The organism is Neorhizobium sp. BETTINA12A, from assembly GCF_023006485.1.
Taxonomy (GTDB): domain Bacteria; phylum Pseudomonadota; class Alphaproteobacteria; order Rhizobiales; family Rhizobiaceae; genus Neorhizobium.
In genome coordinates, this window is the sequence record NZ_JALBGW010000031.1 from 1 (window position 1) to 47,550 (window position 47,550).

Below are 47,550 nucleotides of genomic sequence, written 5' to 3' on the forward strand. Positions count from 1 at the left end.
AGGGAAGCGCGCGGACCAGCGCACGAACCGATTGGCGGCTCTGGTCCATCTGGCGGCTGGCAGCGCCCCGCAAGCGGGCAGTTAGATTGGCGGCCTGCGCTTCCAGATCCGCCTTGACCGGCACCGCCATTTCAGCGGCCCCTGTCGGCGTCGGCGCACGGATGTCGGCGGCGTGGTCGATCAGCGTCCAGTCAGTTTCGTGGCCGACGGCCGAGATCAACGGGATCTCGCTCTCCGCCGCGGCACGCACCACTGCCTCGTCGTTGAAACTCCAGAGATCTTCGAGACTGCCGCCGCCGCGCGCGACGATCAGCACGTCCGGCCGCTTGATCGGCCCGCCGGGCGCCATCGCATTGAAGCCACGGATTGCGGCCGCCACCTCGTCGCCCGATCCTTCGCCTTGCACCTTGACCGGCCAGACGATGACATGCACCGGAAAACGGTCGGCGATGCGATGCAGGATATCGCGGATGACGGCGCCAGTCGGTGAGGTCACGACACCGATCACCTGCGGCAGGAAGGGAAGAAGCCGCTTCCGGCTCTGGTCGAACAGACCCTCGGCCCCTAGCCTGCGTCGCCGCTCCTCGAGCAGCGCCATCAGCGCGCCAGCGCCTGCCGGTTCCAGGTTCTCGATGACGATCTGATATTTCGAGGATCCCGGGAAGGTGGTGATCTTGCCCGTGGCGATCACTTCCATGCCCTCTTCCGGGCGGAATTTGATACGGGGGAAAGTGCCCTTCCAGATCACGGCATCGATCCGGGCGCGATCATCCTTCAGCGAGAAATAGGCATGGCCTGAGGAATGTTGGCCGCGATAGCCGGAAATCTCGCCACGTACCCGCACGTGGTCGAACGCATTTTCCACCGTGCGCTTGATCGAGCCGGACAGTTCCGACACCGAAAATTCGGTGAGGTTCGTGGGCGAATCGTTGTCGAGCAAACTGGTCATCCTTCCCTTCTAAAGGAAGAGCGCGGCGATTTCACCAGTTCCAGGCGGCGGAAACGGGGATGATGTGCCCTCAAAAAGAACGTTTCGAATGGCTCTTTCAATGATGCAACAAGGGCCGGCCCCGCGGACGGTTCGTGCCCAAGTATTTGGCGTTGCATCTTTTCTTCTGCCGAAGAAACCACATTTTCTTCTGCGGAAGGGCCGGAAGCCTGCGGTACAGCGCTTTTTTAAGCCTCGCATTTTCCCCGCCAGAAAGAGGAGAGCGACAATGACGGACAGCGATATTCAAGGAGATTTCGTCCATGCCCGACCGTTTCGCCAATACCCAAGCCTCGCTTTCCGGCCCCGCGTCCTCCGGCTTTGCGATCACGCCCAGCGACAGTGCAGATCTGCCGGAGGCGACGCGCGCTCTTTATGTGGGAACCGGCGGCCAGTTGTCCGTGCGGATGCTTTCGGGCGAGACGCTGACGCTTTCAAACGTACCAACCGGGGGCTTGCTTCCGTTGCGGGTGACCCGCGTATTTGCCACCGGCACGACGGCGGTGGCAATCGCCGGCCTCGTCTGAGGGAAATGGCGGGTGGCGATGCAGCCTAAACCCTTGCTGCTCCGCTTCGAGGACAGGCGGCAGGCAATGTCCGTGCTCGGTGAGATCGGCGTGGCGTTCGATGCCGTCTCGGGTGACGGCATCATCCGTAAGCCGACCGGGGAGACGGCCGAATTCGAGGGCGAGGTCGTCGCCCTCACCTGCCCGGTCTCCGGTTATCATGTCCGACTTGTCTGGAAGGGAGAGCTGCCGCGCGCGCTGGCACCATATCTTGTGAATCGCGGCGCTTCAGGCAAAGACCAGACCCATTGAGCATGGCTTAGCCGCACCGAATCAGATCGTATCGAAATCGTCGTGGGGTGCATTGACGCCCGCCACGCATAGGAACGAAAGCATTTGTTAGCACGTTGCTAATACGCTCGTCCCCTTGAGGCAGATGAGGAGATATCCGCGTGCTTTTCCTGACCGCTGCGTCGATAGGCATCTGCGTCGGCATGATGCGGTCCGCGTTCTCGATCGCTTTCATCGCAGTCATGATCACCGCGACATTTGCGCTTGCGACCGCCGTGTCGCCCGGCCCGGCGTCCTATTTCAATCTGCTGATTGCGATCCTCGGCTACAATGCCGGATTGATTGCGTTCCTCACCGGCCTTTTCGCCCTGCAGACCCGCCGCGCGGCTTAAGGGCGTTTTATCCCGTTATCAATTCCCGTCCGGCAGCACCCTATAGAGGCGGAAACCGCTTTTGCTCGGTTGTCCGAACGGCTGCAGATAATCAGGCACCTGGCCGCGGACGAGGCCGGCATAGAGCCCGTCCGGCTTGCGCCTGATCAAGGCGTCGGTCTGCGGATCTGTCTTGCAGAAAGCGAGCGCCGTCACGCCGGCACCTCTCAGAAAGGCCTTTGCTTCGCCTGGCTGGGCGAGACCTATGTAGAGTTCGGTCAGCATGCCTTTCTGGTTACGATGATAAGGTGCCGACAGGGCCCTGTGAGGGGTCCAGCGCAGGATATCCGCCCCGCTGTTGGAGGGCGCGACTATGACGCCCGTGGGCAAGGTGTTCAATGCGGCCATGTCCGCCGGATCACCGCACTCGCCGACTTCGCCGCCGAAAATGCCGGCGCCGGAGAGCGCCCGCATGTCGGCCGCTTGCTTCCAGCCATTGACCGCAAGGACGCCGCCCAAGGCCCAGACGACAGGCACGGACATCAGCACGGCACTGATATAGGCAAAGGCCGTATTGGGGTTCTCGGGATCGGCCGCGGAGGCGCGCCGCAGATCGGTGATCAGCAGCGACAACGGCAGGATGGCCAGCATATTGGAAAAGAAAGCGCCCCGCACCTGCAGCAGCGCGATTCCCCATGATGCCCCGATCAGCGCCAGCAGCACGAGATGGAGTTCCGTCTCCTCGCGTTTCAGGCTGCGGACAAGGCAGACGACAATCGCAAAGAGCCCGACGGCGTAGAACCCACCGACCATTTCCGGCTCTGCCTGGGCTTCGGCGAAGACCGAGCGTGCTTCCGTGACGCCGTTCAGCCATAGCTCGACCAATAGCGGATCGAGCGTGCCGAGCGGATCGCCGAGGCATTGCGGCGCGATGACGCGGGCCGTCAGCAGCAGCACCCCGCCGGTGACACCCGCCAGGGCGACACGGAAAGGGCGACTGCGCTGTTTCGGCAGGCTTGCGAGGAGAAAGAGCGCAGCTCCTCCCAGTGCGGAAAGCGCATAAAAGCCGAGTGAAAAGTTATCGCAGGTGACGACCGCATAGGCGCGCGGCGGGATCGTCAGGAAGAAAGCCGCCGAGACGGACAACGCCAGCGACAGGCCGAAGAAACGGGCCGGCCGGGAAAATGCCTGGCCATGCCAAACCCACTGAAGCGCGACGCAGACGCAAACGACGGCAACAAAAGGTGTCGTTTCGACCCCGATTGCCAATGCCAGCGCGCAGGCGATGGCCGCGACGATATAGCTCGACGCCCGCTTCTGCGGATCGACCAGCATGGCGGCGATCCACATGACGAGCGTGAGCTGGACGTTATGATGGTCGATGGAACCGGGCTTGAAGCGGACGCAGCCGAGGACGAACAGTGCCCCAAGGCCGAGCGCGATGTGCATGGTCGCAACGCCTGCCAGTCTGCGGACAGCCAGGCCGAGCGGCAGGAGCAGAAGCGGCGCCAGAAGCAGAGGCCAGATCGTGACGACGACGGCTTCGGCCTTGCCCGGGGATAGGAAGAGCGAAAACAGCCGGATCAGCAGCGCGATCGGCAGATCGATCAACCGCGACCAATGCATCAACGTGCCGCCCTCGAGACCGAGCCGGTACTGGGTCAGGTCGAACCAGTTCTGGCCGCCGAGAAAATCCCTGATCTCGACGAGCCGCATGACGTCGTCATTGTCGGCTCCGACGTAATCCTTGGCATCCGAGAGAAAAAACGCGAGAGCTATGACGGCGGCGATGGCCGCATAAAGAACCACCGCCGGCAGAAGCCGCGACAGTAGCGGCACGGCGGGCCGGCCGGCCGCCCTCGATAGGGATCTGTCTGCCATGTTTTCCGTCATCGTGGTGCGGACTTTTCGCCTGTTCGAGGGTTGAGGAAACCTAGCCTTAACCTTCCCAAGAAATAGTAAAGCCTGCGGCACGGGAAATTCCCGCGTTCGGTTTTCCGTGTATCGAGTGAAAAACATGAGCGACGCCCTGACCGGCCATTTCGACATCGCGATCCTGCTGCCCTGCTATAACGAGGCGATGACCATCGCCGGCGTGGTGCGCGGTTTCCGCGAGGCACTTCCCGGTGCCCGGATCTATGTCTACGACAACAATTCCACGGATGGCACCGCACTCCAGGCGATGCTCACGGGCGCCCTCGTCATGCGCGAGCGTCGGCAGGGCAAGGGCCATGTGGTGCGCCGCATGTTCGCCGACATCGAGGCGGATATCTACATCATGGCCGACGGGGACGGCACCTATACGCCGCAGGATGCGGAGGAACTGGTCCGCACGCTCTTGACCGAGCGCGCCGACATGGTGGTCGGCACCAGGCGCGGCGTGCATGCGGATGCCGGGCGGCAGGGCCATGCGGCCGGCAACCGGCTGTTCAATTTCCTCTACCGGACGATGTTCGCGCCCGACTTCACCGACATCTTCTCCGGTTACCGGGCCTTCTCGCGCCGGTTCGTGAAGAGCTTCCCGGCTGTCTCCGGCGGATTCGAGATCGAGACCGAAATGTCGGTGCATGCCTCGCTGCTGAAGCTGCCGGTCTGCGAGATCGAGCTCGATTACGGAAGGCGGCCCGAAGGCTCGCATTCCAAGCTCTCGACCTTCAAGGACGGCGCCAGGATCCTCTGGATGTTCGCGATGCTGATGAAGGAAACGCGGCCGTTCGCCTTTTTCGGCCTGATCAGCGGCGCCTTCATGGCGGCGAGCCTGATCTTCATGGCGCCGGTCCTGGTTGCCTATTTCCAGACCGGCCTCGTGGAGCGCATGCCCACCTGGGTGTTCTCGCTGGTGCTGATGCTGGTTTCCTTGCTGATCTTCACCGCCGGCCTGATACTCGATTCCGTGTCGCGCGCCCGCGCCGAACAGCTTCGTATCCACTACATGAGCCTGCCGGCCAGCGTGCACGTCGCCGATCCGGCACAGATCGCGGTCCGGGGGCCCAAGCCGGAACGGCGCAGGACCAAAGCGGCATGAACCGGGAAACCACCAACCGCATCCGCTTCGTCATCGAAGACCTGCTGCCGCCGATCCTCAGGGATTCGCCGCTTTTCCTCTGGCTCGCCAAGCGCGTCTGGGGCGACCATATCAGCCATCTCGCCAGCTTTCGGGAGCGGGCGCCGTTCCTGACGGAGGAGGAATACGCGGACCTCTACCGCAACCATCCGCGTGTCCATGAGGGCACGGACAATTCGGCGGCCTGCATCCGGCGGATCAATTCGATGATTACCGGCACAAGCGTCTGCGACGTCGGATGTGGCACCGGTGCGCTGCTCACCCATATCCGCGCCGCCCATCCCGAACTCACGCGTCTCGTCGGCGTCGATTTCGTCGTCGAGGATGCGGCCGCCATCGAAGGTGTTGAATACGTCGCCGCCAAGATCGAGGACCTGCCGTTTGCCGACGGCGAGTTCGATACCGTAGTCTGCACCCATGTGATCGAGCATGTGCTGGAATACAGGGAGGCGATTGCGGAACTCAGGCGGATCGCCAGAAAGCGGCTGATCATCGTCGTGCCCCGCGAACGGGAATCCCGCTACACGTTCAACCCGCATTTCAACTTCTTCGCCTACACCCATTCTTTCCTGCGCGCCGCCCATCCGGTACCGGAGGTCTATGTCTGCGAGGATATCGGCCGCGACATCTTCTACAGCGAAGACCGGCCGGGCTGAGGATATTCGATGTTCGCCTCGCTTTCCCCCATCACCTGGCTCGGGCTTCTCGGAACGCCGCTGCTGATCGCCATGGGGCAGGTCCTGTTCAAGATGACCAGTTCCACCGCCGGCGAATTTTCGGTCCGCGGGCTCCTCGCGCTCGCCGCCAATCCGGTGCTGCTCGCCGCACTGGCGCTTTACGGTTTCGGCACGGTCGTCTGGATCTATGTGCTGAAATCCGTGCCGCTGACGCTCGCCTATTCCTTCATGGGGCTGACATTCTGTTTCGTGCCGCTGCTGGCGCAGCTTTTCTTCGGCGAACCGCTAACGTTCCGATATGCACTTGGGACCGTGCTGATCTTCGCCGGTCTGCTGGCCATCAACGGCTGACCGCACGATGACCAGCCGCGCCCGGTTTGCCATTCTCCTCGCGCTGCTGATCATTATCGATGCACTGCTACTGCAGGTCCTGGCCACAGAGACCGAGGCCGGCACGCTTATAGACCGCCTGCTGTCTATAAGCGGCGGCCTGGTTGCTGCGCTGGCCCTGCACAGAATATTGCCCGCGGCTTCGGATCACGTGCGCCAGCCAGGTTTCTGGCCGCTCGTCACGATCGGCCTTGTGCTGAACTACGGAATTTTCGCAGCGCTGGCGTCACGCGCGCCGCAGGTGCAGCCGCTCGTGCATTTCGGCTTCGCCTGGGCCTGCGCGCTCGTCTTCGGCGGTTTCGGGCTCTACCGCATCCGTCGCTGGCGGGACTAGACCGCTTCCCACCCGTCGTGGCCGCCAGCACGGTAGATGGCGTCGATGAACCTCTGGTTCTTCAGCGAATTCTCGAGCGTCACGACTTCGACCGCCTCACCCCTGACCGCCTTGGCGAAGGCTTCCGCCTGGCGCTTGTATTGGCGGCTGTCCGGAAAACGGAATATCTGCGACACCGCGTGGTTCTGATTGGTGAGCTCGATTTCTTCGGCGCCCCAGCGGCCGGCATTGAACGGCGACTTGACCTCGATGTAGCCCTCGGTGCCGTGGAAGACCATCAGCTGGCGGGCGGCCATCTGGGTCGCGATATAGAACGTCATTTCGAACGAACCGAAATCTGCCTTGACGCTGGAATAGATATCCGTGCCGAAACCGGGATCGCGTTCCACCCGCGCCTGTATTCTTTGCGGTTCCTGGCCGGTCACGAAACGTGTGGTGATCGTCGGGTAGACGCCGATATCCGGCAGGGCGCCACCGCCGAGTTCCGGGATATTGCGCATGTTGGACGGGTCGCGGTTGAAATAGCTGAACGAGCCCTGCACGTGCTTCAACTCGCCGATCGCCTTTTGGCTCAGCAGTTCGCGCACCTTCAGCCAGACCGGTGCGTAAGTGACCATGAACGCTTCACAGATCAGCTTGCCGGTGCGGTCGCGCACCTTGATCAGGTCCTCGATCTCGCTCGCCTTGATCGCGATCGGCTTTTCGGACAGCACGTGCTTGCCGGCTTCAGCGGCCTTGATCGACCATTCGACATGCTGGCTGGAAGGCAGCGGAATATAGACGGCGTCGATGACGTCGGAGGCCAGCATCTCTTCGTAGGAACCGAAGGCATGCGGGGCACCGAAACGGTCGGCAAGTGCCCGCGCCTTGGCGAGATCACGGCTGGCAAAGGCGGTGACGACGCAGTTCTCCGCGTCCTGGATCGCCGGCACCACCTGTTCATGGCCGATCCTGGCAGTCGACAGGATTCCGAAACGCAGCATGTGAACCTCCCTTTGGCATTGCTGCCGCACCTTATTGGCCTGCCGGCACCCACGCAACGGCAGGCCGAATGCGACGCTTGAAAAAGTGATCGTCCGCCCAAAATAGAGACTGGTCGGCGGCGGAACATCGGCTAATCTCAGGCTCCTTTCCCAAGCTCATCCCACTCACTTAAAAATTTTGGAGGAATATCATGGAGCTGCGCGCACTCGGCCGGACCGGCCTTTCCATTTCCCCCGTCGTTCTCGGCGGCAACGTGTTCAGCTGGACCGCCGACGAAAGGACGTCGTTCGACATCCTCGACCGGTTCTTCGATGCCGGCTTCACCACGATCGATACGGCAGACAGCTACAATCGCTGGGTGCCCGGCCATGTCGGTGGCGAGTCCGAAGCGATCATCGGCAAATGGCTGAAGAGCGGCGGCACCTCCCGCGACAAGGCAATCATCGTCACCAAGGTCGGATCCGACATGGGCCAGGGCAAGAAGGACCTGTCGGCCAAGTGGATCCTCGAAGAGGTAGAAAATTCCCTGCGTCGCCTGCAGACCGACCATATCGACCTCTATCTCGCCCACTGGCCGGACGAGGCCGTGCCTTACGAGGAAACGCTCGGCGCCTTCGCCAAGCTGAAGGAACAGGGCAAGATCCGGGCGATCGGCTGCTCCAACCTCGACGCGAAAATGCTGCAGGATAGCTTCGACGCTGCCAAGCAAGCCGGCCTGCCGCGCTACGACGTGCTGCAGCCGCAATACAATCTCTATGACCGCGACACGTTCGAGGGTCCGCTTGCCGATCTTTGCGTCAAGGAAGAAATCGGCGTCATCAACTATTACGGCCTCGCTTCCGGCTTCCTCACCGGCAAATACCGCGATAAGGCCGACACCGAAGGCAAGGCGCGCGGCGGCAAAGCGCTCGGTTATCTCAACGACAAGGGCCTGCGCATCCTCGCAGCCCTCGACGAGGTCTCGGTCGAAACCAATGCCGAGGTCGCCTCGATCGCGCTCGCGTGGCTGATCCAGACCCGCGGCGTCACCGCGCCGATCGCCAGCGCCACCAGCGTCGGTCAGCTCGACGCGATCATCGCCGCGGGCAACCTGACGCTTTCGGCCGACCAGATGAAGCTGCTCAACGAGGCCGGTGCCTGATCAATCCACCGGGCGCCACGAGACGCCCGTCAGTTTCTACGATTAAAGAAGGAGGCTCTCATGAAAATGAGGAAGCTTGGAAAAGAACTGACTGTTTCCGCCGTCGGCCTAGGCTGCATGGGCATGAGCCATGGTTACGGCGGCCAGGACGAACAGGAAGCGATCAAGACCCTGCACCGCGCCGTCGATCTCGGCGTCAATTTCTTCGATACGGCAGAAGTCTACGGTCCTTTCAAGAACGAGGAACTGCTCGGCAAGGGCCTGAAACCCTTCCGCGACAAGGTCGTCATCGCCACCAAATTCGGCTTCAGGATCGACCCGAATGCCTCCGACGCCCGGGCCATGTCCGGTCTCGACAGCCGGCCGGAACACGTGCGCGAAGTGGCGGAAGCCTCGCTGAAACGCCTCGGCGTCGAGGTGATCGACCTTTTCTACCAGCATCGTGTCGATCCGAACGTGCCGATCGAGGATACGGTGGGCGCGATGGCCGAACTGGTGAAGGAAGGCAAGGTGCGTGCGCTCGGCCTTTCCGAAGCGGGTGCCGCCGCCATCCGCCGCGCCCATGCGGTCCATCCAATCACGGCGCTGCAGAGCGAATATTCGCTCTGGACCCGCGAGCCGGAAGGCGAGATCCTCGACACCTGCCGCGAACTCAATATCGGTTTCGTGCCGTTCAGCCCGCTCGGGCGAGGTTTCCTCACCGGCAAGATCCAGAAGCCGGAGGATTTCGGTCCGGACGACTTCCGCAACACGCTGCCGCGCTTCAGCGCCGAGAACATGGCCGCCAACGCCGCTCTGGTGAAGATGCTGGAGGACATGGCAGTCCAGAAGGGCGTCACAGCCGCGCAGCTGGCGCTGGCCTGGGTCCTCGCGCAGGGCGATTTCATCGTGCCCATCCCGGGCGCCAGAAAAATCCCGCATCTGGAACAGAACGTCGCGGCGACGGAAATTTCGCTCTCGGCGGACGAGTTGAAGACGCTTGGCGACCTGCTTGCTCCTGAGAAATTTTCCGGGACCCGCTATGCGGCGCAGGCGATGGCGTGGACCAACCGCTAAATTTGCCCTTGCTAACGCAAACTCGGGCTTCCATCTTTTCGTGTTAGTATGCAGGCGCTAACGATGGGAGAAGATCGATGTCCGAGGAGCGGGCCGTTCAGGCGGTGATCCATCTCTATGTGGACGGAATGACGTTTGCGCATGAGGCGGCGCTTCGAAAGGCGTTCCACCCCAAAGCATGTATCATCGGCAATTACGACGGCGCGGTCGAATGGCTGTCGCTCGACGATTTCGTCGGGGCGGTGACCTCGGAAGGCCCCGCCCCCGCCGGCACCCAGCCGCTGATCCAGATCGAGGCGCTCGACGTCACCGGCGATGCCGCGACGGTGAAGGTGGTCGATCAGTTCGCCGGCATGCGGTTCTCGGATTATCTCTCGCTTCTGAAGATCGACGGCCGCTGGATGATCGTCAACAAGCTCTATCACCTGCATTCGTGAACGGTGCGCCGTCGCTTACCGTTTAAGCGCCGGAAAGCCGACGTAGTGCTCGGAATGATCGCCTTCGTTGTTGGGCATTCCGATCTTCGTAAGTACGCCCCGCGGTTCGGCGAAGCTGCGGATGCGACGGGCGGGCTTTTCGTGCCACTGGATGTTCATCGCCCAGAGTTTCGGAAAGACCATGATCGACGCGTAAGGCAGGTGGTCGTGGATCCACCAAGCCATCTTCTGCCAGTCGCCGTCGTCGTGATAGTTGTCGACCAGCCAGGGGAAAACGACGCAGGCGGTGGCGCCCATGAAGCCCTGGGCATCGCGCCGATCCCAGATATGGTCGGCGGCGGTATTGGCGTTCGACGAGCAGTTGAGGTTGTTCCGGTTGCCGAATTCGTTGACCTTAGCGCAGCGATAACCGGAGCGCAGGTGCAGCCGCCCGAACGTTGCCTGCAGCGGCTCCAACAGTTCCTCGCAAAGATGCCGGCCAGCCTCGATCGCCAGGTCCGGATCTTCCGGGATGTTTGGGATCGTGTAGAAATTGGCGATCTCCGAAAACAGGAAATCGCGGAAGAAGAAGTTCTTGGACAGCCTCACCCGGCCGAGTTCCTCCAGCCCTTTCATCGATCCCGGTGTGCGCATCGTTCCTCCAACAAAAAAGCCTGCCCCACGTCATCCGTGAGGCAGGCTATCTGTGAGAGGTGATTCAGGCCACCCGTTTCAGGCGCGCAAGGTACCGCCGGTGGTCTTTTCGACATTGGCGACGATCTTGGCCGTCAGCGCGTCGAAATCCTCGTCGGTCAGCGTGCGCTCGACCGGCTGGATCAGCACTTCGACCGCAATCGACTTCCGGCCCTCGCCAAGCGACGCTCCTTCGAACACGTCGAAGACGTTGACGCCGGTGATCAGCTTGCGGTCGGCGGTCGACGCCGCCTTGACGATCGCGCCAGCCTCGACATCGCTCGAAACCACGAACGCAAAGTCGCGCTTGACCACCTGGAAGGGCGAAAGCTCGAGCGGCGGCTTGGTGCGCGTCGCCTTCTTCTTCGGCTCCGGCATGGCGTCAAGGAAAACCTCGAAGCCGCAGAGTGCGCCGGAGACGTCAAGAGCGCCGAGCGTCTTCGGGTGGAATTCGCCGAAATAACCGAGCACGACCTTGAGACCCATCTTGATGGTGCCGGAGCGGCCCGGGTGATACCATTCCGGCGCGCCCTTCTCGATCTGGACGTTGCCCATCGGCAGGCCGCAGGCTTCGAGCACCGCCAGCGCATCGGCCTTGGCGTCGAAGACGTCGACCGGCTTGCCGCCGCCCTTGGCAGTGTTCGACCAGAGGCGACCGGTGCCGTTGATCGTAGCCGTGCCGCGACGAATGCCGCCGGCAACGCGGCGCTGGCCTTCCGGCCTGTCGCTTTCGTAAGTGCCGGACACTTCGAAGATCGCCACGTCACCAAAGCCCTTGTCGGCATTACGCTGCGCCGCAGACAGCAGGCCCGGCAGCAGCGACGGCCGCATGTCGGACATGTCGGCTGCAATGGGGTTGGCGAGCTTCAGCGCCCGGGCGCCGCCGCCGAAGAGCCTTGCCTGATCTTCCGGAATGAAGGACCAGGTGACGGCTTCCAGCATGCCGCGCGCGGCAAGCGCCCGCTTGGCGGTGCGGGTGCGAATCTGCAGCACCGTCAGGATTTTGGCATTGACGCTCGAGAGTTTTTCGATCGGCTCGGGCTTGATCTGGTCGACGCCATGGATGCGCATGACCTCTTCGACGAGGTCCGCCTTGCCGTCGACGTCAGGACGCCAGGAAGGTACGGTGACGGAAACGCGTTCGCCGGAGCCTTCGACTGCAAAACCGAGGCGCGTCAGGATATGACGGCTTTCCTCGGTCGAAACTTCGAGGCCGGTCAGACGTTTCACTTCCGCATAAGGGAAATCGACGATCTTCGGCTGATATCCCTTGTAACCGACGAGTTTCGCTTCCGCGGCGACGCCGCCGCAGAGTTCCAGCACCAACCGGGTGGTGCGGTCGAGGCCGGGGACCATGTATTCCGGATCGACGCCGCGCTCGAACCGGTAGCGGGCATCGGTGATGATGCCGAGCGAACGGCCGGACTTGGCGATGTTGATCGGGTCCCAGAGCGCGGATTCGATCAGCACGTCGACGGTGTTTTCGTCGCAGCCGGAATGTTCGCCGCCCATGATGCCGCCGATCGACTCCACGCCGTTGTCATCGGCGATGACGACGTTGCTGGGGTTGAGCTTGTATTCGCGCGTATCGAGCGCCAGCACCGTCTCGCCTTCCAACGCGCGCCGAACGGTCAGGTCGCCCTTCACCTTGGCGGCATCGAAGACGTGCATCGGCCGGCCGTGGTCGAAGGTCATGAAGTTTGTGATATCGACCAGCGCATTGATAGGGCGAAGGCCGATCGCCTTCAGCCGCTGCTGCATCCAGAGCGGGCTCGGGCCGTTCTTGACGCCGCGCACGAGGCGAAGGCCGAAACCGGGGCAGAGCCGCTCGTCGTCGAGAATGATCTTGAGGCCGACGGATGTCTGGCCTTCTGTCTTGAAATCCGGCTTCGCATGAGGTTTCAGCGTGCCGAGGCCGGCGGCGGCCAGATCGCGGGCGATCCCGTGGATCGACGTGCAATCCGGACGGTTCGGCGTCAGGTTGATCTCGATGACCGGGTCGTCGAGGCCGGCATAAGAAGCGAACGGCGTACCGACCGGCGCGTCCAGCGGCAGATCAATGATGCCGTCGTGATTGTCCGACATGTCGAGCTCTTTTTCCGAGCACATCATGCCGTGGCTTTCGACGCCGCGGATATTGCCGACTGCCAGCGTCACATCAATCCCCGGAACGTAAGTTCCAGGTTTCGCGAATGCGCCGATCAAGCCGGCGCGTGCGTTGGGGGCGCCGCAGACGACCTGCATCGGCTTGCCGTCGCCGGCATCCACCATCAGCACCTTGAGGCGGTCGGCGGACGGATGTTTTTCGGCCGAGAGAACCTTGGCGATGACGAACGGCTTGTAAGCCGCCTTGTCGTCGACATCCTCGACCTCGAGCCCGATCGCCGTCAGGCGCTCGCAGATTTCATTGAGGGCCGCATCCGTTTCCAGATGATCTTTCAGCCAGGAGAGTGTGAATTTCATCGTCGTTTCTCCCTTACGCGCTCAGGCCGCCGAACAGCGTCGGCATGTCGAGCGGGCGGAAACCGTAGTGGTTCATCCAGCGGACGTCGGCGTTGAAGAAGTCGCGCAGGTCCGGCATGCCGTATTTCAGCATGGCAATACGGTCGAGGCCCATGCCCCAGGCAAACCCCTGGAATTCGTCCGGGTCGAGCCCGCCGGCCCGCAGCACGTTCGGGTGCACCATGCCGCAGCCGAGGATTTCCATCCAGTCGGTGCCTTCGCCGAACTTGACGATCGGGCCGGAGCGGTCGCACTGGATGTCCACTTCGAAGCTCGGCTCGGTGAACGGGAAGAAGGACGGGCGGAAGCGCATGGTGACGCTGTCGACTTCGAAGAAGGCCTTGCAGAATTCTTCGAGGATCCAGCGCATGTTGCCGACATGCGACTTGCGGTCGACCACCAGTCCTTCGACCTGATGGAACATCGGCGAATGGGTGGCGTCGCTGTCCTGACGGTAGGTCTTGCCGGGGATGATGATGCGGATTGGCGGCTTCTGCGATTCCATGGTGCGGATCTGCACCGGTGAAGTATGGGTGCGCAGGACCTTGCGCTCGCCGTTCTCGTCGGGCTGGAAGAAGAATGTGTCATGCATCTCGCGGGCCGGATGGCCTTCCGGGAAATTCAGCGCCGTGAAGTTGTAGTAGTCGGTCTCGACATCCGGGCCCTCGGCGATCGAGAAACCCATGTCGCCGAAGATGGCGGTGATTTCGTCGACGATCTGGCTGATCGGATGAATGCGGCCGCGCTCGGCTGGAGAAGAGCGCACCGGCAGCGAGATGTCGACCGTCTCGGCCTTGAGACGCGCCTCGATCGCCGCGTCCCTCAGCACCGTCTTGCGCTCGGTAATGGCGTCGGTGATCTCGTTCTTCAGCGCGTTGATCGCCGCACCGCGGGTCTGGCGCTCTTCCGCCGACATCGAGCCCAGCGTCTTCAGGAGCTCGGAGACCGAGCCCTTCTTGCCGAGAGCGCCGACGCGCACGGCCTCGATCGCCGCCTCGTCACTGGTGCCGGCGATTTCCGCCAGAAGCGAAGTTTTCAGGTTTTCCAGATCGGACATGGTTTCTTCCGTTTGATGCTCGGCGAGATCTATTGCGAGGTCGTGACGGCTGTTTGGGGATGACGTGCGGACAGCAAAAGAAAAACCCGCGCCAGCCGTAACCAGCGCGGGTTTCCCAAAATCAGTAAAGCTAATTAGCTTGGGAAGCGCTGGTTAACGAACCGCGCTTTCAAACTCGTTGGTGGTGCCGGCTTCCTTGAGGTAATCAAGTGCCTTCTTGGCAGCAGCAACCAGAGCGCCGAATGCTTCCGGCTCGTGGATTGCCATGTCGGAGAGGACCTTGCGGTCGACTTCGATGCCAGCCTTGTTGAGGCCGTCGATGAAGCGGCCGTAAGTCAGGCCGGATTCGCGGACGGCAGCATTGATACGCTGAATCCACAGAGCGCGGAAATTGCGCTTCTTGACGCGACGGTCGCGCGTGGCGAACTGACGCGAACGATCGACGGCAGCCTTGGCGGCCCGGATCGTATTCTTGCGGCGGCCGTAGAAGCCCTTGGCTGCCTTCAAAGTCTTGGTGTGCTTGGCGCGGGAAGTGACGCCCCGTTTTACGCGTGCCATGTCATGATCTCCTTAACTGATCCAAAAGTGACGAGGGTCTCAGAGACCGTTCGGCAGGTAGTTCTTGATAACCTTCTTGCCATCGGGTTCGGCAAGGATCATCGTTCCGCGTGCATCGCGGATGAACTTGTTGGACCGCTTGATCATGCCGTGGCGCTTGCCAGCGGCTGCTGCAACGACTTTGCCGGTCGCGGTGATCTTGAACCGCTTCTTGGCAGCCGATTTCGTCTTCATCTTGGGCATTTTGCTACTCCAGTTTTGTATCGAAACCACAGACGATGCTGGTTTCAAGCATTTAGAACAGCCACGGCATGCCCTGCCGGACCGTTCGGAACGCGCGCTTATAACCGCAGTCGGTCAAAAGCGCAATGGGAAAGAAGACATGACGAAAATCCGGCGGCCAAGCCAGCCGGTCCGTCGAAAAGGCATCCGGTGCGGCGCTTATTTCGGCGCCAGCACCATCATCATCTGGCGGCCTTCGAGCTTCGGCTCAGCTTCCACCTTGGCAATTTCCAAAGTATCGTCCTTCACCTGAAGCAAAAGCTTCATGCCGAGTTCCTGGTGGGCCATTTCGCGGCCGCGGAACTTCAGCGTCACCTTGACCTTGTCGCCCTCTTCAAAGAAACGGTTCATCGCCTTCATCTTCACGTCATAGTCATGCGTGTCGATGTTGGGCCGCATCTTGATTTCTTTGATTTCGACGATCTTCTGCTTCTTGCGGGCTTCTGCCGCTTTCTTCTGGTTCGCATATTTCAGCTTGCCCAGGTCGAGGATCTTGCACACCGGCGGCTCGGTGTTCGGCGAGATCTCAACGAGATCGAGGCCGGCGTCCTCAGCCATCTTGAGAGCCTGCTCGGTCGGAACGATACCAAGGTTCAAGCCTTCGGCATCGATAAGCTGGACCTTGGGAATGCGAATTTCCCGGTTGGAGCGCGGCCCGTCCTTAACAGGGGCATCGGTTTTGAATGGTCTGCGGATGGTCGTATTCTCCTAGATTGTTTCGGACCGCAGCGACACATTGACAGCGTCCGGCTTGCGGCCGACGGCAATGTCGTGATCGCTACGGCGAAGTCAATAGCATAGCCGCGCGAAAAAATCACCTGCTGTCCTATGCCTAAGAATCTGTTTTATAAGCGCGGCAAAACCTCAGGATTCCGCCATGACCGACGCAGCCAACCTCACCCGCAAAACGATCACCGTCGGTTCTGGAACGCTTGCGCGGGAGATCGCGATCATCCATCGGACCGCGCGCAAGAAGACGTCGGGACCTGCCTTCGTCTGGCTCGGCGGCTACCGGTCGGACATGACCGGCACCAAGGCCGTCGAACTCGACGCGCTCGCCGGCGAACTCGGGCTCGCATCCATCCGCTTCGATTATTCCGGCCACGGCGCGTCCGGCGGCGCCTTCCGCGACGGCACGATCTCGCGCTGGCTGGAAGAAGCTGCCGCCGTTCTCGACGACATCAGGCCGAAACGTGTCATCCTGGTCGGCTCCTCGATGGGCGGCTGGATCACGCTGCGCCTGGTGCAGGAACTGAAGAAGCGGAAGAGGGCCGCAAAAGTCGACGGCATCGTCCTCATCGCTCCGGCGCCGGATTTCACGGCGGAACTGATCGAACCGAAGCTTACCGAGGTTGAGCGGCAGTCGCTTGCCGAACGCGGCTATTTCGAGGAGCGCTCCGAATACAGCACCGAACCCAATATCTATACGCGCGACCTGATCGAGGATGGCCGCAAAAACTCGGTGATGACAGGGATTATCGAGACCGGCTGCCCGGTGCATATCCTGCAGGGCATGAAGGACCCGGACGTGCCCTACGCCCACGCGCTGAAGCTCGTCGAGTTCCTGCCGGCCGACGATGTCGTGCTGACGCTGATCCGGGATGGCGACCACCGGCTTTCCAGGCCCCAGGATATCGAAAAATTGAAAACCGCGGTCTCGGCCCTAATACTTAATGATTAAATTTTGGGCTGATACAAAAATGTTGCAGCCTTAACCATAATGCGAACGGTGACCCGTTAACAAAAGTCATCGATTGACTCTTTCTCCCGTCCGCCCTTAACCTTTCATTAGGATTTGAAGGGACGGGTCCATGAAGATAGCCTTGCAGGCGCGGCGTTTCGCCGTGATCCTAGTTAGCGTACTTGTACCAGTGAGTGCTGCAGTTCCGGCTCCAAGACCGATGGCCGCCATGGTCACGGGTGCCGTCACCTCCCAGCCGATCGGCCATTACGAATTCTGCCAGAAATATGCGGCGGAATGTTCGATCAAGAGCCGCTCCGCTCCTTCCCCCAAAGTCAGCGCCAAAGGCTGGGCTACAGTCCGTCAGATCAACCGGGCCGTGAACGCCCGCTACATCGCCAAGACCGACCGGGAAGTTTACGGCCGCGAAGAGGTCTGGAGCTATCCGACGAATTTCGCCGATTGCGAAGATTATGCGCTTCAAAAGCGCAAGGAACTTGCCGCTCAGGGCTTTGCCCTTTCCGACCTTCTGATGACCGTCGTCCGCAAGCCGGACGGCGAAGGCCATGCGGTGCTTACGTTGCGCACGTCCGATGGCGACTTCATCCTGGACAACCTCGATAACGAGGTGAAGCCCTGGTTTGCGACGCCCTACACCTTCCTGAAGCGTCAGGCCTCGTTCAACACGGGACGTTGGGTCACCATCGAAAACGGCCGCGACCTGCTGGTCGGCGCGTTGAAATAAGTCACACACTTAAGTACAAGTTAATATTCGCCTGCAACCATAGAGGCTGCGGGCGAATGTTTTTGGTATCGGCATATCGGAAGACATTTCCTCAATGCAGCCAACCTGCTAGGAGGGAATCTCTGAAACCGGAGCGGGTTGTGCGTGACGAGGTGAAAACAGGTTTGCCACGCGCGGCCCGTGTAACGAGGCCTGCCCTCCCGGTCCTGCTGACCGGTGTGTTTGCCCTTGTCCTGCTGACGGTCGCCGGCCTTATTGTCCTCGAAAACTACCGGAACGCCCTGAAAGAAGGCGAAGCCCGCGCCCTCTCGTCTGCGCATGTTGTCGCGGCCCACCTCGAGTGGATGATCGAGGCGAGCGACCAGGCCCTGCGGCGCATCGAAACCGAGGTGGGGGACAGGCCCATCGATGCCTCGCCCAATCTTGCGGCCGACCTGTTGCGGGCTGTCGGCCAACTGCCGGCCGGTTTTCAGTATTCGCTTCTCGATGATGCCGGCGTCGTCCGCTTTTCCAGCGCCGGCGGGGACGCCCTTGGAAGCATATCCGACAGTCAGAACGAACGCGCCTTTTTCGCGAGGCTGAGGGATGGCCAGGAACTGACATTCACCCGGCTGCTCGACAACGAACGTGCCGGCAAGCCATCCTTCACCGTCGCACGGCGGATCGACCGGAACGGGATTTTCCGGGGCGTCGCCAGCATTACCATCCCGAACGAGAGCCTGGACGGCTTCTGGGCCTCGATGGGGCTTGGGCCGAATTCCACGATTTTGATCATCAGGGATGACGGGTGGCTGATCGCCCGGCGGCCGGCGGCAACACGCCCGATCGACCTCAGCACGACCGCGTGGTACCCGATGACGCGTCAAATGTCCTCCGGCTTCTACCACAGTCCGGTCTCGCCGATCGACGGTCATGCCCGCATCGTCGCCTTCTGGAAGGTCTCCGGATGGCCGCTCATCGCCCTTGCTGCAATCGCACGGCAGGAAATTCTCGACCAGTTCTGGCGCAATCTCTTTTCCGACGCGCTGGTCATGCTGCCGTTGATGGCACTGCTGGTCCTCGGCGCCTTCTGGATCAACCGCCTTCTCTACCGGACCGCCGTCCGCAACGAGGAACTGGAGCAGGCGGTGGAGCGCAACCGCTTCCTGCTGCGGGAAATTCATCACCGGGTGAAGAACAATCTCCAGGCGGTGCTGGCGCTCGTGCGGCTGCAGGCATTACCGGTCGATGCGCGCGACGACATGACGAGGCGTATCGCGGCGATGATCGCCGTGCACGAGCAGATTTACCAGAACGACCAGTTCGAACAGGTCGAGGTGGCGCCCTATGCCACCAAGCTGATCAACGACATCGCCTCGGGCTATGAGACGCCTGTCGTGCTCAATCTCAGGCTGCAGGCACTCACTGTCGATCGCGAACAGGCTTTGCCGCTTGGGATGATCATCAACGAGGTCGTTTCCAACTCGTTCAAATATGCCTTTGTCGGTCGTCAGAGCGGCAAGCTTTCCGTCGAACTCGGCGAAGACGGCGACAATCTGAGCCTCGTCATCCGCGACGACGGCCCGGGCATCGAGGCCTTCAATCGGACCGGCGGCATGGGCAGCAAACTGATTGCCAATTTCGTCAAACAGCTCGGCGGGCATTTCACCACCCACAACGACGGCGGCGCGGTGTTTTCGCTCGAGGTACCTCGGGTCAGGGTGCCGCAACAGGCGGCGTGAGCAGACGGTTCAGGCATTACCAGCAGCCTGCCGACCGCGCGTTTGATCTCAGGGAATTTGCCGCATCGGATCCCGGCCCTTCGCTTTGGGCTCAGGGCGTTCGAAGCTGCAATCGAATCACCGGATCGATTGCTCGGGCTCCGCCCGATCGCTTCTCACCCATTCCCGATCAAGATGCCTGCGGCGAGCACCAGCGATCCACCGAACACCACCTGGACGACGGCCCGCAGGAATGGCGTTTCCATGTAGCGGTTCTGGATGAAGGCGATCGCCCAGAGTTCGAAGAAGACGATGATCGCGGCGACGATGGTCGCGGTCCAGAAATGCGGAATGAGATAGGGCAGCGTGTGGCCGAGGCCGCCGAGCGCCGTCATGATGCCGGAGGCAAACCCACGCTTGATCGGCGAACCGCGTCCGGAAATCTTGCCGTCGTCGTGGGCGGCTTCGGTAAAGCCCATGGAAATGCCCGCACCGACCGAGGCCGACAGGCCGATCAGGAAGGTCGACCAGGTGTCGCCCGTCGCAAAGGCCGCTGCGAAGATCGGCGCCAGCGTCGAGACCGAGCCGTCCATCAATCCTGCGAGACCCGGCTGCACGTAGGTGAGGATGAACTGGCGGCGGGCGGTCTCGTCTTCCTCGGTCTTCACGTCGTCGGTCACGTGCTTGTCGCCGAGCATGCGGGCGATATCCTCGTGCCCCTGCTCGGCAATCGCCAGATCGCCGAGCAGCTGTCGCGTCGAGGCGTCGGAAACCTGCTTTACCGCTTCGGTATAAAACCGGAAAGCCTGTTGCTCCATGGCTTCCGCCTGTTCCCGGATGGTGTCGAGCGACAGGTTGCGGGTCAGCCAATCCGGCTTGCGTTCGTAGAAGCCGCGCACATGTTCGCGGCGGATCAGCGGGATGCGCTCGCCGAAGCGTGAGCGGAACATGTCGATCAGCATGTTCTTATGGGTCTGCTCGACCTCCGCCATGTCTTCGAACACTTTGGCAGATGCGGGAAACTGATCCTTGAGATTGTCCGCATAAGCGAGATAGATCCGCGCATCCTCCTCTTCCGACGCGATGGCGAGCGCCAGGATTTCCTTCTCGTCGAGGGAGGCGAATGGGCGCTTGGAACTGGAAAGGAGACGGGCGAGCATGAAAAACCTCTTATTAGAATAGTTCTAAACTAAAGCCTCGCCTGAAAACTTCAAGGGATTTCTGCCTCCCCGCGATCGAAAGACGACGAGAAGGCGTCGCGCAATATCCGGAAAGGTTTGCTGCAGCGCAGCGTAATCTTCTGGATTTTTTTCTTGCCGTTCCCGAAATGAAAGGACTATGAGCTGCACCGCGCGGGCCAAAATCCGGGCACCTCCCAAAGTTTAGAAGGCATAGATCCCATGAACCGCAGAAACTTTTTCCGGCAGGCCGCGACCGCCGGCGTGGGCGCCGCTGCAGCGACCGCGCTCGCAGCGCCTGCCATTGCCCAGGAATCTCCGAAGATCACCTGGCGGATGACCTCGTCGTTCACCAAGAATACCGACATTCTCTGGTCCGCGGCCACCGACATCGCCGAAAGCGTCAAGGAAGCCTCGGACGGCAACTTTACGATCCACACCTTCGCCGCTGGCGAAATCGTGCCGCCGCTGCAGGCCGCGGATGCCGTTTCCAACGGCACTGTCGAAATGGCGCATACCTGCGCCTATTATTATATCGGCAAGGACCCGACGTTTGCGCTCGGTACCGCCGTTCCGTTCGGTCTCAACGCCCGCCAGACCAATGCATGGTTCTCGGTCGGCGGCGGCAACGAGCTGCTCAACGACTTCCTGAGCAGCTACAATCTCTTCGCGCTGCCGGCCGGCAATACCGGTGCCCAGATGGGCGGTTGGTACCGCAAGGAAATCAACACGATCGAAGACCTGAAGGGCCTGAAGATGCGCATTGCCGGCCTCGCAGGCCAGGTGATGCAGAAGCTCGGCGTCACGCCGCAGCAGATCGCCGGCGGCGACGTCTATGCAGCACTCGAAAAGGGCACGATCGACGCCACCGAATTCGTCGGTCCCTATGATGACCAGAAGCTCGGTTTCGTGAAGGTCGCCAAGTACTATTATTATCCGGCCTGGTGGGAAGGTGGACCGGCCGTCCACGCCTTCATGAACAAGGAAAAGTTCAACGCCCTTCCGAAGAGCTACCAGCGCATGATCAAGGATGCATGCGCCAATGCCAACCAGAACATGCTTTCCCGTTACGACACCAGCAACGCCAAGGCGCTGCGTCAGCTTGTTTCGGAAGGTGCGGTCCTGAAGCCGTTCAGCCCGGAAATCCTCGAAGCCAGCTACAAGGCTGCGCTCGAAGTCTATGCCGAACTCAACGCCAAGAACGCCGCCTTCAAGAAGATCTACGACAGCCAGCAGGCCTTCAAGAAGGAAGGCTATCTCTGGAACCAGATCGCCGAATACAGCTACGACACCTTCATGATGGTGCAGCAGCGCAAGGGCACGCTGTAAACAGCGTCCGTTCGCAATATCAAAAGCCCGGAGCATCGTTTCGGGCTTTTTGTCTATCAGCCTTCGACCAGCTCGATATCGCCAGCCATCCGGTCGCGCAGGCGTCCGACATCGCGGGCTGGCGATGCGCCGAACTGTCGGGAATATTCGCGGCTGAACTGGGTTACGCTTTCGTATCCCACTGAAAAGGCGACCCGCGCCGTATCGCCCGCTTCCGCCAGCAGCCGGCGGCGTGCTTCGTGCAGGCGGATGCTCTTCTGGTACTGGATCGGGCTCATGGCAGTCACGTCCTTGAAGTGGCGGTGAAAGACCGAAACACTCATGCCGGCAACCCGCGCCAATTCGTTCGACGACCAAACTCTTCTATGGTGAATACGAACTTCGCGCGCGCAATTGCCCGGTCGGCCTCGATGTTAGCCGGGCGCCAGTGCGACTTTTTGGAATTTCCTTGCCGTTCCCGAAATGAAAGGATTATGAGCGAAATCGACAGGGCCCGGACTGGCCGCGCACTTTTCGCTTTGAGGAGGATTCCATGGACCGCAGACGTTTCTTCAAGCAGGCCGCCACGGCCGGGGTCGGCGCCGCTGCCGCAACCGCGCTTGCCGCCCCGGCGATTGCCCAGGAAAGCCCCAGGGTCAACTGGCGACTGACTTCTTCCTTCCCGAAGAGCCTCGACATCATCTTCAACGCCGCCAACCAGATCGCCGACAGCGTCAGGAACGCGACTGACGGCAAGTTTACAATCCAGACGTTCGGGGCCGGCGAAATCGTGCCGCCGCTACAGGCCGCAGACGCGGTTGCCAACGGTACCGTCGAGATGGCCCATACCTGCTCCTATTATTACATCGGCCAGGATCCGGCGTTTGCGCTCGGTACCGCCATTCCCTTCGGCCTCAACGCCCGCATGACCAATGCCTGGTTCACGGCAGGCGGCGGCAACGACCTGATCAACGAGTTCCTGGCCCCGCGCAATCTCTATGCCCTGCCCGCCGGCAATAGCGGCACCCAGATGGGCGGCTGGTTCCGCAAGGAAATCAACACGATCGATGACCTGAAGGGCCTGAAGATGCGGATTGCGGGCCTGGCGGGCCAGGTGATGCAAAAGGTCGGCGTCACTCCGCAGCAGATCGCCGGCGGCGACGTCTATGCAGCGCTCGAGAAGGGCACGATCGACGCCACCGAGTTCGTCGGTCCCTATGACGACCAGAAACTCGGTTTCGTGAAGGTCGCCAAATATTATTATTATCCGGCATGGTGGGAAGGCGGGCCGGCCATGCATGCCTTCTTCAACCTGGAAAAGTTCAAGGGCCTGCCGAAAAGCTATCAGCAGATCGTTACCGACGCTTGCGCCGCGGCCAACATGAGCATGCTCGCCAATTACGACGCCCACAACGCCACGGCGCTGAAGAAGCTGGTTGCCGAAGGCGCGGTGCTGAAAGCCTTCAGCCGCGAGATCATGGATGTCTGCTTCAAGGCGGCAATGGAGACCTATGCCGACCTCTCGGCCAAGAGCCCGGCCTTCAAGAAGATCTACGACAGCCAGCAGGCCTTCAAGAAGGACGCTTATCTCTGGGCGCAGATCGCCGAATATTCCTACGACACCTATATGATGACGCAGCAGCGCGCCGGCACGCTCTGACCAGATCGTCGTAGTGACATGCGCCACGCCCGGAGCGATCCTCCGGGCGTGGAGTTCGAAAGCCGGCTGCCGACGCTTCAGAATCGGTCGCCGAGCCGGCCAAAGCGGTTGCTAATTTCGATATTGCACTGTAAAATCATGTCGTTGATTGAGAAAATCGGCATCGCCGTTGAGCGCCCGGAAAATTAAATCTCCGTGGCAGCATTGATTATCAACGGATAAAGCTTATATTGACGCTATCGAAAATTGCTTGCGACCTTTGTTCACGGGCCTGGTGCTCAGTCAGATTTCCTCTCAAATATCGATCAAAGCGGACGGAATACTGTCCGCAATCTCTAACGATTGAAAGGAAATCGTTATGAATACTGGCACCGTAAAGTGGTTCAATAGCACCAAGGGCTTCGGCTTCATTCAGCCTGATGACGGCGCGACGGACGTTTTCGTTCACGTTTCGGCTGTCGAACGTGCCGGCATGTCTTCCCTGACGGAAGGTCAGAAGATCTCCTACGAGATCGTTCGCGACCGCAAGTCCGGCAAGAGCTCGGCCGACAACCTCCGGGCCGCATAAGGATGTCATTCGCCTCGGCTGACCACGGAAGTACTGGCAGCGACGGCTTGAATGACGGGAAGAGGTCGGGGTAACGCCCGGCCTTTTTGTTTTGCCCCGGCTTTTGGCCGGTTCAAGGAGACCACGATGAGCGCAAATGTCTATGCCATAGGCGATAACATCGTCCTCAAGGCAGGCCTTACCCGGACCGCCACTGGCGACCGGACATGCCGCGTCGTGGGCCTTTTGCCGGCAGCCGACCGAGGCGAAAACCAATACCGGGTACGTTTCGGCAGCGAGAATTTCGAGCGCCGGATCGTCGAAAGTGATATCGACACTTCCGAGACCGCATCGTCCACCAAGAAGGACGAGGCTTCCGACGCCGCCCCAGCCGGACCTTGGCTGAAGCCGTCGAGCATTCGTATCGGCAAGTAATTCAACATCTTGATCGAACGCGGGATCTGCCCGCAATGGAAAGGATTTAGTTTGCAGGTTCTAGTCAGAGACAACAATGTCGAGCAGGCACTCCGGGTGCTGAAGAAGAAGATGCAGCGCGAAGGCGTCTTCCGCGAGATGAAGGCGCGCAGCGCCTACGAGAAGCCCTCCGAAAAGCGGGTGCGCGAAAAGGCTGAAGCCGTTCGCCGTTACCGCAAGCTGGCGCGCAAGAAGATGCAGCGCGAAGGCCTCCTGCCGGCTCCCAAGAAAGTGGTCCGTCCGGCGCGCGGATAATTTGTCGACCGCACGGACATCCCATCAGGAAGGAGGATATTATGGCCGCAACCAAGGACGAATTCTTCAATCCCACCAAGCTTTCCGCGCGTGACAAAGCTGCCGCGACAGATCACACCGCGCGCTCCATCATTTCGGCGGAAGCGACCCAGCGGGAAAAGAAAACCGAGAAACTGAGGCAGCTTCGTCTTGAACGCGAAGCGGCGGAGCCTGCTCCGGCCCCGGTTCGAGCCAAGGGCCGAAAGGCCCCGGCAGATCACTAAATTTCAAAAGCCCGGAATTTTCCGGGCTTTTTGCTTTGTGGCTCAGCATATGTGAGCCGCTCAAGCGGCCTGAAGCTGCGCCGGCTGGCGTGGCAGCGGCGGAAAGGCGAGAGCGATCGCCACTGCCCCGAGACCGACCAGCGCCGAACCGAAGAACAGCCAGTCATAATTTGCGAAATGGTCGAAGGCCCAGCCGCCGGCGAGAGGTCCGAAGGCCATGCCGAGGCTCGAGAGCATGGTCGCCGCGCCGAACACGGTACCCATGATCTTCGGTCCGAAATAGTCGCGCGCCAGCACCGCATAGAGCGGCATGACACCGCCATAGGTGCCGCCGAAGATCACCGCCAACATGTAGAACTGACTGAGATCGCTTGCCATCGTGTAGGCGGCGATAACGGCTGCCTGGATCATCAGGCCGCCGATCAACACCGGCTTGACGCCCAGCCGGTCAGCCAGCACGCCAAACAGAATACGGCCGCCGAGACCGGCCGCGCCCTCGACGCTGTAGATGCTGACGGCCGCCATCGGTGCCACGCCGCAGAACATCGCATAGCTCACCATGTGGAAGATCGGGCCCGAATGGGCAGCGCAGCAGGCGGAGAAGGTAAACCCGAGCACCAGGAATTGCGGCGAGCGGAACACCCGCGACAGCGGCATGCCGGCACCTTCTGCCTGCGGTTCGGAGGCCGTGCCGCCCGCAGCCGCCACGGCCGGCGGATTGCGGACCAAAAAGGCCGTCGGCAGCAGCAAGATCCAGGCGCCGATGCCGATGAAGAGCATCGCCATGCGCCAGTCGTCATAGGCGGTGATCAGCCAGCGGGCGAAGGGCGAGATGGTCATCGGCGCCATGCCCATGCCGGCCGATACCAGTGAAACAGCGAGGCTGCGATGCTCGTCGAACCAAGACATGGTGACGGCGATCATCGGCGCGAAAAAGGCGCTTGCGGCAAGCCCGACCAGACAGCCATAGATCAGCTGGAAGGCAATCAGGCTCTGTGTCTGGCTGGCGAGCACCAGCGCAAGGCCAAGAAGCACTGCTCCGATCAGCACGACGACGCGTGCGCCAAAACGGTCGCTCAACGTGCCCCACATGAAGCCGCCGAGGCCCATGACGACGAAATTGAGCGTCATGGCGCTCGAAATGCCCGCATGGGACCAGCCGGTCGCCCTGGCGATCGGCTCCAGAAAGATGGCCAGCGAGAACATCGTGCCGACGGCGACGCAGCCCATCAAGGCGCCGGCAGCGACGATCACCCAACGATAATTGCTACTCATGTCTACTCCCCTATGTCACAGGTTCCGAAATCCGGACGGCATGCGCAGCATCGCCATGCCCATCCTTGAACCAAGGACGGCCGGGCCCCTTCTCTCCCGACAGAGCCGACCGATTTTTTTTCGCAACCGGATTTTTGGATCATAGAACAAAAAAGCCCCGCACGCGGCGGGGCTCTCCAAAATCCCTTGATGGTGGTGACGTCTAGCTGCTGCCGGTGTTGGGACGGTTCTTGCCGACATTGGTATTGGTGGATGCCGTCTTGCCGTCCGGGTTCTGGCCGTAATAGGTGCCGCCGAGGTGGCCGCCGGCACTGGTGTTCTCGACCTGGCGTTCGGCGCGTTTTACGGCTTCCTGTACGTCACTCTTGCTCATGCCTGCCTCCAGCTTTTGCGGTTGGTGACAGGGACGTAACCGCCGGGCGCCTCAAGTGTTCCCGCTAATCGTCGGACCCAGCACGCCCGCCAACATCGAAACTTCATATACCGCGGCCAGGTTTTCCCTTGACGAAGCGCAAAGACGCCTCTATTTGGGAACGATCGTTTCCAAACTAAGCCGACATCATGGACATCAACAGCACTGGGCGTCCGCCGGGTCGCCCCCGCGAATTCGAGATCGAAGATGCACTCGACAAAGCGATCATCGTCTTTTCCGAGAGGGGTTATCACGCGGCCTCGATTTCCGAGCTGAAGGACGCGATGGGGCTTGCCGCCGGCAGTCTCTACAAGGCGTTCAAGGACAAGAAGGCAATCTTTCTCGCAAGCTTCGACCGCTATAAGCAGGTCCGCAATGCACTTCTCGACCAGGAACTGGCCGAAGGCGCAAACGGCCGCGACAAGGTTTCCCGCATGCTGCGCTTTTATGCCGAAGCCTCGCACGGCGAAAACGGCCGGCGCGGCTGCCTCGTCGTCGGCACGGCGATCGAACTCGCGGTCTACGATGCCGACGCAGCCGAACGGGTGGGCCGCTCGATGGCCCGGACTGAAGCCATGATCGAGGCACTCATCCGCGAAGGCCAGGCGGATGGCTCCATTCCGCCGGCGATCGATCCCCTCGCCACCGCCCACGTCCTGCTCTCTGTGACACAAGGCCTGAGAGTGCTCGGCAAAACCGGGCCGAACCGGGACCGCGCCTTTTCCGTGGTCGATGCGGCCATGAAACTTCTCGACTGATTTTTCAATGCAATCCTTCCTCCCAAGGAGCTTCCCATGACCACCAATACCGCAACGATGGCCACGCCGACGGTCGCCTCCGGCTTGTCCGCCGCGATGACCTTCGTCATGGCAGCAGCCTGCGGGCTCATCGCCGCCAATCTCTATTATTCCCAACCGCTCGCAGGTCCGATCGCCGCCTCGATCGGTCTGCCGGCGCATGCGACAGGCCTTATCGTCACACTGACCCAGATCGGTTATGGCCTCGGCCTGCTGCTGGTCGTGCCGCTCGGCGACCTTCTGGAAAACCGCCGGCTGATCCTCACCATGATCGGCGCGGTCACCGTGGCGCTGCTCGGAGCCGGCCTGTCGACCGCGACCGTCCCGTTCCTCGCCGCGTCGCTGGCGATTGGCATCGGCTCCACCGCCGTGCAGATGATCGTGCCGTTTGCCGCCAGCCTGACCAATGACGCCAATCGCGGCCGGGTGGTCGGCAATGTCATGAGCGGGCTGATGATCGGCATCATGATGGCCCGGCCGGTCTCGAGCTTCGTTGCCGAGTTCTCCTCCTGGCACATCGTCTTTTTCCTGTCGGCTGCGGCGATGATCGTGCTCGGCTTCGTGCTTGCCGCGCGGCTGCCGAAGCGCATTCCGCAAACGAAGCTCTCGTATTTCGGCCTGCTCGGATCGATGGGGCGCCTTTACGCCACCCAGCCGGTCCTGCGCCGCCGGGCATTCTACCAGGCCTGCCAGTTCGCCACCTTCAGCCTGTTCTGGACGGTGACGCCGCTGGTTCTCGCCGGCCCCGCCTTCCACCTCAGCCAGGCCGGCATCGCACTCTTTGCCCTGGCAGGTGTCGCGGGAGCCATAGCCTCGCCGATCGCCGGACGCCTGGCCGACCGGGATCTTGGCCGGCCCGCGACAATCTTCGGCATCGCCGCCGTCGCCGTCGCCTTCCTGATCACCCATATCGCGCCCGAAGGCTCGCTCGTGGCACTCGCGCTGCTGACGACTGCCGCCATCCTGCTCGATTTCGGGGTGACGATGACGCTCGTGATCGGCCAGCGGTCGATCTACAATCTCGGCGCGGACCTGAGAAGCCGGCTCAACGGCCTCTACATGGCGACCTTCTTCTGTGGCGGCGCGATCGGCTCCGCCGTCGGCGCCTGGGCCTTTGCCGAAGGCGGCTGGCTGCTTGCCTCGTCGCTCGGACTTGCCCTGCCGGTCATCGCCTTCCTCTATTTCCTGACGGAAAAGCGCGCCGGGGCTTGAGGCCATAGGACAAGATCACGTTCGAGGACGACCTCGAACGTGATCGAGGTCGCCGAAAGACCGCCATGACGCCAGGAAGGAGCCTTCGTTTTTAAACAGGACGAGGCTCACATGCGATTGAAACTTCCCTTTCTTGTTCTTCTTCCCTTCATCGGTCCGTTCCTGGCCGATGCCGCCTTTGCCGGCGATGTCCTGCCCGTCGGCATCCAAAAGATCAGCGTCGTCTCACCCACCCGCGACCGCGCGCTGGCAGTGACCGTTTGGTATCCGTCGAAGGGTGACGGCCGTGCCGGCTCCGACGGCGAAAACCCAATATTTGAAAACTCCACCGCCTCGCGAAACGCCACCATCGAAGCCGGCCGGTTCCCCATCGTACTCGTCTCGCATGGTTCGGGCTCACGAGCAGACGGCATGGGCTGGATCGCCATCGAACTGGCGAAAGCCGGCTTCATCGTTGCCGGCCCCAACCACCCCGGTACAACGAGCGGTGATTCCACGCCGGAGGCCACGCCTAAAATCTGGGAGCGCACACAGGATATCTCGGACGTCATCACCGCACTTTCAGCCGATCCGCGCTTCAAGGCTTCGGTAGACAAAACGCGCATCGGCGTGCTCGGTTTCTCGCTTGGCGGCAGCACGGCAATCGAGCTTGCCGGCGCACGTGCCGATCTCGATGCCTACAAGCACTATTGCGAGACCAATTCCGACATGATGGATTGCCGCTGGTTTCGCGGCGGGCGCGGTTTTGCCGGCGGCGAAGAGGTGGCGGTCGAGCCGCTGAACCTCGACAGCGTCGACCGCAGCCGCTTCGAGCAGTCGAACCGAGACGCCCGCATTTCGGGAGTGGTGCTGGTTGATCCCGGTCTGGTCGAGGCTTTCAAGCCTGATAGTATCGGGGCGATCGATATCCCGCTCGCCTTCATCAATCTGGGCAGCGCGGGTGAGATCCCGGCCGCCGTGCTTTCGGAGGCGCTCGCCAAAAAGGCTTCGAAAGCGACTTATGCCCAGGTCGATAAAGCCGACCATTTCAGCTTCCTGCCCGTCTGCAAACCTGGCGCCGAGGAATTCCTGAAGAAGGTCGGCGAGCCAGACCCGATCTGCAGCGACACCAGCCGGCCGCGCAGCGATATCCATCGCGAACTGGCTGGGCTGATCATCACAGCTTTCAAGAAGATGTTGAACGCCGGTGATTGATCGGCAGGCTATTTCGCTGGCTTCGGAATGCCGGAAAGGGCCGTGCCGTCTTTGGCGCGGCTCGTCACATGCAGAAACACGCCATCCCGTAACTCGAAAAAATGCGCGCCCTTCGGGCTTTCCTCGTTGAGCACGCCGGAAAAGACGATCAGCCGGCTGTCCCTGCGGTAATAAAAGGGCTCGCCCTCACCCCAGCAGCAGACTGAATAGGGAAGGAAGGTGACCTTGCCGCTGCGGGCATCGATGACTGCGCCGCCCAGGCATTCGGCGCCGCAGCCCCATGTCGTGAGAATATAATGCCCTGCAAAATTCACCGGCTGTTTCGCCGCTGCCCTCAGCCGGGTCGCGAAGCTCCGGTCGTCCTCCGTCACCAGCTTTACCGAAGCACTCGGGCCGGAATAGACTTTCTCGGCAAACTGCGCGAATTTCGGCACATCCTCGGCGGCCGCAGCTGCGGCAAGGCTCAGCCAGAGGCGCGCCAATAGTCCGATTCTATATAAATCCCGCATCATGTTCCCGATATCATCCGCGACTGGATGGACGATGGTGGAAGCGGCATATTCGCTTGCGGCGCCTGTTTTATATCCGTTTTCAAATCTGGAAAATGCGCAATGAAAATCATGATAGTCGATATCGACGGTGTGCTCGTTCACGGACGACCCCGCTGACGGCCGAGCGGCCATCACCCCGTTTGCGGCCACTCAAGAAAGCCGCTGAGCCGAAAGGATCGGCCGACAGCGCGGCCGATCCTGTTGCAGATCCCGCTTACTCGACCAGATTGATTTCCTCGGTCTCGCCGCCGCTGCAAACGTAGCAGCAGTCTTCGCAAGCTTCCTTGTTGTTCGGGCCCGTGCCCCAATAGGTCTGCTTGTCGCCGGAGACCCAAGCACCGTAGCAGATGTTCTCGCCTTGCTGGCAGGAGAGGTGGATCTGCTTGGATTCGCCGTCATCCAGATAATAGACCTGGTTGCCGCCCGGCCAGACATGCTTGCGGTCCTGGCTATAAAGCTCGACCTCGACGGCGTTCGGATGTTCGTTGCGCATCACGAAGCTGACGTCGGCGGACATAACCTGACCAGCGATGGAGCAGACGGTTGCCGTCAAAGCCACCAGGGCTGCGCGGCGGATCGCCGGCAGCGAATTAAAAATCAACATAAAGCCCCCTATGATAGCGCCTGATCAACGGGCGCCCGTTCATATGCCCTGATTTGCAAGAATAAATCGAGATGGAGGGGGACGTGCTGGTGGATTTTTCTTGGACCCTCAAGCAACCCGCTTGTAAAACAGCGTGGTGGCGCAGAAACCGCCCTGCGGCCACATGGCATAATCCGGAATGACGCCCACCCGCTCCCAACCAAAGCGCGGATAGATCTTTTCCGCGTCGCTGCCGGTCGCGGTGTCGAGCACCAGAAGCGTGCGGCCGCGCCGTGCGGCTTCCGCTTCCACCGCCTCCATCAGCCTGCGCGACAGGCCGAGGCCGCGGGCGGAGCGATGCACGAGGAGCTTCATCAGGTCGCCGCGATGCGGCTGGTTCGGCTTCGAGGCAAGGCCCACCTGCACCGTACCGACCACCTTGCCCCCCACTTCGGCCACAGCGAGGATGATGCCGCCTTCTTCGACCGCATCGGCAATCTCCTGCCAGTAGCCGACCGCATCCTCCGGCGCGAAGGGCAGCATGAAGCCGAGCGAAGCCCCGCCATTTATGCAGTCGGACAGGGTCTCGGAGAGATCGGCTATGGCAGCGCGGGTTTCGCCGGCATCGAGGATGCGGATGGTGACGGTCATCTTGAAAAATCTCCTGATGAAAATGCTCAGCGGCCGCGGTCGAGGATGACAGCATACCGGGCCGGCTTGTCGGACGGATTGTGGAAGTCGAAGGCGGCGCCGATATCCATGTAGAGGCAATCGCCGGGATGAAGCGTATGGACGGTCTCGCCGATGACCATCTCCAGCACGCCCTCGAACAACCAGACATGCTGGGTCATCACCCGGCTCTCCTCGCGCGGCGGAAAGCTGACGCGCGCATGGGCGGGGAAATCCACCTCAACGATATCTACCTTGCTCGGCGTGCCCGGCGGCGAAACCGAGCGGCGCAGATAACCCGTATGCGGATCGCGCCATAGCTTCTGTTCCGCCCGGCGGCTGAGCGGCGAACCCTGCGGCTCGTCATCGGCGAAAAAGGCCGAGAGGGAGAGCCCGAGTGCCTCCGACAGCCTTGCCAGTAGCGCCGCCGTCGGGCTCGCCTCGGCCCGCTCAATCCGCGAAATCATCGCACGGCTGACGCCGGAGCGGTTCGCCAGCTCGTCCAGCGTCAGACCGGCGCGGGCCCGCAGGCTCTTCAGCCGCTCGCTGATAGCGTTTTCAATGTCATGATCCGTGGCTTCCATGATTTGAGAATTGCATTCCCTTATCGTGGAATCAAGTGCGCAAATGATAGAGTTGGCGAATCTTACAAGCGATGGCGCTTCCGCGATAGCTCCTGTCATGGTCCATCGGCTATGGAGCAGTATCGGGCTTCAAATCGGCGGAAATCGCCAACGCCCGCGCTTGCGGGGGGACGAGATGAACGGCCAGACATCCGAGACGGCGTCGCCCCTGTCGATCGCCAGCATCGTCGTTTCGATGACGATCGCCGCCGTCGGCAGCGGCATCATGTCCGCCTATGTCCCCTTCGTGCTGACGGAGACGGGTTCATCCTGGGCCGCCAGCGCCGCGGTTCCGACGCTCGCCTTCGGCGGGCTGATCGGCTGCATCGTCGGCGGGCCGCTAATCCGCCGGGTAGGCCATGCGCGGCTGTTCTCCTGCTCGATGGCGATGGTGATCATCGCCGCCGTGCTGATCGCCACCAACCCGCCGCCGATCTGGTGGGTTTTGGCGCGCGGCGTCTATGGGGCAGCGTCCAACGTCAATTTCATCATCGCCCAGAGCTGGCTCAACCATGCCGCCTCGAACGAGTGGCGGGGCCGGGCGATGTCGTTCTTCTACATGGCCTTCGTGCTGGGCCTTGGCGCCGGCGCCTGGTTGTTCGGCCGCATCCCGACGGACGGCAATCTGGCGCCGCTCGCCGTGGTGTTCGTCACCGCGCTCGCCATCCTGCCGATCGGGCTGACCCGCCTGCCCAACCCGCCGGCGCCGGCCAATGTCAATGTCGACATCAAGATGGCCTGGCGTATCTCGCCGGTCGGGCTGATCGGCGTGCTCGCGTCCGGCGGGCTCTCGATGGTGATCCAGGGCTTCGTGCCGATCTACGCCACCACCAGCCACGTGGCGCAGGCGGACGTCGCGCTGCTGATGCTGGTGATGCAGACGGGCCTGCTGTTCGTGCAATATCCGCTCGGCATGCTGTCGGACCGCATCGATCGCCGTTTCGTGCTGTTGATCACCTGCGCGCTGATCGTCGCGGCGGGCACCGCGGCGTTGTTCGTGTCCTTCTCGATGATGATCGTCCTGATGCTCGTCTTCCTCGTCTTCGGCGGCGCGGTCGAGACCGTCTATTCAGTCGCCAATGCGCATGCCAACGACCGCGCCGATCCCGGCGACTTCGTGCCGCTCTCCTCGACGCTGCTGGTCGCCTGGTCGACGGCTGCGACCATCGTGCCGCTCGGGGTGACGCTGCTCACCCCGGCTTTCGGCCAGCACACCTTCATCTACGCCGTGATCCTGGTGGCGATCGCCTATGGGACTTACGTGATCTGGCGCCTCAAGGAACGCGTGGGCGTGCCGGCCGACGAACGGGAGAATGTCGGGCTCAGAAGCGCCCAGCTTCCGAACGCCTCCGTGATGACCGGTCCGGAGAGCGAAAAGCCCGCCAAATAGCCTGCTGCTGCGGGCTTTATCCTCAACGAAAGGTTATCTTTCCGCTTTGCGGCAGGGATTCGCGCTGCTATATGCGCGACCATGAGCACCAATTCCACCCGCACTCCGCTTGACCATATCCGCAACTTCTCGATCGTGGCGCATATCGACCACGGCAAGTCGACGCTCGCCGACCGGCTGATCCAGACGACCGGCGGCCTTGCCGAGCGCGACATGTCGGAACAGGTGCTGGACTCGATGGATATCGAGCGCGAACGCGGCATCACCATCAAGGCCCAGACCGTGCGCCTGCACTACAAGGCGAACAACGGCGAAACCTATATCCTGAACCTGATCGACACCCCCGGCCACGTCGACTTCGCCTACGAAGTCTCGCGTTCGCTGTCGGCCTGCGAAGGTTCGCTTCTCGTCGTCGACGCATCCCAGGGCGTCGAGGCGCAGACGCTCGCCAACGTCTATCAGGCGATCGACAACAACCACGAGATCGTCACCGTCCTCAACAAGATCGACCTGCCGGCGGCCGAACCCGACCGCATCCGCGAACAGATCGAGGAAGTGATCGGCATCGACGCGTCGCACGCCGTGCTGATCTCGGCAAAGACGGGCCTCGGCATTCCGGACGTGCTGGAAGCGATCGTCCACCAGCTGCCGCCGCCGAAGAGCGAACTCGGCGAAAAAGGCCCGCTGAAGGCGCTGCTGGTCGACAGCTGGTACGACACCTATCTCGGCGTCATGGTTCTGGTGCGCATTCTCGACGGCGTGCTGACCAAGGGCCAGACCATCCGCATGATGGGCACCGATGCCAAATACCAAGTGGAGCGCGTCGGCGTGCTGACCCCGAAAATGCTGGCCGTCGACAGCCTCGGCCCCGGCGAGATCGGTTTCTTCACCGGCTCGATCAAGGAAGTGGCCGATACCCGCGTCGGCGATACGATCACCGAGGACAAGCGCCCGACCGCCAAGGCGCTGCCGGGCTTCAAGCCGGCCCAGCCGGTGGTGTTCTGCGGCCTCTTCCCGGTCGATGCCGCCGATTTCGAGGATCTGCGCGCCGCGATGGGCAAGCTGCGCCTCAACGACGCCTCCTTCTCCTTCGAAATGGAAAGTTCGGCAGCACTCGGTTTCGGTTTCCGCTGCGGCTTCCTCGGCCTGCTGCATCTCGAAATCATCCAGGAACGCCTGGAACGCGAGTTCGACCTCGACCTGATCGCCACGGCACCCTCGGTCGTCTACAAGCTGACGATGACCGATGGTTCCGAGCGCGAGCTGCACAATCCGGCCGATATGCCGGATGTGGTCAAGATTTCGGAAATCCAGGAGCCCTGGATCAAGGCGACGATCCTCACTCCCGACGACTATCTCGGCGGCATCCTGAAACTCTGCCAGGACCGCCGCGGCATCCAGACCGAACTCACCTATGTCGGCAAGCGCGCCATGCTCACCTATGAGCTGCCGCTCAACGAAGTGGTGTTCGACTTCTACGACCGCCTGAAGTCGATCTCCAAGGGTTACGCCTCGTTCGACTACCATCTGCACGGCTATCGCGAGGGCAACCTCGTGAAGATGTCGATCATGGTCAACGGCGAGCCGGTCGACGCGCTCTCCATGCTGGTCCACCGCTCGGCTGCGGAAAAGCGCGGCCGCGACATGTGCGAGAAGCTCAAGGACCTGATCCCGCGGCACATGTTCAAGATCCCGATCCAGGCGGCGATCGGCGGCAACGTCATCGCCCGCGAAACGATCTCGGCGATGCGCAAGGACGTGACCGCAAAATGCTACGGCGGCGACGCCACCCGCAAGCGCAAGCTGCTCGACAAGCAGAAGGAAGGCAAGAAGCGCATGCGGCAGTTCGGCAAGGTCGACATCCCCCAGGAAGCGTTCATTGCCGCCTTGAAGATGAAGGACGATTGATCTTTCCAATGACAGTTTATGCGCATATGATCTGCGCATAAACTTGGAGATCGGAATGTCCCAGTCCGCCCGAAAAGCAGCCAATCTTTCGCTGAACAGCAACCTTATTTCCGAAGCACGCGAGCTTAAGATCAACGTGTCGCGGGCGGCCGAGGAAGGCATAACCAAGGCGATCAAGGCCGAGCGCGAACGCCTTTGGCGGCTGGAGAATGCCGAGGCAATCCGGCTTGAAAATGAATATATCGAGAAACACGGTTTGCCACTCGCCAAGTATCGCCAGTTCTGATGGCGCGTTTTCGTGCTTACAAAATGGCATCCAGCAAACTGCTGGTGCTCGACCTTCAGGCGGACCTTTTGGATGATCTCAAGACTCGCGTCATAGTCCCGCTATATCCGGTCGCGGAGCTTTCGTGGTCGATGCCACGTCTCAACCCGCGTTTTGCAATCCGTGGCGAACTGCACGTGATGGCGACGCAAAGAATGGCCGCGGTGCCGGCCCAGGATCTCGGCGAACTGGTTGCTGACCTTTCCGCGTATCGCGACGAGATTCTCGCCGCGACGGACTTTTTATTTCAGGGCTTCTGAGTTCAGAGTACGCAGCGGTGATTTCTTAGGTCTACCGCATCTGAACACATTCCCGCCAACAAACCCGCCAATCATTAAAACCTTAATAAATCCTGCAAATGCTTTGAAATCTCGCTCGTGCAAGGTGATTGCAGGTGATGGGTTCGTGCGCCAACGCGGCGACAGCTCAAGGGCATGACGCCAATCTTCACTGCCTGAGCCCGTAACGTGTCCTTCCCACCTGCGAGACGCTTCATGAGCAGCATTTCTTACAATCAGTCGGCGGCTTCTGCGCTGTTATTGCTGACCGGCTCCGCCAAGGCGCTGGAGCGTAACACGATCCAGGTGGCAACCGGCCGCAACGTCAATACGGCCTCCGATAACGCCGCCTATTGGTCGATCGCCACCTCGATGCGTTCGACGGGCATGTCGCTTTCGGCAGTCGAGGACGCATCGGGCCTTGCAGCCGCGGTGACGGATACGGCGTCGCTCGGCATGGAGGCTGCGACCGGTCTCGTTTCCGAGATCAAGGCAAAACTTATCCTGGCGCGCTCGCCGGGCGTGGACCGCGACGCCATCAATGCGGAGATCGGCCAACTCAAGGATCAGTTGGGCATGGTCGCCGAGTCGTCATCCTTCAACGGCGAGAACTGGCTGAGTTCCGCCGGGACGCCGAGCGTCAAGTCGCTGCTGGCATCCCCATCGACGAACCAAGACGGCACCACGGCCCTCAACACGATCGATTTCGATACCGCCTCGACGACGCTGGTCGGCAGCGGTGACGCCGCCGACGGGCTTCTGACCAAGGCCTATTCGGGCACCACCGACAACGGCACCGCCTACGAATATTACCTCCTCGATACGGGATCGCAGGGCTCGGCAACCGCCAGCGAAATCAAGATCTCCAATTCGACCACCGAAGACGAGTTGGATGGCATGATCTCGGCCACCGACAGCATGCTTTCGAGCCTCACCTCCGCCGGCGCCAAGCTCGGCTCCACGTCGAGCCGCATCAGCGCCAATACGGAATTCCTCTCCAAGCTGCAGAATGCGATCGACCGCGGCGTCGGGCGCCTCGTCGACGCCAACATGGAAGAGAGCGCCGTCAAGCTTGCCGCCACGAAGGTGCAGCAGCAGCTCCAGACGATCGGCCTCAGCATCGTCAACGAACAGTCGAAACGCATTCTCGACCTCTTCCGCTGATACCTCCCCGATATCCGGCCCTTGGGTATGCTCGGGGGCCGGATGTTTCGTTCGCTCGCGGGATAAGACCCCGCGGGAGGGCATCCCCACTCTCCTCATTCCTGTCCCGGCGACGGGGACCAGACGCGATGGCGTCGGAGCACCTTCAGCGCAAGGCCACCCAATTGTTAGTGGCGGCTCGCATGCAGTGGACGCGGCATGTCGGAATGGGTGATCCAGACGCGGCCGTCGAACGCCACTTCGCCGTGATCGAGCTTGCTGCTGGCGATGCTTTCGATAAGGCCGAGCTTGGAGCAGACGTCGCCGATCCTGCCGTCGTTGACGACGCAGACGGCCTGGCATGTGCCGCCGTCGCGCATCACCAGAACGGTGTGGTGGCTGTTTCGCGTGATCTTGTTGGGCAATGTCACGAGCGTCATGCTCTTCTCCCTGCTGTATCCGAGTTACGGCTGGTGCGCCTGGAGAGGAGGCTCGACCAATATGGTCAACAAAAGGTTAACCGCGCAGGATCGAGTACGCGGCTTGCCCGGCAGCCGAGGAGCGCCTTGCTCGAAGCTGCGTCTGTAGCGGGTCATATGACCGGCTTGGTCTTGGGGGCGTCCGAAACCTCGCGCAGCGGCGCCCGGCTCAGTTCGTTGCCGGCGGCGATCGCCTTGCGCAAAAGCCGCAGCAGTTCGTCGCCCTCATCTGCCGACAGCCCGCGCAGCATGAGTTCCTGCGCCGCCTCGACCACCGGCGCGACGCCGCTCAAGGTCTTGCGACCCTCGTCGGTGATCTGCAATTCGCGGGCGCGTCTGTCCCTGGTGCTGGCATTGCGCACGAGCAAGCCTTTCTGCACCAGTCGGTCTACCACCCCGGTAATCGTCGTCCGGTCGTAGGCGATCAGCCCCGCGAGCGTGACCTGATCGATGCCGGGATTGGTGCTGACCGCCGCAAGCGCCGCGTATTGGACGGGTGTCAGGTCGTAGCCGGCTTGCTCGACCTCGGCATGGAAGACCGCCACGGCGATCTGCTGAAACCGGCGGGCGAGATGCCCCGGCATGTCATCGTTGTCTTTCACCAAACTCTCCAAAACCATCGCAAGCTTGACACGTATACTGATAATCAGTATACTGATCAATGTTGGATCCGCCGAATCCATTTCAGCGGACGCCCATCAAGAAACATGCGGAGGAAACTGGTTCCATGCAATTCCATCTGAATGGGTTCGAGCCCGGCGACCCGGAAATCTTTCACCCGGAGGATCGACAGAGCACGCCAGTCGACAAAGGACCGCTTCCCGCCGAAGTCGATGTCCTGATCGTCGGCTGCGGTCCGGCAGGCCTTACGCTCGCGGCGCAACTGTCTGCCTTTCCCGATATCAGGACCTGCATCGTCGACCAGAGATCGGGGCCCTTGCTGCGCGGCCAGGCGGACGGTATCGCCTGCCGCACCATGGAAATGTTCCACGCCTTCGGTTTCGCGGAGAGGGTGATGAGGGAATCCTACTGGGTCAACGAGACATCGTTCTGGAAGCCGGACGACGCAAAACGCGAAAACATCATCCGCAGCGGCAGGATCGACGATACCGAGGATGGGCTTTCCGAATTCCCGCATGTCATCCTCAACCAGGCGCGGGTTCAGGATTTCTTCCTCGACGTCATGCGCAAATCGCCGACCCGGCTCGAGCCGCATTATTCGCGGCGCCTGATCGACGTCGAAACAGACCCGGCTACTTCGGATTATCCGGTGACCGCGAGGCTGGAGCGTCTTGATCCCTCCCACGAAGGTGAGATCGAGACCGTCAAGGCGCGCTACGTCGTCGGCTGCGATGGCGCGCGCAGCACAGTGCGCAAATCGATCGGGCGGGCGCTGCATGGCGATTCCGCCAATCACGCCTGGGGCGTCATGGACGTGCTGGCCGTTACCGATTTTCCCGACATTCGCCTGAAGGCATTGATCCAGTCCGCGGGCGAAGGCAGCATCGTGCTGATCCCGCGCGAAGGCGGCTACATGGTCCGCATCTATGTGGAGATGGACAAGCTCAACGAGAACGAGCGGGTCGCGAGCCGGAACATCACCGTCGACAAGCTGATCGCGGCCGTGCAGCGCATCCTGCATCCCTACACATTCGAGGTGAAGGAAGTCGCCTGGTGGTCGGTCTACGAGATCGGGCAACGGCTGACCGACAAGTTCGACGACGTGCCGGAGGACGCTCCCGGGGGGCGCCTGCCGCATGTGTTCATCGCCGGCGATGCCTGCCACACGCATAGTCCGAAGGCCGGCCAGGGCATGAACGTCTCGATGCAGGACGGTTTCAACCTCGGCTGGAAGCTGGCGGCCGTCCTGCAGGGGCGCAGCAGGCCCGAACTGCTGCACAGCTATTCCGCCGAACGCCAGACCATCGCCAAGGAACTGATCGATTTCGACCGAGAATGGTCGGCCATGCTGAGCGCGCCGCTGAAATCCCCCGACCATCCGGATGGCGAGGGCGTCGAGCCGGCGGAAGTCCAGAAATATTTCGTTCGGTCCGGACGCTATACGGCGGGCACGGCGACCCGATACATGCCGTCGGTGCTGACCGGCCAATCGACCCATCAGCATCTCACCAGGGGGCTGACAATCGGTACGCGGTTCCATTCAGCGCCGGCGATCCGGCTGGTCGATGCCAAGCCGATGCAGCTTGGCCATGCCGCGAAAGCCGATGGCCGCTGGCGCATCTATGCCTTTGCCGGAACGGAGGATCGTGCTCAGCCATCTTCCCAACTACGGGCGCTTTGCGATTTCCTGGCGGACTCCCCCTCCTCGCCCGTCAAGAGACACACACCTTCCGGTGCCGACATCGACTCGGAGATCGATTTCCGGGCCGTTTTCCAGCAGGCCCACCGCACGCTTGCGGTCGAAACCATGCCGACTTTCCTGCTGCCCCGGAAGGGCCGTTACGGGCTCCGCGACTACGAAAAGATGTTCTGCCCCGACCTCAAGAGCGGCCATGACATTTTCGACTTACGCGGCATCGACCGGGAACAGGGCTGCATGGTGGTAGTGCGGCCGGACCAGTATGTCGCTCATGTCCTGCCGCTCGATGCCCAGGCGGAGCTCGCAGCCTTTTTCGACGGCTTCATGCTTCCACAACGCTAGCTCGTTTCCTCGGAAGGGTCGGTTCCCGGAGCCGGCGCCCGGCGCAAAATGTCTCGGCCGCCTCGGTGCGCGATTTCGATTGACGCCTAATTTGTACAACTGTACAAATTAGGCGTACAATTGATAATGGATCTTCGATGCGACCGAACCTGAGGGAAGCCTTGCTCAGAAACGCCGTCACCCTGTTTTCCCGCAGCGGCTACAATGCCGTCTCGCTGCGGGACATCGCCAAGGCGTCCGGAGCCAATGTCGGCAGCCTGACCTATCATTTTGGCTCGAAGGCAAAATTGCTGCACGAGGTTTACGAGCGCCACACGGTGCCGATGAACGCCCGCCGCCGCGAGCTGCTGGGCGAGGCCCTGCGGATCAGCGATGCGGATCAGCGGCTGATGGCGATCCTGCGCGCCTATGTCGTGCCGGCCTTCGTTTCCTCCTCGGAGGGCGATGGCGGCGGTGCCGAATTCACCCGCATGCGGGCGGTCCTGTCAGCAGAAGGAAACCCCGATGCCCAGGCGATCATCGCCGACGCATTCGACGAGACGAGCCGCGCCTTCATCAAGGCCTTAGCCGATTGCGTACCCGGTGCGCCATTGAGCGGGCTCGTCTGGCGCAGCCAGTTCCTGCTCGGCTCGCTCTATTACGCCCTGATCAATCCGGACCGCGTGACGCGTCTTTCGGGCGGTACGGTCGATGGAAACGATCGGGAAGCCGCCGTCGATCAACTCGTCGAGGCAAGTTATGCGAGCTTTCGAAGCCTCGGCGCCGAAATCAGGCAATCCGCAGCAATCTGAAATACGCATGGGAGGAGAAATGAACGAACATCGCCAGGAGAGCGGTCACGGGATAGCAACCGCGCGGCGGAAACCGAACTTCATACTGCCTGTCAATAGCTGCGACGCGCATTGCCACGTGTTCGGCCCGGGCGCCGTGTTCCCTTATGCCCCCAATCGCAGTTATACGCCGGAGGATGCGCCGAAAGAGGTGCTGGCGAGGCTCCACGAGCGGCTTGGCATCGACCGCGCCGTCATCGTCCAGGCGAGCTGCCACGGGACCGACAACCGCGCCATGCTCGACGCGATCGCCTGGCGGCCGGATCGCTACCGCGGCGTCGCCATCGTCGACGATAGCTTTGACGACCGCGCCTACCAGGCACTCCACAACGGCGGCGTGCGGGGCGTCCGGTTCAATTTCGTCCGCCATCTCGGCGGGGCACCGGACCTGGACGTCTTCAACCGGGTGATCGACCGCATCAAGGGACGCGGCTGGCATGTGGTGCTGCATCTCGACGCGAGCGACATCGTTCCGCTTTCCGACATGATCGCCCGCCTGCCGGTCCCCTTCGTCATCGATCACATGGGGCGCGTCGACACCAGCCTCGGCACCGACCAGAGGGCGTTCCAGACGCTGCTGGAGCTGGTGCGGCGGGAAAACTGCTGGATCAAGGTCTGCGGGTCGGAGCGGATCTCCCGCTTTCCGTTCGATACGGCGGTGCCTTTTGCCAAGGCGCTGCTGGCGGCAAGCCCCGACCGGAGCCTGTGGGGCACGGACTTCCCGCATCCGAACCTCAAGGAACCCGTCGACGAGGCCGACCTCGTGGATCTCGTGCCGAGGTTTGCGCTGACGGAAGAGGATCGGCGGCGGCTGCTCGTCGACAATCCCGCACGTTTATACGGTTTCGCCGCCTGAGCGGCCTTTAGAGGAGGAGGAGAGAATGAATTACAAAACTATGGGGAGATCGGCGGGCCGGTTCCGACAGCCGGCGCGATGGATGAAATCTCTGGCTGTCGCCCTGGCCCTGATGCTGCCGACCGGCGCCATGGCGCAGGACGCCTACCCGTCGAGGGACATCACCCTGGTTCTGCCGTTCGGCCCCGGTGGGATTGCCGACATCACGGCCCGCCTGGTCGCCGAGTCGCTCGGCAAGAAGCTCGGGAAACAGATCGTCATCATGAACCAGCCGGGTGCGGGCGGCTCCGTCGCGGCACGGGCGGCGCTGAACGCCCCGGCGGACGGCTACACGCTCGCCCTGCTTTCGAACGGAACCGCGATCAGCGTACCGCTCTTCAAAAACCTGCAATTCGATCCGGTCGCCGATTTCGTGCCGGTATCGAGCCTTGCCTATTTCGATTTCGTGTTCGTCACTAAGGCGGACGGCAAATTCAAGTCCCTCAAGAATGTGCTGGAAGCCGCCAAGGCCAAGCCGGGTGCGCTGAACGTCGGCACGATCAACGTCGGCAGCAGCCAGAACCTGGCAGCCGAACTCTTCAAGTCGGCTTCCGGGATCGATTTCACCATCGTCCCTTACAAAGCCACGCCCGATCTTCAGGTCGCCCTGCTGGGCGGCGAGCTCGACTTGATCGTCGACAGCCAGACGGCGCTGAAGGCTGCCCTGCAGCAGAACCAAGCGACCGCTATCGCCTCATCCGGCCCGGCGCGCTCCAGTCTCTCGCCGAACGTCCCGACCGCCGCGGAAGAAGGCGTCAAGGGCTTCGACGTGACCTCCTGGAACGCCATCTTCGCGCCGAAGGGCACGCCGCCGGAAGCGGTGAAGAAGCTGAACGCCACGCTGGTCGAAGTCCTGGCCGACCCTGCCCTCAAGAAGCGGTTCGCGGATCTCGGCGTCGAAGCCCGATCCAGCACCCCGGAGGAAATCGGCAACCGCCTGAAGGCCGACATCCAGAAATGGTCGGACGTGATCCAGAAGGCGGGTATTCCGAAACAATAACGCTCGACTGGTCCCGGAGCCGATCCGGGACTAATCCCCGCCTGCCTTGGGAGCCGCCCAGGGCATCGGCCGGCGATTGAGGAAGGCCTCGATGCCGGCGCGCCCTTCGGCGCTTTCCCAACGGTCGGCGAGCAGGCCGGTGCTGTAGCCGATCGGATCTTCGGTCGCCTGGCGGGCGAGACTTTGCACAAGGCTCTTGGCGCTGGCGACGGCACCGGGAGCGCAATCGAGGAAAGCCGAGACCTCCTCTTCGACCGCCGCATCAAGTTCAGAGGCTAGGCGGACAACAGAAACCAGGCCGATTTCGCGGGCAGTGATTGTATCGAAGCGGCGGGCGTTGAGGAACAAGCGGCGGGCATGGCCTTCGCCGATCCGGCGCACGACATAGGGTCCGATGGTGGCGGGGATCAGGCCGAGCCGCGTTTCGGTGAGCGCAAACCCGGCGCTGTCAGCCGCGACCACGATGTCGCAGACGGCCATCAGGCCGATACCGCCGCCGAAGGCATTGCCCTGCACCCGGCCGATCAGCGGTTTCGGCAGGTCGTCGAGTGCCTTCAGCATAAGAGCAAGTTCCGTCGCCCCCTCGATCTTGCCGGCACGATCCCTCGCCGCCTGATCGCGCATCCATTGCAGATCGCCGCCGGCGCAGAATGTGATGCCGGCGGATGCGAGAACCACGACGCGCACCGCATCGTCGGCTGCGAGCTTGCCGGCCGCGTCGGCCAGATCGGCGATCATCCGTGCGTTCATGGCATTGTGCTTTTCGGACCGGGCGAGCGTCAGTGTCACCACCCCGCGGAGATCCCGTTCCAGCGTTAGCGTGTCGTAAGCGCCCATCAGCGTGCTCCCCTCAGGCTGCGGGCAAAAGCCTCTGCCTCGGTCAGCCGGTCGCGGTCGATGCGGGTTTCGAACCCCAGCGCATGCAGATGATCGACCGTCTTGCCAGTCGCGACATTGCCCTCCGCTCCCGGCGCATAAGGGCAGCCGCCAAGGCCGCCGGCGGCGGCATCGAAAACGCGCAGGCCTTTTTCGAGCGAAACGGCGATGTTGTCGAGCGCCCTGCCGTTCGTATCGTGAAAATGCCCGGCGAGATGTGCCGCTGGCAGGTGCTTCAAGACCGCATCGAGCATGGCTGCGACCCGATCCGGGGTGCCTGTGCCGATCGTATCGGCCAGCGCCACCTCGCTGCAACCCAGCGCATGAAGCTCCGTTGCCACCCGCGCCACCTGGGCCGGCGGCGTCGGACCATCGAAGGGACAGTCGACGGCGCAGGAGACGTAAGCGCGGACGGGTATCCCATCGCGGCGGGCGCTATCGATCAGCGGGGCGAACCGCTGAAAACTCTCGGCGATGCTGCAATTGATGTTGCGATGGCTGAAACCTTCCGACGCCGAGGCGAAGACGGCAGCCTCATCCGCCTTGGCCGAAACGGCGGCTGCATAACCCCGCATGTTCGGCGTCAGCACCGTATAGAGCGTGCCCGGCCGGCGGGTAATGCCGGCCATGACCTCGGCGCCATCGGCCATCTGCGGTACCCAGTCGGCACGCACGAAGCTCGTCACTTCGATCTTTTCGAAACCGCAGGCCGAAAGCAGGTCGACCAGCCGGATCTTGTCGGCGGTGGAAATGAGCCGCTTCTCGTTCTGCAGGCCGTCTCGCGGCCCCATTTCGTGGATACGGACGAAATCAGCCATCCTTCGGCTCCCCAGCTTCGGGCTCCGGCTCAAGGATCAGCAGCACCGCGCCTTCGATCACCTGTTCGCCCTGCGACACGAGGACGTCGGCAAGCGTCCCGTCGCGCGGGGCGGCAAGCGTCAACTCCATCTTCATGGCTTCCATGACGACAAGAGCCTCGCCCTTTGTGACAGAGGCTCCCGGCGTGGCACGTAGGAGTTTGACGAGGCCCGGCATGGGGGCGACGATGCGATCGCTGCCGGCGGCAATCTCATCCTCGCCGGCAAGGGGATCGATAAGGCCGAAGTGCCAGCTTTCGCCATCGCCGAAGATCGTCAGGTCACGATGGCCAGGCACGAGATGAAACCGGCGCTTACGGCCGTCGACCTCCAGGAGATAGGTATCTTCGCCCAGACGAGAAAGGCCGAAATCGACCTGTCTGCCGTCGACCGTGGCCGCATAGACATCCTCTCCGATCGATCCGAACGACACCGGCACGTGCTGGCCGCGGTAGTCCAGTTCGACGAAATCGGCAGCTTCGGCCCATAACCGGAATCCCGATAAGCGGTCCCAGGGATCGCTTCCGTTCTTCGGTTCGAGTGCGCCGGAAAGCTTCAAGGCGGCCAGCGCCATTGTCTCGCGAGCCGGGGCCTGACCGATCGTCAATTCGGCCAGATGCCGGTCGATGAGACCTGTCTCCGGCCGGCCTTCGGCGAAATCAGGCAGGATCGTTAGCCGGCGAAGAAACGCAGCATTGGTGGTGACGCCGGTGGCGCGAACTTCGGCAAGGGCGGCCGACAGCAGCGAGAGCGCTGTCTGGCGATCCGGGCCTCGGGTGATGATCTTGGCGATCATCGGATCGTAGAAGGGCGAGATGCGGTCGCCGGCGCGCACGCCGCTGTCCACCCGCGCCAGTTCCTCCGGCAGGTCCAGATGCGCAAGCCTGCCGGTGGCGGGCAGAAAACCCCGCTCGGCATCCTCCGCATAAAGCCGCGCCTCGAAGGCCCAACCGCTGATGAAAAGTTCGTCTTGGCTGCGCGGCAGAGGCTCGCCGGACGCGACGCGAAGCTGCCATTCGACGAGATCGACGCCGGTGATCGCCTCGGTCACCGGATGCTCCACCTGCAGGCGGGTATTCATTTCCATGAACCAGAAACGGTCGGCCTTCAGCCCATCGGAGGCATCGGCGATGAACTCGATCGTGCCGGCACCGGAATAGAAAATCGCCATCGCCGCCTTGACCGCCGCCTCGCCCATGGCAAGGCGCATCTCCTCCGGCATGCCGGGAGCCGGCGCTTCCTCGATGACTTTCTGGTGGCGGCGCTGCAGCGAGCAGTCGCGCTCGAACAGGTGCACAACATTGCCGTGGTCGTCGCCAAAGACCTGGATCTCGATATGGCGCGGATGGGCGATGTATTTCTCGATCAGGCAGGTGGGATCGCCGAATGCGGCGGATGCTTCGCGCTGCGCGGAGGCCAATGCTTGCGTGAATGCGGAGACCTCGTCCACACGCCGCATGCCCTTGCCGCCACCGCCGGCGCGCGCCTTGATCAGCACCGGGAAGCCGATCCGCTCTGCCTCGGCCTGAAGGAAATCCGGATCCTGCTCGGCGCCGTGATAACCGGGGACGACGGGCACGCCGGCCTTTTCCATCAGCGCCTTGGCGGCGTCCTTCAGGCCCATGGCGCGGATGGCATCGGACGATGGGCCGATGAAACGGATGCCGGCGGATGTTACCGCATCGGCGAAATCGGGGTTCTCCGAGAGGAAGCCATAGCCGGGATGGATTGCGTCGGCACCAGTGCGCAGCGCCGCGTCGATGATCGCGTCACCACGGAGATAACTTTCGGCGGCGGGAGACGGCCCGATATGGATCGCCTCTCCCGCAAGTGACACATGCAGGGCATCCCGGTCGGCGTCGGAATAGACGGCGACGGTCGCGATACCAAGACGGTGGCAGGTGCGGATAATGCGGCAGGCAATCTCACCACGATTGGCTATGAGGACTTTTCTCAGCATGAGGCGGTCCCCGCAATGGGCGAGCGGTGCGGCAAGCTCCCGATCTCCCCCCTTGAGGGGGAGATGTCATCGGAGATGACAGAGGGGGGTGGAGCGGCGGACTCAGCTAAAGAGGAGTATGCGGCGCTACCCCCCTCTGCCCTGCCGGGCATCTCCCCCTCAAGGGGAGAGATCGAAATGCGGCGCTGTTCTCTCGTCCCGTCATGGCTCGGAGGGAGGGCAAGCCTAAGGATGTTCATCAAATCCGACATCCGTCCCTCACATCCGGAACACGCCGAAGCGTGTTTCTTCGATCGGTGCATTCAACGCGGCGGAGAGGCTTAAAGCCAACACCTGCCGTGTCCTGGCAGGGTGGATGATGCCGTCGTCCCAGAGGCGGGCGGAGGCATAGAGCGGATGGCTCTGTTCGTCGAACTGGTCGAGCACCGGCTGTTTGAAGGCCGCCTCCTCGTCCGCGCCCCACGTCTTGCCGCCGCGCTCGATCGCCTCGCGCCGGACGGTGGCCAGCAC

General features: G+C 61.9%; 54 protein-coding genes. 31 read left to right on the plus strand and 23 right to left on the minus strand.

The features are described 5' to 3' along the window. The coding region (xseA, locus tag MOV61_RS11110) for an exodeoxyribonuclease VII large subunit (RefSeq protein WP_247136614.1) at positions 1-949 on the minus strand (949 nt) is incomplete at its 3' end. 302 nt (positions 950-1,251) lie between these two features. On the opposite strand from xseA, the gene MOV61_RS11115 reads away from it, so the two are divergent. The 3 genes from MOV61_RS11115 (at position 1,252) to MOV61_RS11125 (ending at position 2,177) form a co-directional block, all read left to right on the plus strand. Then, on the plus strand, positions 1,252-1,515 hold the full coding sequence (locus MOV61_RS11115) for a hypothetical protein (protein ID WP_038548331.1): 264 nt from the start codon (positions 1,252-1,254) through the stop codon (positions 1,513-1,515). Positions 1,516-1,527: 12 nt separating this feature from the next. Beyond that, the gene (locus MOV61_RS11120) at positions 1,528-1,806 is read left to right on the plus strand and encodes a hypothetical protein (protein WP_157885208.1); all 279 of its coding nucleotides are present in this window, start codon (positions 1,528-1,530) and stop codon (positions 1,804-1,806) included. Between the two features lie 140 nt (positions 1,807-1,946). Beyond that, positions 1,947-2,177, plus strand: coding sequence for a hypothetical protein (locus MOV61_RS11125; protein WP_038548326.1), 231 nt, complete (start codon positions 1,947-1,949; stop codon positions 2,175-2,177). An 18-nt stretch (positions 2,178-2,195) separates the two neighbouring features. Here MOV61_RS11125 and MOV61_RS11130 read toward each other — a convergent pair whose 3' ends face one another. After that, on the minus strand, positions 2,196-4,037 hold the full coding sequence (locus MOV61_RS11130) for a hypothetical protein (protein ID WP_247136615.1): 1,842 nt from the start codon (positions 4,035-4,037) through the stop codon (positions 2,196-2,198). A gap of 136 nt (positions 4,038-4,173) precedes the next feature. Between MOV61_RS11130 and MOV61_RS11135 the strand changes: the two genes are divergently transcribed. The 4 genes from MOV61_RS11135 to MOV61_RS11150 are packed head-to-tail and all read left to right on the plus strand — an operon-like array spanning position 4,174 to position 6,621. After that, positions 4,174-5,181: a glycosyltransferase gene (locus MOV61_RS11135; protein WP_247136616.1), complete on the plus strand. Its 1,008-nt coding sequence runs from the start codon at positions 4,174-4,176 to the stop codon at positions 5,179-5,181. Further along, the gene (locus tag MOV61_RS11140; RefSeq protein ID WP_038548320.1) at positions 5,178-5,876 is read left to right on the plus strand and encodes a class I SAM-dependent methyltransferase; all 699 of its coding nucleotides are present in this window, start codon (positions 5,178-5,180) and stop codon (positions 5,874-5,876) included. Before MOV61_RS11135 ends, MOV61_RS11140 begins: the two co-directional genes overlap by 4 nt. A gap of 9 nt (positions 5,877-5,885) precedes the next feature. Next, positions 5,886-6,248: a transporter gene (locus MOV61_RS11145; RefSeq protein WP_247136617.1), complete on the plus strand. Its 363-nt coding sequence runs from the start codon at positions 5,886-5,888 to the stop codon at positions 6,246-6,248. Between the two features lie 7 nt (positions 6,249-6,255). Beyond that, positions 6,256-6,621, plus strand: a complete 366-nt coding sequence (locus MOV61_RS11150; protein ID WP_038548315.1) for a hypothetical protein — start codon at positions 6,256-6,258, stop codon at positions 6,619-6,621. On the opposite strand, the gene MOV61_RS11155 is transcribed toward MOV61_RS11150, so the two are convergent. Further along, the gene (locus MOV61_RS11155) at positions 6,618-7,604 is read right to left on the minus strand and encodes a Gfo/Idh/MocA family protein (protein WP_247136618.1); all 987 of its coding nucleotides are present in this window, start codon (positions 7,602-7,604) and stop codon (positions 6,618-6,620) included. The two genes, MOV61_RS11150 and MOV61_RS11155, sit on opposite strands and share 4 nt — an antisense overlap. Before the next feature lie 191 nt (positions 7,605-7,795). Here MOV61_RS11155 and MOV61_RS11160 point away from each other — a divergent pair, with 191 nt between their 5' ends. From MOV61_RS11160 to MOV61_RS11170, 3 genes are all read left to right on the plus strand, one after another. Beyond that, complete coding sequence (locus MOV61_RS11160; protein WP_247136619.1) at positions 7,796-8,746, plus strand: aldo/keto reductase; 951 nt, start codon at positions 7,796-7,798, stop codon at positions 8,744-8,746. 60 nt (positions 8,747-8,806) lie between these two features. Beyond that, a complete protein-coding gene (locus MOV61_RS11165) occupies positions 8,807-9,802 on the plus strand; it encodes an aldo/keto reductase (protein WP_247136620.1) in 996 nt (331 codons plus the stop codon). 77 nt (positions 9,803-9,879) lie between these two features. Next, on the plus strand, positions 9,880-10,239 hold the full coding sequence (locus MOV61_RS11170; protein ID WP_105428736.1) for a nuclear transport factor 2 family protein: 360 nt from the start codon (positions 9,880-9,882) through the stop codon (positions 10,237-10,239). Positions 10,240-10,254: 15 nt separating this feature from the next. On the opposite strand, the gene MOV61_RS11175 is transcribed toward MOV61_RS11170, so the two are convergent. The 6 genes from MOV61_RS11175 to infC all read right to left on the minus strand — a co-directional run bounded on the left by MOV61_RS11175 (position 10,255) and on the right by infC (position 16,006). Then, positions 10,255-10,872, minus strand: coding sequence for a hypothetical protein (locus tag MOV61_RS11175; RefSeq protein WP_247136621.1), 618 nt, complete (start codon positions 10,870-10,872; stop codon positions 10,255-10,257). Positions 10,873-10,950: 78 nt separating this feature from the next. Then, positions 10,951-13,374: a phenylalanine--tRNA ligase subunit beta gene (gene pheT / locus MOV61_RS11180; RefSeq protein WP_247136622.1), complete on the minus strand. Its 2,424-nt coding sequence runs from the start codon at positions 13,372-13,374 to the stop codon at positions 10,951-10,953. 13 nt (positions 13,375-13,387) lie between these two features. Further along, positions 13,388-14,470, minus strand: coding sequence for a phenylalanine--tRNA ligase subunit alpha (gene pheS, locus MOV61_RS11185; RefSeq protein ID WP_247136623.1), 1,083 nt, complete (start codon positions 14,468-14,470; stop codon positions 13,388-13,390). Positions 14,471-14,623: 153 nt separating this feature from the next. Then, positions 14,624-15,028, minus strand: a complete 405-nt coding sequence (gene rplT / locus MOV61_RS11190; RefSeq protein WP_037079680.1) for a 50S ribosomal protein L20 — start codon at positions 15,026-15,028, stop codon at positions 14,624-14,626. Between the two features lie 39 nt (positions 15,029-15,067). Next, the gene (gene rpmI, locus MOV61_RS11195) at positions 15,068-15,271 is read right to left on the minus strand and encodes a 50S ribosomal protein L35 (RefSeq protein WP_007751830.1); all 204 of its coding nucleotides are present in this window, start codon (positions 15,269-15,271) and stop codon (positions 15,068-15,070) included. Between the two features lie 198 nt (positions 15,272-15,469). Beyond that, the gene (infC, locus tag MOV61_RS11200) at positions 15,470-16,006 is read right to left on the minus strand and encodes a translation initiation factor IF-3 (RefSeq protein WP_038548290.1); all 537 of its coding nucleotides are present in this window, start codon (positions 16,004-16,006) and stop codon (positions 15,470-15,472) included. A gap of 181 nt (positions 16,007-16,187) precedes the next feature. Here infC and MOV61_RS11205 point away from each other — a divergent pair, with 181 nt between their 5' ends. The 3 genes from MOV61_RS11205 to MOV61_RS30440 all read left to right on the plus strand — a co-directional run bounded on the left by MOV61_RS11205 (position 16,188) and on the right by MOV61_RS30440 (position 19,457). Continuing rightward, on the plus strand, positions 16,188-16,991 hold the full coding sequence (locus MOV61_RS11205; protein ID WP_247136624.1) for a carboxylesterase: 804 nt from the start codon (positions 16,188-16,190) through the stop codon (positions 16,989-16,991). A 130-nt stretch (positions 16,992-17,121) separates the two neighbouring features. Beyond that, positions 17,122-17,736: a transglutaminase-like cysteine peptidase gene (locus MOV61_RS11210; RefSeq protein WP_247136625.1), complete on the plus strand. Its 615-nt coding sequence runs from the start codon at positions 17,122-17,124 to the stop codon at positions 17,734-17,736. Positions 17,737-17,876: 140 nt separating this feature from the next. Then, positions 17,877-19,457 (plus strand): sensor histidine kinase, encoded by a 1,581-nt coding sequence (locus tag MOV61_RS30440; protein WP_247136626.1) that lies wholly within the window; start codon positions 17,877-17,879, stop codon positions 19,455-19,457. A 155-nt stretch (positions 19,458-19,612) separates the two neighbouring features. On the opposite strand, the gene mbfA is transcribed toward MOV61_RS30440, so the two are convergent. Beyond that, positions 19,613-20,596, minus strand: coding sequence for an iron exporter MbfA (gene mbfA / locus MOV61_RS11220; RefSeq protein ID WP_038548275.1), 984 nt, complete (start codon positions 20,594-20,596; stop codon positions 19,613-19,615). 240 nt (positions 20,597-20,836) lie between these two features. Between mbfA and MOV61_RS11225 the strand changes: the two genes are divergently transcribed. Beyond that, positions 20,837-21,943 carry a TRAP transporter substrate-binding protein gene (locus MOV61_RS11225; protein ID WP_247031690.1) on the plus strand — a complete coding sequence of 369 codons (1,107 nt, stop codon included), beginning with the start codon at positions 20,837-20,839 and terminating at the stop codon, positions 21,941-21,943. Positions 21,944-21,999: 56 nt separating this feature from the next. On the opposite strand, the gene MOV61_RS11230 is transcribed toward MOV61_RS11225, so the two are convergent. Further along, positions 22,000-22,284: an AraC family transcriptional regulator gene (locus MOV61_RS11230; RefSeq protein ID WP_038548269.1), complete on the minus strand. Its 285-nt coding sequence runs from the start codon at positions 22,282-22,284 to the stop codon at positions 22,000-22,002. Positions 22,285-22,475: 191 nt separating this feature from the next. Between MOV61_RS11230 and MOV61_RS11235 the strand changes: the two genes are divergently transcribed. The 5 genes from MOV61_RS11235 (at position 22,476) to MOV61_RS11255 (ending at position 25,121) form a co-directional block, all read left to right on the plus strand. Continuing rightward, positions 22,476-23,582: a TRAP transporter substrate-binding protein gene (locus tag MOV61_RS11235; protein ID WP_038548266.1), complete on the plus strand. Its 1,107-nt coding sequence runs from the start codon at positions 22,476-22,478 to the stop codon at positions 23,580-23,582. Positions 23,583-23,940: 358 nt separating this feature from the next. Further along, positions 23,941-24,150: a cold-shock protein gene (locus MOV61_RS11240; protein WP_007770461.1), complete on the plus strand. Its 210-nt coding sequence runs from the start codon at positions 23,941-23,943 to the stop codon at positions 24,148-24,150. Between the two features lie 126 nt (positions 24,151-24,276). Next, positions 24,277-24,564, plus strand: a complete 288-nt coding sequence (locus tag MOV61_RS11245) for a hypothetical protein (RefSeq protein ID WP_038548261.1) — start codon at positions 24,277-24,279, stop codon at positions 24,562-24,564. 51 nt (positions 24,565-24,615) lie between these two features. Further along, positions 24,616-24,858: a 30S ribosomal protein S21 gene (rpsU, locus tag MOV61_RS11250; protein WP_038548258.1), complete on the plus strand. Its 243-nt coding sequence runs from the start codon at positions 24,616-24,618 to the stop codon at positions 24,856-24,858. A 41-nt stretch (positions 24,859-24,899) separates the two neighbouring features. Further along, positions 24,900-25,121 (plus strand): hypothetical protein, encoded by a 222-nt coding sequence (locus MOV61_RS11255; protein WP_038548255.1) that lies wholly within the window; start codon positions 24,900-24,902, stop codon positions 25,119-25,121. A gap of 60 nt (positions 25,122-25,181) precedes the next feature. Here the strand turns inward: MOV61_RS11255 and MOV61_RS11260 are convergent, their stop codons facing one another. Beyond that, positions 25,182-26,396 (minus strand): MFS transporter, encoded by a 1,215-nt coding sequence (locus MOV61_RS11260; RefSeq protein ID WP_038548252.1) that lies wholly within the window; start codon positions 26,394-26,396, stop codon positions 25,182-25,184. Between the two features lie 202 nt (positions 26,397-26,598). After that, positions 26,599-26,769 (minus strand): hypothetical protein, encoded by a 171-nt coding sequence (locus tag MOV61_RS11265; protein WP_167551681.1) that lies wholly within the window; start codon positions 26,767-26,769, stop codon positions 26,599-26,601. 188 nt (positions 26,770-26,957) lie between these two features. Here MOV61_RS11265 and MOV61_RS11270 point away from each other — a divergent pair, with 188 nt between their 5' ends. The 3 genes from MOV61_RS11270 to MOV61_RS11280 all read left to right on the plus strand — a co-directional run bounded on the left by MOV61_RS11270 (position 26,958) and on the right by MOV61_RS11280 (position 30,011). Further along, a complete protein-coding gene (locus MOV61_RS11270; RefSeq protein WP_038548249.1) occupies positions 26,958-27,566 on the plus strand; it encodes a TetR/AcrR family transcriptional regulator in 609 nt (202 codons plus the stop codon). 36 nt (positions 27,567-27,602) lie between these two features. Beyond that, complete coding sequence (locus tag MOV61_RS11275; protein WP_247136627.1) at positions 27,603-28,817, plus strand: MFS transporter; 1,215 nt, start codon at positions 27,603-27,605, stop codon at positions 28,815-28,817. A 111-nt stretch (positions 28,818-28,928) separates the two neighbouring features. Next, complete coding sequence (locus MOV61_RS11280; RefSeq protein ID WP_247136628.1) at positions 28,929-30,011, plus strand: dienelactone hydrolase; 1,083 nt, start codon at positions 28,929-28,931, stop codon at positions 30,009-30,011. A gap of 8 nt (positions 30,012-30,019) precedes the next feature. Here the strand turns inward: MOV61_RS11280 and MOV61_RS11285 are convergent, their stop codons facing one another. The 4 genes from MOV61_RS11285 to MOV61_RS11300 form a co-directional block, all read right to left on the minus strand. Beyond that, on the minus strand, positions 30,020-30,664 hold the full coding sequence (locus MOV61_RS11285; RefSeq protein ID WP_247136629.1) for a hypothetical protein: 645 nt from the start codon (positions 30,662-30,664) through the stop codon (positions 30,020-30,022). A 112-nt stretch (positions 30,665-30,776) separates the two neighbouring features. Beyond that, a complete protein-coding gene (locus tag MOV61_RS11290) occupies positions 30,777-31,166 on the minus strand; it encodes a hypothetical protein (RefSeq protein WP_038548243.1) in 390 nt (129 codons plus the stop codon). 108 nt (positions 31,167-31,274) lie between these two features. After that, positions 31,275-31,796 carry a GNAT family N-acetyltransferase gene (locus tag MOV61_RS11295; protein ID WP_247136630.1) on the minus strand — a complete coding sequence of 174 codons (522 nt, stop codon included), beginning with the start codon at positions 31,794-31,796 and terminating at the stop codon, positions 31,275-31,277. A gap of 26 nt (positions 31,797-31,822) precedes the next feature. Beyond that, on the minus strand, positions 31,823-32,398 hold the full coding sequence (locus MOV61_RS11300) for a helix-turn-helix domain-containing protein (protein WP_247136631.1): 576 nt from the start codon (positions 32,396-32,398) through the stop codon (positions 31,823-31,825). 175 nt (positions 32,399-32,573) lie between these two features. Here MOV61_RS11300 and MOV61_RS11305 point away from each other — a divergent pair, with 175 nt between their 5' ends. From MOV61_RS11305 to MOV61_RS11325, 5 genes are all read left to right on the plus strand, one after another. Then, a complete protein-coding gene (locus MOV61_RS11305) occupies positions 32,574-33,827 on the plus strand; it encodes an MFS transporter (protein ID WP_247136632.1) in 1,254 nt (417 codons plus the stop codon). 81 nt (positions 33,828-33,908) lie between these two features. Next, positions 33,909-35,735, plus strand: coding sequence for a translation elongation factor 4 (lepA, locus tag MOV61_RS11310; RefSeq protein ID WP_038548234.1), 1,827 nt, complete (start codon positions 33,909-33,911; stop codon positions 35,733-35,735). 55 nt (positions 35,736-35,790) lie between these two features. Beyond that, a complete protein-coding gene (locus MOV61_RS11315; RefSeq protein WP_247136633.1) occupies positions 35,791-36,021 on the plus strand; it encodes a type II toxin-antitoxin system CcdA family antitoxin in 231 nt (76 codons plus the stop codon). Then, entirely contained in the window at positions 36,021-36,320 is a 300-nt protein-coding gene (locus MOV61_RS11320; protein WP_038548227.1) for a CcdB family protein, read from the plus strand. The genes MOV61_RS11315 and MOV61_RS11320 overlap by 1 nt, the downstream gene beginning before the upstream one ends. A gap of 234 nt (positions 36,321-36,554) precedes the next feature. Next, positions 36,555-37,502: a flagellin gene (locus tag MOV61_RS11325; protein ID WP_247136634.1), complete on the plus strand. Its 948-nt coding sequence runs from the start codon at positions 36,555-36,557 to the stop codon at positions 37,500-37,502. Between the two features lie 167 nt (positions 37,503-37,669). Here MOV61_RS11325 and MOV61_RS11330 read toward each other — a convergent pair whose 3' ends face one another. Continuing rightward, positions 37,670-37,921: a hypothetical protein gene (locus MOV61_RS11330; RefSeq protein ID WP_247136635.1), complete on the minus strand. Its 252-nt coding sequence runs from the start codon at positions 37,919-37,921 to the stop codon at positions 37,670-37,672. Between the two features lie 152 nt (positions 37,922-38,073). After that, positions 38,074-38,562 (minus strand): MarR family winged helix-turn-helix transcriptional regulator, encoded by a 489-nt coding sequence (locus MOV61_RS11335; RefSeq protein WP_247136636.1) that lies wholly within the window; start codon positions 38,560-38,562, stop codon positions 38,074-38,076. A 125-nt stretch (positions 38,563-38,687) separates the two neighbouring features. Between MOV61_RS11335 and MOV61_RS11340 the strand changes: the two genes are divergently transcribed. The 4 genes from MOV61_RS11340 (at position 38,688) to MOV61_RS11355 (ending at position 43,347) form a co-directional block, all read left to right on the plus strand. Then, on the plus strand, positions 38,688-40,622 hold the full coding sequence (locus MOV61_RS11340) for an FAD-binding monooxygenase (protein ID WP_247136637.1): 1,935 nt from the start codon (positions 38,688-38,690) through the stop codon (positions 40,620-40,622). Positions 40,623-40,759: 137 nt separating this feature from the next. Then, positions 40,760-41,413, plus strand: coding sequence for a TetR/AcrR family transcriptional regulator (locus MOV61_RS11345; RefSeq protein ID WP_038548217.1), 654 nt, complete (start codon positions 40,760-40,762; stop codon positions 41,411-41,413). Positions 41,414-41,432: 19 nt separating this feature from the next. Further along, a complete protein-coding gene (locus MOV61_RS11350) occupies positions 41,433-42,308 on the plus strand; it encodes an amidohydrolase (protein ID WP_051899988.1) in 876 nt (291 codons plus the stop codon). An 82-nt stretch (positions 42,309-42,390) separates the two neighbouring features. Continuing rightward, a complete protein-coding gene (locus tag MOV61_RS11355; RefSeq protein WP_309493803.1) occupies positions 42,391-43,347 on the plus strand; it encodes a tripartite tricarboxylate transporter substrate binding protein in 957 nt (318 codons plus the stop codon). 30 nt (positions 43,348-43,377) lie between these two features. On the opposite strand, the gene MOV61_RS11360 is transcribed toward MOV61_RS11355, so the two are convergent. From MOV61_RS11360 to MOV61_RS11375, 4 genes are all read right to left on the minus strand, one after another. Continuing rightward, positions 43,378-44,184: a crotonase/enoyl-CoA hydratase family protein gene (locus MOV61_RS11360; RefSeq protein ID WP_038548211.1), complete on the minus strand. Its 807-nt coding sequence runs from the start codon at positions 44,182-44,184 to the stop codon at positions 43,378-43,380. Then, positions 44,184-45,041 carry a hydroxymethylglutaryl-CoA lyase gene (locus tag MOV61_RS11365; RefSeq protein WP_038548209.1) on the minus strand — a complete coding sequence of 286 codons (858 nt, stop codon included), beginning with the start codon at positions 45,039-45,041 and terminating at the stop codon, positions 44,184-44,186. The genes MOV61_RS11360 and MOV61_RS11365 overlap by 1 nt, the downstream gene beginning before the upstream one ends. Then, complete coding sequence (locus tag MOV61_RS11370; RefSeq protein WP_247136639.1) at positions 45,034-47,040, minus strand: acetyl/propionyl/methylcrotonyl-CoA carboxylase subunit alpha; 2,007 nt, start codon at positions 47,038-47,040, stop codon at positions 45,034-45,036. The genes MOV61_RS11365 and MOV61_RS11370 overlap by 8 nt, the downstream gene beginning before the upstream one ends. A gap of 258 nt (positions 47,041-47,298) precedes the next feature. Further along, positions 47,299-47,550, minus strand: a 252-nt coding sequence (locus tag MOV61_RS11375) for a carboxyl transferase domain-containing protein (RefSeq protein ID WP_309493802.1), incomplete at its 5' end; no start/stop codon positions are given.

Coding starts and splice junctions, on each gene's coding strand:
- MOV61_RS11115 (WP_038548331.1), top strand. CDS start 1,252: ATGCCCGACCGTTTCGCCAATACCCAAGCCTCGCTTTCCGGCCCCGCG.
- MOV61_RS11130 (WP_247136615.1), bottom strand. CDS start 4,037: ATGGCAGACAGATCCCTATCGAGGGCGGCCGGCCGGCCCGCCGTGCCG.
- MOV61_RS11135 (WP_247136616.1), top strand. CDS start 4,174: ATGAGCGACGCCCTGACCGGCCATTTCGACATCGCGATCCTGCTGCCC.
- MOV61_RS11140 (WP_038548320.1), top strand. CDS start 5,178: ATGAACCGGGAAACCACCAACCGCATCCGCTTCGTCATCGAAGACCTG.
- MOV61_RS11145 (WP_247136617.1), top strand. CDS start 5,886: ATGTTCGCCTCGCTTTCCCCCATCACCTGGCTCGGGCTTCTCGGAACG.
- MOV61_RS11150 (WP_038548315.1), top strand. CDS start 6,256: ATGACCAGCCGCGCCCGGTTTGCCATTCTCCTCGCGCTGCTGATCATT.
- MOV61_RS11155 (WP_247136618.1), bottom strand. CDS start 7,604: ATGCTGCGTTTCGGAATCCTGTCGACTGCCAGGATCGGCCATGAACAG.
- MOV61_RS11160 (WP_247136619.1), top strand. CDS start 7,796: ATGGAGCTGCGCGCACTCGGCCGGACCGGCCTTTCCATTTCCCCCGTC.
- MOV61_RS11165 (WP_247136620.1), top strand. CDS start 8,807: ATGAAAATGAGGAAGCTTGGAAAAGAACTGACTGTTTCCGCCGTCGGC.
- MOV61_RS11170 (WP_105428736.1), top strand. CDS start 9,880: ATGTCCGAGGAGCGGGCCGTTCAGGCGGTGATCCATCTCTATGTGGAC.
- MOV61_RS11175 (WP_247136621.1), bottom strand. CDS start 10,872: ATGCGCACACCGGGATCGATGAAAGGGCTGGAGGAACTCGGCCGGGTG.
- pheT (WP_247136622.1), bottom strand. CDS start 13,374: ATGAAATTCACACTCTCCTGGCTGAAAGATCATCTGGAAACGGATGCG.
- pheS (WP_247136623.1), bottom strand. CDS start 14,470: ATGTCCGATCTGGAAAACCTGAAAACTTCGCTTCTGGCGGAAATCGCC.
- rplT (WP_037079680.1), bottom strand. CDS start 15,028: ATGGCACGCGTAAAACGGGGCGTCACTTCCCGCGCCAAGCACACCAAG.
- rpmI (WP_007751830.1), bottom strand. CDS start 15,271: ATGCCCAAGATGAAGACGAAATCGGCTGCCAAGAAGCGGTTCAAGATC.
- MOV61_RS11205 (WP_247136624.1), top strand. CDS start 16,188: ATGACCGACGCAGCCAACCTCACCCGCAAAACGATCACCGTCGGTTCT.
- MOV61_RS11210 (WP_247136625.1), top strand. CDS start 17,122: ATGAAGATAGCCTTGCAGGCGCGGCGTTTCGCCGTGATCCTAGTTAGC.
- mbfA (WP_038548275.1), bottom strand. CDS start 20,596: ATGCTCGCCCGTCTCCTTTCCAGTTCCAAGCGCCCATTCGCCTCCCTC.
- MOV61_RS11225 (WP_247031690.1), top strand. CDS start 20,837: ATGAACCGCAGAAACTTTTTCCGGCAGGCCGCGACCGCCGGCGTGGGC.
- MOV61_RS11235 (WP_038548266.1), top strand. CDS start 22,476: ATGGACCGCAGACGTTTCTTCAAGCAGGCCGCCACGGCCGGGGTCGGC.
- MOV61_RS11240 (WP_007770461.1), top strand. CDS start 23,941: ATGAATACTGGCACCGTAAAGTGGTTCAATAGCACCAAGGGCTTCGGC.
- MOV61_RS11245 (WP_038548261.1), top strand. CDS start 24,277: ATGAGCGCAAATGTCTATGCCATAGGCGATAACATCGTCCTCAAGGCA.
- MOV61_RS11255 (WP_038548255.1), top strand. CDS start 24,900: ATGGCCGCAACCAAGGACGAATTCTTCAATCCCACCAAGCTTTCCGCG.
- MOV61_RS11260 (WP_038548252.1), bottom strand. CDS start 26,396: ATGAGTAGCAATTATCGTTGGGTGATCGTCGCTGCCGGCGCCTTGATG.
- MOV61_RS11265 (WP_167551681.1), bottom strand. CDS start 26,769: ATGAGCAAGAGTGACGTACAGGAAGCCGTAAAACGCGCCGAACGCCAG.
- MOV61_RS11270 (WP_038548249.1), top strand. CDS start 26,958: ATGGACATCAACAGCACTGGGCGTCCGCCGGGTCGCCCCCGCGAATTC.
- MOV61_RS11275 (WP_247136627.1), top strand. CDS start 27,603: ATGACCACCAATACCGCAACGATGGCCACGCCGACGGTCGCCTCCGGC.
- MOV61_RS11280 (WP_247136628.1), top strand. CDS start 28,929: ATGCGATTGAAACTTCCCTTTCTTGTTCTTCTTCCCTTCATCGGTCCG.
- MOV61_RS11290 (WP_038548243.1), bottom strand. CDS start 31,166: ATGTTGATTTTTAATTCGCTGCCGGCGATCCGCCGCGCAGCCCTGGTG.
- MOV61_RS11295 (WP_247136630.1), bottom strand. CDS start 31,796: ATGACCGTCACCATCCGCATCCTCGATGCCGGCGAAACCCGCGCTGCC.
- MOV61_RS11300 (WP_247136631.1), bottom strand. CDS start 32,398: ATGGAAGCCACGGATCATGACATTGAAAACGCTATCAGCGAGCGGCTG.
- MOV61_RS11305 (WP_247136632.1), top strand. CDS start 32,574: ATGAACGGCCAGACATCCGAGACGGCGTCGCCCCTGTCGATCGCCAGC.
- lepA (WP_038548234.1), top strand. CDS start 33,909: ATGAGCACCAATTCCACCCGCACTCCGCTTGACCATATCCGCAACTTC.
- MOV61_RS11315 (WP_247136633.1), top strand. CDS start 35,791: ATGTCCCAGTCCGCCCGAAAAGCAGCCAATCTTTCGCTGAACAGCAAC.
- MOV61_RS11320 (WP_038548227.1), top strand. CDS start 36,021: ATGGCGCGTTTTCGTGCTTACAAAATGGCATCCAGCAAACTGCTGGTG.
- MOV61_RS11325 (WP_247136634.1), top strand. CDS start 36,555: ATGAGCAGCATTTCTTACAATCAGTCGGCGGCTTCTGCGCTGTTATTG.
- MOV61_RS11330 (WP_247136635.1), bottom strand. CDS start 37,921: ATGACGCTCGTGACATTGCCCAACAAGATCACGCGAAACAGCCACCAC.
- MOV61_RS11340 (WP_247136637.1), top strand. CDS start 38,688: ATGCAATTCCATCTGAATGGGTTCGAGCCCGGCGACCCGGAAATCTTT.
- MOV61_RS11345 (WP_038548217.1), top strand. CDS start 40,760: ATGCGACCGAACCTGAGGGAAGCCTTGCTCAGAAACGCCGTCACCCTG.
- MOV61_RS11350 (WP_051899988.1), top strand. CDS start 41,433: ATGAACGAACATCGCCAGGAGAGCGGTCACGGGATAGCAACCGCGCGG.
- MOV61_RS11355 (WP_309493803.1), top strand. CDS start 42,391: ATGAAATCTCTGGCTGTCGCCCTGGCCCTGATGCTGCCGACCGGCGCC.
- MOV61_RS11360 (WP_038548211.1), bottom strand. CDS start 44,184: ATGGGCGCTTACGACACGCTAACGCTGGAACGGGATCTCCGCGGGGTG.
- MOV61_RS11365 (WP_038548209.1), bottom strand. CDS start 45,041: ATGGCTGATTTCGTCCGTATCCACGAAATGGGGCCGCGAGACGGCCTG.
- MOV61_RS11370 (WP_247136639.1), bottom strand. CDS start 47,040: ATGCTGAGAAAAGTCCTCATAGCCAATCGTGGTGAGATTGCCTGCCGC.